The organism is Aeromonas sp. 604443 (assembly GCF_049170315.1).
Taxonomy (GTDB): Bacteria; Pseudomonadota; Gammaproteobacteria; order Enterobacterales; family Aeromonadaceae; genus Aeromonas; species Aeromonas veronii_A.
Genome location: NZ_JAAKMI010000004.1, coordinates 57,672 through 115,342 on the forward strand (window position 1 = coordinate 57,672; position 57,671 = coordinate 115,342).

50 protein-coding genes and 1 pseudogene (2 of these 51 cut by a window edge) are annotated in these 57,671 nt (G+C 59.8%); 14 read left to right on the plus strand and 37 right to left on the minus strand.

What is annotated here, in order from left to right:
- From pdxY to G5380_RS07840, 3 genes are all read right to left on the minus strand, one after another.
- Positions 1–134, minus strand: the beginning of a protein-coding gene (gene pdxY / locus G5380_RS07830) for a pyridoxal kinase PdxY (protein WP_421352614.1). It extends 730 nt beyond the left edge of the window; 134 of the gene's 864 nt are visible here — the first part of the coding sequence; it begins with the start codon at positions 132–134; its stop codon lies beyond the left edge, outside the window.
- Between the two features lie 173 nt (positions 135–307).
- A complete protein-coding gene (locus tag G5380_RS07835) occupies positions 308–1,084 on the minus strand; it encodes a DUF429 domain-containing protein (RefSeq protein ID WP_421352615.1) in 777 nt (258 codons plus the stop codon).
- 83 nt (positions 1,085–1,167) lie between these two features.
- Positions 1,168–1,731, minus strand: a complete 564-nt coding sequence (locus tag G5380_RS07840; RefSeq protein WP_005352548.1) for a VC2662 family protein — start codon at positions 1,729–1,731, stop codon at positions 1,168–1,170.
- 260 nt (positions 1,732–1,991) lie between these two features.
- Here G5380_RS07840 and ybcJ point away from each other — a divergent pair, with 260 nt between their 5' ends.
- Positions 1,992–2,225: a ribosome-associated protein YbcJ gene (gene ybcJ / locus G5380_RS07845; protein ID WP_005361116.1), complete on the plus strand. Its 234-nt coding sequence runs from the start codon at positions 1,992–1,994 to the stop codon at positions 2,223–2,225.
- Positions 2,226–2,258: 33 nt separating this feature from the next.
- Here the strand turns inward: ybcJ and G5380_RS07850 are convergent, their stop codons facing one another.
- From G5380_RS07850 to G5380_RS07865, 4 genes are all read right to left on the minus strand, one after another.
- Positions 2,259–2,732: a DUF4442 domain-containing protein gene (locus tag G5380_RS07850; protein WP_421352616.1), complete on the minus strand. Its 474-nt coding sequence runs from the start codon at positions 2,730–2,732 to the stop codon at positions 2,259–2,261.
- A gap of 166 nt (positions 2,733–2,898) precedes the next feature.
- A complete protein-coding gene (locus tag G5380_RS07855) occupies positions 2,899–4,650 on the minus strand; it encodes an ABC transporter transmembrane domain-containing protein (RefSeq protein ID WP_421352617.1) in 1,752 nt (583 codons plus the stop codon).
- Positions 4,647–6,383 (minus strand): ABC transporter transmembrane domain-containing protein, encoded by a 1,737-nt coding sequence (locus G5380_RS07860; RefSeq protein ID WP_266134834.1) that lies wholly within the window; start codon positions 6,381–6,383, stop codon positions 4,647–4,649. The genes G5380_RS07855 and G5380_RS07860 overlap by 4 nt, the downstream gene beginning before the upstream one ends.
- Positions 6,384–6,549: 166 nt before the next feature.
- Positions 6,550–9,354: a response regulator gene (locus G5380_RS07865; RefSeq protein ID WP_216978912.1), complete on the minus strand. Its 2,805-nt coding sequence runs from the start codon at positions 9,352–9,354 to the stop codon at positions 6,550–6,552.
- Between the two features lie 167 nt (positions 9,355–9,521).
- Here G5380_RS07865 and trxC point away from each other — a divergent pair, with 167 nt between their 5' ends.
- Both trxC and G5380_RS07875 read left to right on the plus strand, forming a co-directional pair.
- Positions 9,522–9,956, plus strand: coding sequence for a thioredoxin TrxC (trxC, locus tag G5380_RS07870; protein ID WP_216978913.1), 435 nt, complete (start codon positions 9,522–9,524; stop codon positions 9,954–9,956).
- A 161-nt stretch (positions 9,957–10,117) separates the two neighbouring features.
- Positions 10,118–11,503, plus strand: coding sequence for an SLC13 family permease (locus G5380_RS07875; RefSeq protein WP_421352618.1), 1,386 nt, complete (start codon positions 10,118–10,120; stop codon positions 11,501–11,503).
- Positions 11,504–11,869: 366 nt separating this feature from the next.
- On the opposite strand, the gene G5380_RS07880 is transcribed toward G5380_RS07875, so the two are convergent.
- Together G5380_RS07880 and G5380_RS07885 are read right to left on the minus strand one after the other, a co-directional pair.
- Positions 11,870–14,344, minus strand: coding sequence for a glycogen/starch/alpha-glucan phosphorylase (locus tag G5380_RS07880; protein WP_216978915.1), 2,475 nt, complete (start codon positions 14,342–14,344; stop codon positions 11,870–11,872).
- A 375-nt stretch (positions 14,345–14,719) separates the two neighbouring features.
- A complete protein-coding gene (locus G5380_RS07885) occupies positions 14,720–14,917 on the minus strand; it encodes a DUF4250 domain-containing protein (RefSeq protein ID WP_005333612.1) in 198 nt (65 codons plus the stop codon).
- A gap of 230 nt (positions 14,918–15,147) precedes the next feature.
- On the opposite strand from G5380_RS07885, the gene G5380_RS07890 reads away from it, so the two are divergent.
- Together G5380_RS07890 and G5380_RS07895 are read left to right on the plus strand one after the other, a co-directional pair.
- Positions 15,148–15,633 (plus strand): cell division inhibitor, encoded by a 486-nt coding sequence (locus G5380_RS07890; protein WP_216978916.1) that lies wholly within the window; start codon positions 15,148–15,150, stop codon positions 15,631–15,633.
- A gap of 412 nt (positions 15,634–16,045) precedes the next feature.
- Positions 16,046–16,480, plus strand: a complete 435-nt coding sequence (locus G5380_RS07895; protein WP_005361134.1) for a YcgN family cysteine cluster protein — start codon at positions 16,046–16,048, stop codon at positions 16,478–16,480.
- A 362-nt stretch (positions 16,481–16,842) separates the two neighbouring features.
- Here G5380_RS07895 and pflB read toward each other — a convergent pair whose 3' ends face one another.
- The 4 genes from pflB to G5380_RS07915 form a co-directional block, all read right to left on the minus strand.
- Positions 16,843–19,125, minus strand: coding sequence for a formate C-acetyltransferase (pflB, locus tag G5380_RS07900; RefSeq protein ID WP_005352571.1), 2,283 nt, complete (start codon positions 19,123–19,125; stop codon positions 16,843–16,845).
- A gap of 46 nt (positions 19,126–19,171) precedes the next feature.
- Positions 19,172–20,020: a formate transporter FocA gene (gene focA / locus G5380_RS07905; RefSeq protein WP_005333620.1), complete on the minus strand. Its 849-nt coding sequence runs from the start codon at positions 20,018–20,020 to the stop codon at positions 19,172–19,174.
- 381 nt (positions 20,021–20,401) lie between these two features.
- Entirely contained in the window at positions 20,402–22,162 is a 1,761-nt protein-coding gene (gene ycaO / locus G5380_RS07910) for a 30S ribosomal protein S12 methylthiotransferase accessory factor YcaO (protein ID WP_123172916.1), read from the minus strand.
- A gap of 193 nt (positions 22,163–22,355) precedes the next feature.
- Positions 22,356–23,789 carry a glycoside hydrolase family 1 protein gene (locus tag G5380_RS07915; protein ID WP_100653913.1) on the minus strand — a complete coding sequence of 478 codons (1,434 nt, stop codon included), beginning with the start codon at positions 23,787–23,789 and terminating at the stop codon, positions 22,356–22,358.
- Positions 23,790–23,955: 166 nt separating this feature from the next.
- Between G5380_RS07915 and G5380_RS07920 the strand changes: the two genes are divergently transcribed.
- On the plus strand, positions 23,956–24,819 hold the full coding sequence (locus tag G5380_RS07920; RefSeq protein ID WP_421352619.1) for a LysR substrate-binding domain-containing protein: 864 nt from the start codon (positions 23,956–23,958) through the stop codon (positions 24,817–24,819).
- A gap of 36 nt (positions 24,820–24,855) precedes the next feature.
- Here the strand turns inward: G5380_RS07920 and G5380_RS07925 are convergent, their stop codons facing one another.
- On the minus strand, positions 24,856–25,605 hold the full coding sequence (locus G5380_RS07925; RefSeq protein ID WP_421352620.1) for a substrate-binding periplasmic protein: 750 nt from the start codon (positions 25,603–25,605) through the stop codon (positions 24,856–24,858).
- A 175-nt stretch (positions 25,606–25,780) separates the two neighbouring features.
- On the minus strand, positions 25,781–28,045 hold the full coding sequence (gene metE / locus G5380_RS07930) for a 5-methyltetrahydropteroyltriglutamate--homocysteine S-methyltransferase (protein ID WP_421352621.1): 2,265 nt from the start codon (positions 28,043–28,045) through the stop codon (positions 25,781–25,783).
- A gap of 276 nt (positions 28,046–28,321) precedes the next feature.
- Here metE and G5380_RS07935 point away from each other — a divergent pair, with 276 nt between their 5' ends.
- The gene (locus G5380_RS07935; RefSeq protein WP_421352622.1) at positions 28,322–29,230 is read left to right on the plus strand and encodes a LysR substrate-binding domain-containing protein; all 909 of its coding nucleotides are present in this window, start codon (positions 28,322–28,324) and stop codon (positions 29,228–29,230) included.
- Between the two features lie 6 nt (positions 29,231–29,236).
- Here G5380_RS07935 and G5380_RS07940 read toward each other — a convergent pair whose 3' ends face one another.
- A complete protein-coding gene (locus tag G5380_RS07940) occupies positions 29,237–30,172 on the minus strand; it encodes a LysR substrate-binding domain-containing protein (protein ID WP_421352623.1) in 936 nt (311 codons plus the stop codon).
- A gap of 192 nt (positions 30,173–30,364) precedes the next feature.
- On the opposite strand from G5380_RS07940, the gene G5380_RS07945 reads away from it, so the two are divergent.
- The 3 genes from G5380_RS07945 to G5380_RS07955 are packed head-to-tail and all read left to right on the plus strand — an operon-like array spanning position 30,365 to position 33,284.
- Positions 30,365–31,102: an isochorismatase family protein gene (locus tag G5380_RS07945; protein WP_421352624.1), complete on the plus strand. Its 738-nt coding sequence runs from the start codon at positions 30,365–30,367 to the stop codon at positions 31,100–31,102.
- A gap of 59 nt (positions 31,103–31,161) precedes the next feature.
- Positions 31,162–32,061 (plus strand): pirin family protein, encoded by a 900-nt coding sequence (locus tag G5380_RS07950; RefSeq protein ID WP_421352625.1) that lies wholly within the window; start codon positions 31,162–31,164, stop codon positions 32,059–32,061.
- Positions 32,058–33,284 (plus strand): CynX/NimT family MFS transporter, encoded by a 1,227-nt coding sequence (locus tag G5380_RS07955; RefSeq protein ID WP_421352626.1) that lies wholly within the window; start codon positions 32,058–32,060, stop codon positions 33,282–33,284. The genes G5380_RS07950 and G5380_RS07955 overlap by 4 nt, the downstream gene beginning before the upstream one ends.
- Before the next feature lie 28 nt (positions 33,285–33,312).
- Here G5380_RS07955 and G5380_RS07960 read toward each other — a convergent pair whose 3' ends face one another.
- Positions 33,313–34,197 (minus strand): LysR family transcriptional regulator, encoded by an 885-nt coding sequence (locus G5380_RS07960; RefSeq protein ID WP_113739931.1) that lies wholly within the window; start codon positions 34,195–34,197, stop codon positions 33,313–33,315.
- Positions 34,198–34,298: 101 nt separating this feature from the next.
- Between G5380_RS07960 and G5380_RS07965 the strand changes: the two genes are divergently transcribed.
- The 3 genes from G5380_RS07965 to G5380_RS07975 all read left to right on the plus strand — a co-directional run bounded on the left by G5380_RS07965 (position 34,299) and on the right by G5380_RS07975 (position 37,691).
- Entirely contained in the window at positions 34,299–34,937 is a 639-nt protein-coding gene (locus tag G5380_RS07965; protein ID WP_421352627.1) for an NAD(P)-dependent oxidoreductase, read from the plus strand.
- Positions 34,938–35,346: 409 nt separating this feature from the next.
- The gene (locus tag G5380_RS07970) at positions 35,347–36,390 is read left to right on the plus strand and encodes an isopenicillin N synthase family dioxygenase (RefSeq protein WP_421352628.1); all 1,044 of its coding nucleotides are present in this window, start codon (positions 35,347–35,349) and stop codon (positions 36,388–36,390) included.
- Between the two features lie 137 nt (positions 36,391–36,527).
- Positions 36,528–37,691 (plus strand): trans-sulfuration enzyme family protein, encoded by a 1,164-nt coding sequence (locus G5380_RS07975; protein ID WP_421352629.1) that lies wholly within the window; start codon positions 36,528–36,530, stop codon positions 37,689–37,691.
- Between the two features lie 110 nt (positions 37,692–37,801).
- Here the strand turns inward: G5380_RS07975 and G5380_RS07980 are convergent, their stop codons facing one another.
- The 3 genes from G5380_RS07980 to G5380_RS07990 all read right to left on the minus strand — a co-directional run bounded on the left by G5380_RS07980 (position 37,802) and on the right by G5380_RS07990 (position 41,058).
- The gene (locus G5380_RS07980; RefSeq protein ID WP_374808708.1) at positions 37,802–39,466 is read right to left on the minus strand and encodes an AMP-binding protein; all 1,665 of its coding nucleotides are present in this window, start codon (positions 39,464–39,466) and stop codon (positions 37,802–37,804) included.
- 98 nt (positions 39,467–39,564) lie between these two features.
- Entirely contained in the window at positions 39,565–39,843 is a 279-nt protein-coding gene (locus G5380_RS07985) for a YfcL family protein (protein WP_005333639.1), read from the minus strand.
- A gap of 99 nt (positions 39,844–39,942) precedes the next feature.
- A complete protein-coding gene (locus G5380_RS07990; protein WP_421352630.1) occupies positions 39,943–41,058 on the minus strand; it encodes an ATP-NAD kinase family protein in 1,116 nt (371 codons plus the stop codon).
- 120 nt (positions 41,059–41,178) lie between these two features.
- On the opposite strand from G5380_RS07990, the gene G5380_RS07995 reads away from it, so the two are divergent.
- Positions 41,179–41,907: a TerC family protein gene (locus G5380_RS07995; RefSeq protein ID WP_421231531.1), complete on the plus strand. Its 729-nt coding sequence runs from the start codon at positions 41,179–41,181 to the stop codon at positions 41,905–41,907.
- A 72-nt stretch (positions 41,908–41,979) separates the two neighbouring features.
- Here G5380_RS07995 and G5380_RS08000 read toward each other — a convergent pair whose 3' ends face one another.
- From G5380_RS08000 to pspB, 17 genes and pseudogenes are all read right to left on the minus strand, one after another.
- Positions 41,980–42,468, minus strand: a complete 489-nt coding sequence (locus G5380_RS08000; protein WP_421209252.1) for an OmpA family protein — start codon at positions 42,466–42,468, stop codon at positions 41,980–41,982.
- A 25-nt stretch (positions 42,469–42,493) separates the two neighbouring features.
- Entirely contained in the window at positions 42,494–43,735 is a 1,242-nt protein-coding gene (locus G5380_RS08005; protein WP_421209251.1) for a diguanylate cyclase domain-containing protein, read from the minus strand.
- Positions 43,732–44,289 carry a YfiR family protein gene (locus G5380_RS08010; RefSeq protein WP_216978930.1) on the minus strand — a complete coding sequence of 186 codons (558 nt, stop codon included), beginning with the start codon at positions 44,287–44,289 and terminating at the stop codon, positions 43,732–43,734. Before G5380_RS08010 ends, G5380_RS08005 begins: the two co-directional genes overlap by 4 nt.
- A 188-nt stretch (positions 44,290–44,477) precedes the next feature.
- Positions 44,478–46,025 carry a transcriptional regulator TyrR gene (gene tyrR / locus G5380_RS08015; RefSeq protein WP_005333656.1) on the minus strand — a complete coding sequence of 516 codons (1,548 nt, stop codon included), beginning with the start codon at positions 46,023–46,025 and terminating at the stop codon, positions 44,478–44,480.
- A gap of 148 nt (positions 46,026–46,173) precedes the next feature.
- A pseudogene (locus G5380_RS08020) lies at positions 46,174–46,281 on the minus strand (4a-hydroxytetrahydrobiopterin dehydratase); the annotation flags it as partial.
- A gap of 42 nt (positions 46,282–46,323) precedes the next feature.
- On the minus strand, positions 46,324–46,662 hold the full coding sequence (locus G5380_RS08025) for a 4a-hydroxytetrahydrobiopterin dehydratase (protein ID WP_216978931.1): 339 nt from the start codon (positions 46,660–46,662) through the stop codon (positions 46,324–46,326).
- Between the two features lie 52 nt (positions 46,663–46,714).
- A complete protein-coding gene (gene phhA / locus G5380_RS08030) occupies positions 46,715–47,509 on the minus strand; it encodes a phenylalanine 4-monooxygenase (protein WP_421352631.1) in 795 nt (264 codons plus the stop codon).
- Between the two features lie 152 nt (positions 47,510–47,661).
- Positions 47,662–49,092 carry a gamma-aminobutyraldehyde dehydrogenase gene (locus tag G5380_RS08035; protein WP_040069353.1) on the minus strand — a complete coding sequence of 477 codons (1,431 nt, stop codon included), beginning with the start codon at positions 49,090–49,092 and terminating at the stop codon, positions 47,662–47,664.
- 29 nt (positions 49,093–49,121) lie between these two features.
- Positions 49,122–49,949, minus strand: a complete 828-nt coding sequence (locus G5380_RS08040; RefSeq protein ID WP_005352644.1) for an ABC transporter permease — start codon at positions 49,947–49,949, stop codon at positions 49,122–49,124.
- Positions 49,950–49,984: 35 nt separating this feature from the next.
- A complete protein-coding gene (locus tag G5380_RS08045) occupies positions 49,985–50,953 on the minus strand; it encodes an ABC transporter permease (RefSeq protein ID WP_421209249.1) in 969 nt (322 codons plus the stop codon).
- Entirely contained in the window at positions 50,950–51,963 is a 1,014-nt protein-coding gene (locus tag G5380_RS08050) for an ABC transporter ATP-binding protein (protein ID WP_368209312.1), read from the minus strand. Before G5380_RS08050 ends, G5380_RS08045 begins: the two co-directional genes overlap by 4 nt.
- Before the next feature lie 90 nt (positions 51,964–52,053).
- The gene (locus G5380_RS08055) at positions 52,054–53,199 is read right to left on the minus strand and encodes an ABC transporter substrate-binding protein (protein WP_139735155.1); all 1,146 of its coding nucleotides are present in this window, start codon (positions 53,197–53,199) and stop codon (positions 52,054–52,056) included.
- 197 nt (positions 53,200–53,396) lie between these two features.
- Positions 53,397–54,320, minus strand: coding sequence for a LysR family transcriptional regulator (locus tag G5380_RS08060; RefSeq protein ID WP_005346246.1), 924 nt, complete (start codon positions 54,318–54,320; stop codon positions 53,397–53,399).
- A gap of 190 nt (positions 54,321–54,510) precedes the next feature.
- Positions 54,511–55,542, minus strand: coding sequence for a YcjF family protein (locus G5380_RS08065; protein ID WP_139740384.1), 1,032 nt, complete (start codon positions 55,540–55,542; stop codon positions 54,511–54,513).
- A 65-nt stretch (positions 55,543–55,607) separates the two neighbouring features.
- A complete protein-coding gene (locus G5380_RS08070; protein ID WP_204479488.1) occupies positions 55,608–57,014 on the minus strand; it encodes a YcjX family protein in 1,407 nt (468 codons plus the stop codon).
- Positions 57,015–57,159: 145 nt separating this feature from the next.
- Positions 57,160–57,564 (minus strand): envelope stress response membrane protein PspC, encoded by a 405-nt coding sequence (gene pspC / locus G5380_RS08075; protein ID WP_005333670.1) that lies wholly within the window; start codon positions 57,562–57,564, stop codon positions 57,160–57,162.
- Positions 57,561–57,671: the 3' end of an envelope stress response membrane protein PspB gene (pspB, locus tag G5380_RS08080; RefSeq protein WP_005333672.1), read on the minus strand. 126 nt of this gene lie beyond the right edge of the window; only the last 111 of its 237 coding nucleotides appear in the window; its start codon lies beyond the right edge, outside the window; it ends in the stop codon at positions 57,561–57,563. The genes pspC and pspB overlap by 4 nt, the downstream gene beginning before the upstream one ends.

The following is a 57,671-nucleotide window of genomic DNA, read 5'->3' on the forward strand; positions in this document are numbered from 1 at the left end:
TGGGTGTGGTTGGAAAACTGCACCGTGTTGATGGGCCATACATCCATGCCGAGGCGGCGCATGGGGAAGACGGCCGCGCTGTTGCCAGCACAACCAAAGACCACGTGGGACTGAATAGAGAGAACGGATTTCATCGGGAATACCACAGCAAAGGATCAGCAAGGTGGGCAATATATCGGATGAAGATAACGATGCGCCACCTTGGCGCGGGATGAACAGGCAATTTCCTGACTAAAGACAGGTTTTTTGCGCCATTTGGCCCGCATCGACAGGATGAGCAGCGCCATGATGTGCCGCGTCCCCGTCGTCACATGCCGTTGTGCTCAACGCCATGACGGGCAAAGTGATAGACCCATCCCTCATCACACGGCATGTCACTGGGTGGCGAAATCAGCTCAGGCAATACCGTCACCTTGCCACCAGCGGCATATTGCAGCGCCATCAGGGCGCAGAGCGCCGCATCGTAGCGATCGGTGCCGACCTGCACGTCCGCAGGCAGCAGCGCCGCCAGCTCGGGCCGTGCCGGGGAGGCCTTGCCGCCCACTTTGGCCAATGCCGGATAGACCTCCAGCACGGCACGACTGGCCTTCGGGGCAACGGTCGGCACCAGTTGCAGATCCGAGAGCCGCGGCAGCATGGAGAGCGCCAGGGTGGCGTTGTTGCCGAGCCGATCGAAGGTGGCCGACAGCGGCTTCTTGCCGTACTGCTGATACAACCAGCGCTCGCAGTCGCGATAGGCGTAGTGGTTGTCTATCTCCCGCTCGGGCACGGCGCAGCTGTGTGGCTGGCCGTTGAGCAGATCCCGCAAGGCACGGGGAAAGGCGAGCGGCGCATCGATACCGAGCGCCAGTTGCGGGCAGGCTTCTACCTGCACCTGGGTCAGCTCGTTTTGCAGGGCCGGACGCAGCAGGGCGGCCAGATCCGGCGCCACCCGCGAGCTCAGGCGAAACAGCGGCGACACCCCGAGCCAGTGCAGGCTGTTGGAGTAGGCCTGCCAGCCCACCACGGCCACCGCCTGGGCACTGCCCTGCCAGCCACGCACATCCCAGCCGATCCCGATTGCACTCATCTGCCCTGCCGTCATCAATTACCTCTGTTCGCCTGTCACAAGTTGCAAGAGGCACAGGGTAATCAGCAGATGCCTTTAACGCAAAGCGAACCGCCCACTCAGAACGATTTCTGGAAGTTCACCAGCGGCAAAATGGGGAACACGCCGTTGGCGGCATAGTTGGCCAGCCCGATCTGCAAGCCATCGAGGTGCTTGGTCGCATTGATAAAGCCAATCTGGAAGGTGGTACGCTCGGCATAGTTGACGAAGCCGACGTTGGCCAGCGCATTGCCCTTGGCGATATTGACCGCCCCCCAGTTAAGCCCCTGTACATTGTTGGTCAGGTTGACCAGCCCCAGATTGACGCCGGTATCCTGCCCTTCGTGCCAGTTGATGGCGTTGATGGCGACCCCGCCAAACTGGTGGCGCACCCGACCAGCACCCAGGAATACCCCGAGCTGCAGGCCGCTGAACTGATCCACATCGGAGAGGGCGAAGATCGGCAGATCAATGCCCTTCACCTGACCGGTCCGACCGTAGAGCAGCGAGGCGCGCGCCCCTTCCACCTGATGGGACGCGGGCAAATTGACCCCGGGCAACGAGACCTGCACCGGAGTACTGGCCTGCGCGACACCGCACAGAGTAAGGGCGCTGCATGCCAGCAGCAGGCGGGAGAGTGTCATGGGAAGTTCCTTGGGCCATAGAGAGTGGCCCGATCCTAACAGTCAGGGGAGAGTGTGGGCACACCAGCAGGGACGAGGTGCGTCACGATACGTCACGGTTGGCCCTCTCACCTCTCCATCAGGACTTGCGAAAGCGCCACCTCAAGAACAATCGGCCACTTTTTCACAGCGAGTAGTCCCTCTTCCTTTCTTTGCCTGAGCGAACTGCCTAAAATAGTCGCCCTGCTGTATCCGGCATTCATCCATCTAGAGGATTTCCCATGGAGACGTTTCTGCTCGAAGGTCACCCCTTCGTTGCCTTGTGTGACCTTATCAAACATCAGGGGTGGGCCGATTGTGGCGGCGCCGCCAAAGCCCTCGTTGCCGAAGGGCTGGTCGAGGTGGACGGTCAGGTCGAGACTCGCAAGCGCTGCAAGATCGTGGCCGAACAGGTGGTCAACTTCAACGGCATGAAGGTCGTGGTGAAAGAGGGCGTCAGCCCGGAGATTGGCTAATCCCGTCTTGGGGAGCCACTGTCCGGCAACCCGCTAGCTGGCCTTGATCGACAGGGTCAGCACAAAACGCGCCATCGCCTCATCCCCGTTCAATGACGGACAGGTGGCCACCACCCGGATGGGGCGATTGATGCGCTGACCGCTCGCCAGCGATTCGTCGATCATGGCGTCAATCTCCTCCCCCGCTGCGCAGTCGAACTGCACATCCCCCTCAGGTCGTTTCAAAAACTCCCCCTGCACATCCTTGAAGGCGAAGTGCACCTTCTTGCGCCGCTGCCGCCCCTTCTCCATCACCAGCAGACCACCTACCAGATCGGCGCCGGTCGCCAGCGCGCCAAAATACATGCTGCCCAGGTGGTTACGGGTACGCCAGCCAAGGGGAATGCGAATGCGCAGCGCCTTGGCGTTCATCTCTTCGATGATCGGGGCACAAAAACCGATGATGGGAATATAGCGCCAGGCAAACAGCCGAAGCGCCAGATTGGCTTTGAAGCGTTGCAAATCCATATGCGAACTGATCCGACGAGTTAATGTAAACAACATGTTGCCTGCATCTGCGCCATTCGACAAGCACAGGGATCACGGTTACGACCTTTGCCCAACCCAAAAAAACAGAGGGAACCGCACCGGTTCCCTCTTTTCGTTCATGTCGCTGTTACAGCAAATGTGCCGCTCAGGCGCGCTTCTCTTCCAGCCAAGCCCCCTGACTCTGCATCTCGAACAGCTGGGCATAGTGACCGCCGAGGGCCATCAACTCACCATGGGTACCCCGCTCATTCACCTGACCGCGGGAGAGCAGCAGGATCTCGTCCGCATCGACGATGGTCGAGAGGCGGTGGGCGATGGCGATGGTGGTGCGGCCACGACGGGCAGCAGAGATCGCCTGCGACAGCGCCAACTCGGTCTGGGAGTCCACGCTCGCCGTCGCTTCATCCAGAATGAGGATACGCGGATCTCCCACCAGTGCACGGGCAAAGGAGAGCAGTTGCCGCTGACCGGCGGAGAGGTTCTTGCCACCCTCCTCCATCAGGGTGTTGATCCCCTGTGGCAAGCTGTGCACAAACTCGGCCAGCTGCACCTCGCTCAGCGCCTGCCAGAGTCGCGCGTCATCTATGCCGGCGCGGCCGAGACGCAGGTTCTCCGCCAGAGTGCCGACGAAGATAAAGGGATCCTGCTGCACCAACCCGATGCTGCGGCGCACCGCCGCCAGCGACAGGGTATCCAGTGCGTGATCATCGAAGCGGATCTGCCCCTGATCCAGCGGATAGAAGCCCATCAGCAAGCTGATGATGGTGGACTTGCCGCTGCCGGTATGGCCCACCAGCGCCAGCATCTGGCCCGGTTTTGCGGCAAAGCTGACCTCCCGCAACACCTGCTGCTCACCATCGTAGGAGAAGCTCACCCGCTCGAAACTGACCCGCCCTTCCAGCGGGCGCAGCACGCCCTCGGTGCTTTCGCGGGTTTCATCGAGCAGGGCAAAGACCCGCTCCCCCGCCACCATCGCCTGCTGCAGCTGGTTAAGCTGGTTGGTCATCTCGATGAGCGGCTCGATCATCCGCCCCAGATAGCTGATAAAGGCGTAGAGCACACCCACCTGAATGGCACCCGCGTGGCTCCCCCCCTCGTGGGCGAACAGCGCCAACAGGCCGATCAGCACCATCATGTAGAAGAGATCGATGAGCGGACGCAGCAAAATGCCGTTGATCTTGAGGCTCTTGATCCGTGCCGACCAGTGTTGCTGGTTCACCTCGGCAAAGGCGTTGGCAAAGTGGCGCTCCTGCACCATCGCCTGAATAACCGGCATCCCCTGCAGCGACTCGTTGAGGCGGCTGTTGATGTCGGAGAGCAGACTGCGGGTCGCTCGCACCACTGGCACGCTCAGTTTCTGGTAGAGCCACATCACCCCACCCACTGCGGGCAGCAACAGGGAGCAGACCAGCATCAGCCGCAGATCCAGCAGCGCCATGGAGATGAGGATGCCGCACAACAGCACCACCTTTTGCACCAGCAAGCCGATCACCTGCACATAGAGGTTCATGATCGCCTCGGTGTCGTTGGTGATGCGGGAAATCAGCGAGCCGGAGCGATGCTTGTCAAAGTAGCGGGCCGGCAAACGGATGGCGGTAGCAAATACCTGCTCGCGCAGGGTTTGCACCACCGCCTGAGCGATGCGATTGAAGCGCAAGGATTGCAAATAGAAACCCGCCGCCGACAGCACCTGCAAACCCAGATAGCCCGCTGCAATCAGGGCTATGGTGGGCAGCACGATATTGCGAGGCGCCAGATAGTCATCGATAAAGAGCTTGATCAGCAGCGGCCCGGCCACTTCGGCGCCGGTGGCAAGCAGCAAACAGATCCCCGCCTGAATAAGCCAGCGAGGATACTGGGCGCAGTAAGCGAGCAGTCGTTTAATGGTCGGATTCACAGGCTCTCCTCCACCGCTTCTTCGAGACGCTGATAACGCACCATATCTGCATACCAGCCATTGTGCGCCATCAGGGCACCGTGATGACCCCGTTCGCTAACGGCCCCCTGCTCCAGCACCAGGATCTCGTCTGCCTGCTCCACCGCTGTCATGCGATGGCTGACCAGGATCAGGGTGCGACGATGGGCTTTGAGAGCGTGCAGAATTTGCTGCTCGGTGTGGGCATCCACCGCCGAGAGCGCATCATCGAGCACCAGAATGGGCGCATCCAGCAGCAGGGCGCGGGCAATGGCCAGCCGCTGTTTCTGGCCGCCGGAGAGGGTCACCCCTTTCTCCCCCACCTCGGTCTCATAGCCCTTGGGGAAACGCACGATATCATCGTGGACACAGGCAATGCGCGCCACCCGTTCGACCTCCTCGCGGCTCGCATCGGGTTTGCCCAGGGCGATATTGGCGGCGATAGTGGTGGAAAACAGGAATGGCTCCTGCGGCACATAGGCAAACTGGCTGCGCAGTGTGGCGAGCGGCAGCTGGTCAATCGGAACGCCACCCATGACAATCGAACCGTGAGTCGGATTGGCAAGGCGCATCAACAGCTTGAGCAGGGAGCTCTTGCCTGCCCCGGTGCGCCCCACCACCCCGAGCATCCCCCCTTGCTTGAGGGTAACGTCGATATCCGCAAGCAGGGTGCGCTGCTCAACTTGATAGCTCACCCCTTTGATCTGCAAAGGAAAGGCAGAGGTAAACGCGGCCGGCTGGGCGGGCTCTTCGATATCGCTGCGCTCCCCCAGCAGGCTTTCGATACGGGAGTAGGCGGCGCTGCCCCGCTCGATGATGTTGAACAGCCAGGCGATGGCAAACATCGGCCAGATCAGCTGGCCGAGGTACATGGTGAAGCTGGTGAGCTCACCCAGAGTCAGCTCATCGCGCAGCACCAGCACACTGCCCCCCGCCACCGCGAGGAAGTAGGAGCAACCGATACAGAGATAGATGACCGGATCGAACTTGGCATCGATGCGGGCCACCGCCATATTGCGCTCCCCCGCCTGTTTGGTCAGCTCGGCAAAGCCTTCATCTTCCAGCGATTCAACCGCATAGGATTTCAACACCCGCACGCCGGAAAGGGCCTCCTGGGTCTTGTTGTTGAGCCTGGAGAAGGCCCCTTGCGCCGCCTTGAACTGGGTGTAGATCTGGGTGCCGAAGCGGTTCATGAAATAGGCCATCACCGGCAGCGGCAGCAAGGAGACCAGCGTCAACTGCCAGGAGTACTGGCTGCACATGATGGAGAGCACCAATACCCCGACCATGATGGAGTCCACCAGGGTTAGCACCCCTTCGCCAGCGGTCATCTCCACAGCCTGAATGTCATTGGTGGCATGGGCCATCAGATCGCCGGTACGGTGGCGCTGATAAAAATCTGGGCTCATCCGGGTGAAATGGCTGAACAGGCGATTGCGCAACACATAGGCCAGACGGTAAGAGGCACCAAACAGCATCACCCGCCAGACGTAGCGCAGCAGATAAATCAGCACACCCAGACCAAACAGCCCCGCCAGATAGCGCATCAGGGTACCATTGTCGAGACCGCCCTTGGTGATGCCATCCACCACCCAGCCCACCACTTTGGGTGGAATAACGGTCAACAGGGCCACCATCAGCAGCAGGGAGATGGCAGCCAGATAACGGGGCCACTGCTCCTTGAAAAACCAGCTCAATCGTAGAAATACGCTCACACCACCAACCTTTAGCGCTCTCTGCCCGTGACCGCTCCAAGGAGCGGCCATCAGAGAAGCCACGCAGAAATAGAACAATGAAAACAATCGCCTCCGGCTGGAGGCGATTTGAACGAAAGCTCATCATATCCCGAACCGGGATGGTTGAGAATAATTACTATTTAATTCACTGTGACATGCGATCATCCCCTGATGAATAGGGATTATACGAATTTTCATGCTGCTCACCGGTCAACAGGAAGTGTGACACCTCTTCCCGGGTCTGGCTGAAGACCTGTTGCAACTGCTCCAGATCCGCCTCGCTCAGCACCTCGTTTTGCCGCAGGCGCCACTCCAGCTCGCCAGCCACCAATTGCAGACGGGCCGCCGAGATATTGGCAGACACCCCCTTGAGGGTGTGCAGTAGCTTGCTGGCCACCTCGGGCTGCTGACGGCGCAAGGCGGAACGGATCTCCCACAGATCGTCCTTGTGCTCCGACATAAACAGCTTGAACAGGATCTGCAATGCCTCCTTGTCCTGCTCCAGCCGCTTGAGGGCATCCTGCAGATCGAGGATCCCCATCATATCCGGCGGTTTCACCTCCATGATCCCCGCCTGCTCCACCCCTTGCGGCTTCACCCACTGCAGCAGGTTGTTGTAAAGATCCAGCTTGCTCACCGGCTTGGTGACGTAACCATTCATCCCCACCCCCAGGCAGCGCTCCTTGTCTCCATGCATGGCGCTGGCAGTGAGGGCTATGATGGGCACATCGTGCTTGTCGACCATTTTGCGGATCTGGCGGGTGGCATCGAGTCCGTCCAGCACCGGCATCTGCAGGTCCATCAGGATCACGTCAAAAGGCTGCTCGGCAACCCGCTCCACCGCCTCGCGACCATTGTTAACCACGCACACTACCGCATCGACCCGACGTAGATATTCGATGATGAGCTGCTGATTGACCCGGTTGTCTTCGGCCAACAGCACTCGGGTACCCTGCAACAGGGATTTGAAGTGCTGCTGATCCCCCTGAGCCTCTGCCTTGCGCAGATTGAGTTCATAAGAGCTGCCATTGAGCAACTCGTCCACCTTGGCCAGCAGGGCATTCTCGGTCATCGGCTTGGGCAGAAAATGGGTCAGCCCCATGCTGTCCATCCGGGCGTGCAGCCCCTCTCTGGCCCAGGCGCTGATCATCAGGATGGGTATCCGCCGCCACTGGCTGTGCTGATACATCTCCAGCGCCAGATCGAGTCCATCCTCCTGCCCCATGCGCCAGTCGAGGATTGCCAACCGCAGATTGGGCCCCTCTTCACGCAATAATTGACGGGCACGGGAAAGGGAGTTGACCGGCAGCACTCGCACACCCGCCCGAGTCAGGATGTCCCGAGCCAGATCCAGCACCAGTTCGTTGTCATCCATCACCATCACCAGCGGCTGGTTTTCGAAGAAAACTTTCCGTCCAGCCACACCGTAGACCGCCTGCGCCATCGGGATATCGAACTTGAACAGAGAGCCGACGCCAGGCTTGCTCTCTACGGTGATCCGCCCCCCCATCAGCTCCACCAGCCGCTGGGAAATATTGAGCCCAAGACCCGAGCCGCCATATTTGCGGGTATTGCCCGCCTCCAGCTGGGTAAACGCCTGAAACAGTTGGGTCTGCTTCTCTTCGGCAATGCCGATGCCGGTATCGCGCACACTGAAGCGGATCCGCATTGGATGGGAGTTGGCCAGATCGATGGAGACTTCGACCTCACCACGTTCGGTGAATTTGATGGCATTGTTCACCAGATTGACCAGAACCTGCCCCAGCCGCAGAGGATCCCCACGCAAGAAGACAGGCACCTCCGGCGATTTGCGAATGATCACCTCCACATGTTTGCGCTCCGCCAGATCGGCAAACATGCCCGCCAGCGAGTCGAGCTGCTCGCTGAGATCGAAGTCGATCTCCTCCAACGTCAGCTTGCCGGACTCCACCTTGGTCAGATCGAGAATGTCGTTGATAAGCAGCAGCAAGGTATCTGATGAAGACTTTATCTTGCCCAGATAGTCCCGTTGTTGCTGATCCAGCTCGGTCTGCAGTGCCAGTGAGCTGAAACCGATGATGGCATTCATGGGGGTGCGGATCTCGTGGCTCATATTGGCCAGAAAATCGCTTTTGGCCTGTGCCAGCAAGGCCGTCTGACGGGACAACTCGCTCAACTTCTGATTACGACGCCATAGGGTATAGGCCACCAGCACAAAACTGATCAAGGCACCGCCAAGCACCATTAAATAGAAGCGGTTCAGCAATGATGAAGCCCGCTCCAGCTTATCCATCTTCCAGCGCACCAGGTTATCGCTCACCTGCATATCGATGAGACGATGGCGCAGGGTATGATAAGCCATCACCTGACGACTCAAATCCTTGCTCAGGTTAACCAAGGTGATCACCTCGGGTTGCGAGCCGTAATGGGAAGCAAGAGCACGCTGCAACAAGCTCAGCTGTTGCTGATACTGGTTATCGGCGCTGTGTTGCAAAAAATGGCTGAGTTGGGCCAACTCATTGAGATCACGATGCAAGAGGCTCTCTGCCGGCGTGATAGCGCGTACCTTCTCAAGCTGATGCTGAAAGGGTTGCACGATATATTCCACCGCCTTTTCCATGCTGTACAGTCTGGCCAGCTCCATCTGGTAGAGATCCAAATCCTGCAGCAACCTCTGTGAAAGAGGCGTTTGCTCAACCTCAGCATCACTACGAACCCTGTGAACAAAGCTATCGAGGATACCGGATAACTGGACGAGCCGTTGCTGAACATTGCTATCATTGGCACTCTCACGACCAAGCAGGTAAACACTGTCGGTGTTGATCCGGTTCAGCACTGCCTCCGCTGCCTGATTCAGGCTGTATGCACGCTGCTGTTGACTAAGCAGTTGCCAGCAAAGAACCAAGAAGCCGAGCAACAAGGCAGCAACAAGCAGCAGTACCACAGGGCTCTTCCGTGATCCTTTATTCATCCCGTTTTGACTCTCTACTTATAATGGCCGCTGAATTGTCCGGCTTGAGCAGAGCTCGGAGTGGAAGTGTCCACCCCAGCCGAGCGCTGTGTTAACGTTATTTCACTATTTTAACTCTGGCACTATTTTCATCACAGCCACCAGAACCGATCTTCAAGGAGACTATTATGTCATTTATCACTACTTATTGTAGCCACTGCTTTACAAGAAACCGCCTGCCCTCCACCCATGTAACCCACTCCGCCAAATGTGGGCACTGCAAGGCGTCCCTGTTCAGCCAAACCCCTTGCCTCGGGAAGGCGGATAACTTCGATACCCTGATCAACTCCGATATTCCGGTCGTTGTCGATTTTTGGGCCAGCTGGTGCGGCCCTTGCCAGCAGTTTGCTCCAGTATTTCATGATGTTGCCCATGAACTCGAACCACGGATGCGCTTTGTCAAAGTCGATACCGAGCAGCAGAGCACCATTGCCGCCCGTTACGCCATTCGCAGCATCCCCACCCTAATGGTCTTCAAACAGGGTAAAGTGGTGAACCAGATAAATGGATCCCTGCCCAAGAACATGTTCAAGCAGTGGCTGGAACAGTTCATGGATGTTTAATTTATGTTTCAGAAATGTTTGATTTATGTATTTATTTCCTCATTTTTATCAATGAGTGTGTGAGTAGAGACTGATTTTCAATATGTGAGCCTGTTTCAAACAAGTGAATGGATGTAATCTCGGCAACACAAAAACAACCATAAATTAACCGAGAGAACGATATGCACACATCGGCTGTACCCGCTACTCCATCTCGTTGGCTGGATATCAAGACCGGGATCGTGATCCTGGATCTGCTCCTGCTATGCATCATGCTCGCTTGGCTCCCTTTTGATCCTATGGTCAACAAGGGGCTGGGCATTCTGGTCTTTATAGCTATTCTCTGGCTGACCGAAGCGGTCAACATCACTATCACCGCGATCTCCATCCCGGTACTTGCCACCCTGCTCGGGGTGTTTGATATGAGCAAGTCGTTGACCGACTTCGCAAACCCGGTGTTGTTCCTCTTCTTTGGCGGTTTTGCCCTGGCGGCAGCGCTATCCAAACAGGGGCTAGACACCCAGATTGCCGGTAAGGTGATGCAGCTCGCCAAGGGACACCTCGGCTGGGCTGCCATCGTACTCTTCAGTATTACTGCGGCACTCTCCATGTGGATCAGCAATACCGCTACCGCCGCCATGATGATGCCGCTGGCCCTTGGCATGCTCAAAGGTCTCGACAGTCACAAGGAGCGCCGCACACTGGTCTTCGTATTGCTTGGTGTTGCCTACAGCGCCAGTATTGGCGGCATCGGCACCCTGGTAGGCAGCCCGCCCAATGCCATTGCGGCCGCCCAGATGGGGCTGGGCTTCACTGACTGGCTGAAATTTGGCATTCCTGTTGTCCTCATCTTCATGCCAGTAGGCATCGGGCTGCTCTATCTGGTAACCCGCCCCAACCTCTCACATCAGGTCAGCACCGAGCGAGTGACCATAGAGTGGACCGGCCAACGCAAGGTGACCATGCTGATATTTCTGACCACAGTGCTGTTGTGGATTGGCTCCCAGCCTATTGCCCAGGCGCTGGGAGGAATACCTCAATTTGATACACTGATCGCCATGGGAGCCATCATCGCCATCGCCGTCAGCCGGGTGGCCAGCTGGGATGACATCAACCAGAACACCGACTGGGGAGTACTGATGCTGTTTGGTGGCGGCTTGACCCTGAGCGCCATCCTTAAGCAGACCGGGGCCAACGCCTTCCTGGCGGAGCACCTATCCAACGGTCTGGCCACCATGCCGATCTTCGTCATCCTGCTCTGTCTTGCCACCTTCGTGGTGTTCCTGACCGAGCTGGTATCCAACACCGCTACCGCCGCTCTGCTGGTTCCACTGTTTGCCGGAGTCGCAGAGGCACTGGGAGTCTCTCCCATTGTCGTATCCGTGCTGATCGCTGTCGGTGCCTCCTGCGCTTTCATGCTGCCAGTGGCTACCCCGCCCAACGCCATTGTCTTCGCCAGCGGCCATATCCAGCAGCGTGAAATGATGCGGGCCGGCCTGGTGCTGAACCTGGTCTTCACCGTCATTTTGACCCTGCTTGCCTATTTTATGGGCGACATACTGCATTGATGGCTGGTGGCTCGCTCGCCGGGCTCCTCAATCAACACCAGGTTCCAACAAAGCCCCGTATCATCGGGGCTTTCTCTTTTCCTGCACCCCAACGGCCATCTGTCACATCCCTGACCATCGTCAGCTTGTGCCATGCGACAGCAGCGAGAGTACACATGATGATGACTTCAGACTTATGAGCGATACGGGTGCCATGAGATGAGGTGTTCCCGGGAAAGGCTGGTAATAACGACATTAAAATAATATGTGATGCCCTGTACATCTATCACAGATGATCAAGCTTTTTGCAAATGGTGTACAAATATTTACGAATCCAAGCAGCTATAAAAAAACCCCGCATAGCGGGGTTCTCATATTAAGAGGTGATCAACCGATGTTGCAGGGTTTCAGCTTCCAGATACGATCCACATAGTCCTGGATGGAACGGTCTGAGTTGAACTTACCCATGGTGGCCGAGTTGATGATAGCCTTCTTCGCCCACAGTGCCGGATCCCGATACCAGGTATCGATCAGCTTGTGTGCATCCGAGTAGGACTGGAAGTCCGCCAAGGTCAGGTAAGGGTCTCCCCCTTCCAGCAAAGAGCGCTTGATGGAGGCCAGCTCACCCGGACGACCCGGCGTGAAGTAGTCGGTATCAAACCAGTCCAGCACGGCCTTGAGCTCGGAGTTGGCATAGTAGAAGTCGTACGGATTATAACCGCGCGCCTTCAGCGACTTCACTTCGTCCACGTTCAGACCGAAGATGGCACAGTTTTCGGCCCCCGCCTCTTCGGCGATCTCGATGTTGGCTCCATCCAGCGTCCCGATGGTGATTGCACCGTTGAGTGCCATCTTCATGTTGCCGGTACCGGATGCTTCGTAACCAGCAGTAGAGATCTGCTCGGAGACATCTGCCGCCGGGATCAACTTCTCGGCCAGACTCACGCGGTAGTTCGGCATGAACACCACTTTCAGCTTGCCCTGGATACGAGCATCGTTGTTGACCCGATCCGCCAGCTTGTTGATGGCATAGATGATGTCTTTGGCCAGCTTGTAACCGGGCGCCGCTTTGGAGCCGAAGATAAACACACGCGGATGCATGTCATAGTCCGGGTTGGCCAGCAGACGACGATAGAGTGCCATGATGTGAATAAGGTTCAGTTGCTGGCGCTTGTACTCGTGCAGACGCTTGATCTGAACGTCAAAGATCGCCTCGGCACTGACATCGATACCGGTTTCGTCTTTGATGACCTTGACCAGCTTCTCTTTGTTATGACGTTTGATGGTCATGAACTGCTGCTGGAACGCCTTGTCGTCGGCAAATTTCACCACGCCACGCAGTTTGTCCAGTTGCAGCGGCCACTCCTTGCCCACCACTTCGTTGTAGAGACCCGCCAGCTCCGGGTTGCAGGCCAGCAGCCAGCGACGCGGGGTTACCCCGTTGGTCACGTTGCACATTTTTTCCGGCCACAGCTCGGCATACTCGGGGAAGAGATCTTCCTTCACCAGCTTGGAGTGGATCTCGGCCACACCGTTCACCTTGGACGAACCGATCACGCACAGGTTGCCCATGCGAACCTTGCGCACGGCCCCCTCTTCGATGATGGAGAGCTTGGCCTTGATGGCGTCGTTGCCCGGCCACTTGGGCTCCACCAACTCGTTCAGGAAGCGGGCGTTGATCTCGTAAATCACCTCCAGATGGCGAGGCAGTACTTTCTCGAACAGGCTGACCGACCACTTCTCCAGCGCTTCCGGCAGCAGAGTGTGGTTGGTATAAGAGAAGACCTGATAGCAGATGGCCCAAGCGGCATCCCAGTTCAGATCTTCCTCGTCAACCAGTACCCGCATCAGTTCCGGGATGGCGACAGTCGGGTGAGTATCGTTGAGCTGAATGGCAATTTGCGCGGCAAAGTTGCTGAAGTCGGCGCCATGCACCCGCTTGTAGCGGCGCATGATGTCCTTGATGGAGCAAGCACAGAAGAAGTACTGCTGGATCAGACGCAGCTCTTTACCGGCATCGGTCTCATCGTTCGGATAGAGTACCTTGGATATGGTCTCGGCCTGGGCTTTCTCAGCCTGGGAGTCGATGTAACCACCGGCGTTGAATACGTCCCAGTCGAAAAACTCGGAGGCGCGGGATTCCCACAAACGCAGGATGTTGACGGTGTGACCGCCAAAACCGACCACCGGAATATCCCAAGGCACCCCTTTAATCTTGCGACCGGCGTGCCACACCTTCTTCAGGCCGCCATTGTCACCAAACACGGTCTCGACGTAGCCATAGAGCGGCACTTCTTGCACCGACTCGGGACGGCAGATCTCCCAGGGGTTGCCATATTCACGCCAGGAGTCTGGGCGCTCAATCTGGCGACCATCCTGAATTTCCTGACGGAACAGACCGTGTTCGTAGTGGATACCGTAACCAACCGCCGGATAGTTCAGGGTGGCCAGCGAGTCGATAAAGCAGGCAGCCAGACGACCCAGGCCGCCGTTGCCAAGTGCCATATCCGGCTCTTGTTCGCACAGGTCGGTCAGTTCCAGGCCGAGTTCGCCCAGCGCCTCTTCGCAAGTCTTGTAGAGGGAGAGGTTGTGCAGGTTGTTGGAGGTCAATCTTCCCATCAGGAATTCAGCAGAGAGGTAGTGAATCGCACGAGTATCTTTCTTGAAATGAGTCTGCTGAGTGCGGGTCAGGCGCTCGTACACCTGTTCATTGACGGCCGCCGCAGTGGCTTTCCACCACGCTTCGGGAGAGGCTTTCTGTTCGCTTGTTCCCAAGGTAGAACGCAGGTGACGCACGATACTCGCCTTGAGCTGATCTTTATCCAGTTGGAGATCCTGGTCTGTCTTCTTCTTGGTAGCCATAAACCATATTCCTTCGTTACAAATAAAATTGTTATCCCGCTTGCGGGACCGGCGCTGTTGTTATCTCAAAATATGTACCGGCGTGAGAATACTAACTAAAGCGGCAGAATTAAAAGTTAACGCAAGTCACACTTTAACCGATAAAAACAGCCTGAAAAGCTTGAAAACCCTTTCCTTAAATTGATCGCACAAAAACAAACATTCCCTTTATTATCATAAGCTTAATGAAAAAATAAAAATATTCTGGCATGAATAGGTTTTCAGAGATTGCCAAGCCTTGAAAATCCCTGAAAATAGGCAGCAAGACGGCACATTGAAACCGGTTTCAATGTGCCTGAAAAATTACCGTATAAATATGAAGCAATCATTGCATCCTTAAAGATGTGCTTTGAACTGATTGCTCAATGGATCGTAATGGTACCCAATCTGATCCAGACGCCCTGCCAACTGCTCTTCACTCATATCGTAATAGGCCAGCAACTCCTCCAACCCGTCACACTCAAGCCTTAGCTTCTCATTGATGATGCCCAGCAAGATGTTGGCATCAAGACGTTGCAAGGTACTGATATCCATGGCGGCACCTCCTGTAAATGACCTGTATAACCATGGGCGGTTACGCAAGGTTTGTCCATAGTACGAAAAACACCCAGCCAGTTTTATATTAAATAACTTTTAAAAACATAGTCTTACTAACGTCACATGCTAACACCATCACATTTTTCAGCAAAAACACCTTGTCACTGCCACAGGATATAACTACTGTATGCACATACAGCTTGGATATTCATACAGGAATCCCATATATGAACCAGCCCCTGCACTCACTGCCCTTTGCGATGAATCGTGTCATGAGCAAGCCCTGGCCAACCAGAACCGCCTGCAAAGCGGAGTTGGCTCATGATGGTGTGACTATCCAGTCTGATGATCAGTTTCTGAGCGAACTGAGCAAGTTAGGTGACTCTCATACCGGCTGGATCTTGTTGATCGCCCCGCCGGGACGCCCCACAGTCAGCCGTCTGGAAGAGCGAGGTATCGATCCCAAGAGAGTGCTGGTGGTACATAGCCCCAAAATCAAGAACTGGCAGCAAACCCTGGAGCGCAGTCTGGGCAATGGTCACTGCGCCGCCGTATTTACCTGGCTACCCGAGCAGATCGAGCTGGATCACGTCAAGCTGCAGCGACTGGGACAGCAATCTGGCGTACTCACCCGCTTCTTTGGCGCAAAACGGACTAACCTCGGCACACCTCTGCTGGCTTATTCAGAGCAAGATATCTATCTCAATCATTAAGACAAAAAACGAACGCCTACGCAGGCTCTCCCGCGGGTCGCAGTGACAGAAGGGCGCAAACAATATGTGACCAGCGGCTTTATTTGAAAGACAAGCTTGCAACAGCCTGACGGTAGGCATCGGAGATCATTTGACCCTGCTTGCTGCAAGCAGACAAACATCAAAAGATGTAACGGATAAAGAAGCAGAAAATAAAACCTGAACTGGACAATCATGCAGCCCAAGTATTCAAACCTGCGGGACTTCCTGCCCACCAGCGAACCCGTTTGAGCAATATGATGAGGCTGAAAGTCATTGCATTCATTTGAGCTGATCACGACAATTTGCCCACCGGAGTGACCCTCTCCTTGAAATACCGGGTAACAAGGGGTATAACCACGCGTTTTATCAGGTGTAATAAGTGAGCGGTATGATGCAAGCCCCCTTTTGGCAGACCAAGAGTCTGCAGCAGATGACTGAATCCGAATGGGAATCCCTCTGCGATGGTTGCGGAAAATGCTGCCTCAACAAGCTGATCGATGAAGATACCGACGAACTGGTTTTCACCAATGTCGCCTGCAATTTGCTTAACACCAAGACCTGTCAGTGCTCTGATTACGCCAATCGTTTCAAAAAAGAGCCTGACTGTCTGCAGATCACCCATGACAAGATCACCGAATATGACTGGCTCCCCTCAACCTGCGCATATCGCCTGCTGTCTGAAGGTGACGCTCTTCCAGAATGGCATCCTCTGCTGACCGGCAGTCGTTCCGCGATGCATCAGGCTGGTCAATCCGTCCGTGGCAAAGTCATTCACGAGGATCAGGCGGGTGAATGGATCGATCACATCATCACCTGGGCCAGCTGACACGCTCAACCCGCTATTCTCCAAAGACAAGGGCTTATGGGTATTGCTTGATACCCGCGATGGCGCCTCTGTTCACCCCTTAAACCTGATCAGCTGTTCCACGAGCCATAGCAACACTGATGCAATGGCAGGCAGAGCAACCGCCTATCCCCTTAGAGCGCGAATAAAGCATAATCGCATTACAGACGGGGCCCAGGTCAATCCTGGTGAGCCCCTCCCCTTGATCCTCTTCAAATCCCCAGTAACAACTGTTGTGGTTGCGATGGAACTGGGGGCGATTCACAGGGGATGATTACTCCCCCTGAATCGCACGCATAAAAAAACCGGCGCCTTGGCGCCGGTTTTTGCTCACTATGTCTCGATTACAGAGAAGCAGTGAAGGTACGGGTGATGACGTCTTGCTGTTGCTCTTTGGTCAAAGAGTTGAAGCGAACGGCATAACCGGATACGCGGATGGTCAACTGCGGATATTTCTCCGGGTTTTCCATGGCGTCCAGCAGCATTTCACGGTTCATCACGTTAACGTTCAGGTGCTGACCACCTTCTACGTTGGATTCGTGGTGGAAGTAACCGTCCATCAGGCCAGCCAAGTTGGCTTTCTGGGCTTCCATATCTTTACCCAGTGCGTTCGGAACGATGGAGAAGGTATAGGAGATACCATCTTTAGCGTAAGCGAACGGCAGCTTGGCTACGGAAGTCAGGGAAGCAACAGCACCCTTCTGGTCACGACCGTGCATCGGGTTGGCACCCGGGCCGAACGGAGCACCAGCACGACGGCCATCCGGGGTGTTACCGGTCTTCTTGCCATATACCACGTTGGAGGTGATGGTCAGAACAGACTGGGTAGCAACAGCACCACGGTAGGTGTTCAGCTTCTGAATCTTCTTCATGAAGCGCTCAACCAGGTCACAGGCGATATCATCGACGCGAGCGTCGTTGTTACCGAACTGCGGGTATTCGCCTTCGATTTCGAAGTCGATGGCAACGCCATCTTCGTCACGAATCGGCTTGACCTTGGCGTACTTGATGGCAGACAGGGAGTCAGCGGCTACAGACAGACCAGCGATACCACACGCCATGGTGCGATATACGTCACGGTCGTGCAGCGCCATCAGAGAGGCTTCGTAGCTGTACTTGTCGTGCATGTAGTGGATGATGTTCAGCGCAGCAACGTATTGCTTGGCCAGCCAATCCATGAAGTGGTCCAGACGATCCATTACGTCGTTGTAGTCGAGGTACTCGGACTTGACCATCTCGGTTTTCGGACCGACCTGGATCTTGAGCTTCTCGTCCATACCACCGTTGATTGCATACAGCATGGTCTTGGCCAGGTTGGCACGAGCACCGAAGAACTGCATCTGCTTGCCAACGATCATCGGGGATACACAGCAAGCGATGGCGTAGTCATCGTTGTTGAAATCCGGACGCATCAGATCGTCGTTCTCGTACTGAACGGAAGAGGTCTCGATGGATACCTTGGCACAGTACTTCTTGAAACCGACCGGCAGCTTCTCGGACCACAGGATGGTCAGGTTCGGCTCAGGGGACGGGCCCATGGTGTACAGGGTGTTCAGCATACGGAAGCTGTTCTTGGTGACCAGAGTACGGCCATCAACGCCCATACCAGCCAGGGTCTCGGTCGCCCACATCGGGTCGCCGGAGAACAGTGAATCGTATTCCGGAGTACGCAGGAAGCGAACCATACGCAGCTTCATGACCATGTGGTCCATCAGCTCCTGGGCTTCTTGCTCGGTGATCAGGCCTTTCTGCAGGTCACGCTCGATGTAGATATCCAGGAAGCTGGAGGTACGACCGAAGGACATGGCAGCACCGTTCTGGGACTTGACTGCCGCCAGGTAGGCGAAGTAGGTCCACTGTACGGCTTCTTTGGCGTTCTTGGCCGGTACGGAGATATCGCAACCGTACTTGGCAGCCATCACCTTCATCTGTGCCAGGGCACGGTGCTGCTCGGAGATCTCTTCGCGCAGACGGATGGTGGCTTCCAAGTTGACGCCGTTTTCCAGGTCAGCTTGCAGGGACTTGAACTGGGCCAGTTTGTCGGCCATCAGGAAGTCAACACCGTACAGAGCAACACGACGGTAGTCACCGATGATACGGCCACGGCCGTAGGCATCCGGCAGACCGGTGATAACACCAGACTTGCGGCAGTTCAGGATGTCTTTGGTGTAAACGTCAAACACGCCCTGGTTGTGAGTCTTGCGGTATTCGGTGAAGATCTTCTCGACCATCGGGTCCAGTTGACGACCGTACACTTCGCAAGAAGTTTTAACCATCTTGATACCGCCGTTGGCGATGATGGCGCGCTTCAGCGGCTTGTCAGTCTGCAGACCAACGATCTGCTCCAGGCTCTGATCGATATAACCGGCATCGTGTGCGGTAATGGTGGAGGGCAGGTCAGTATCAAAATCAACCGGCGCATGAGTGCGGTTTTCGATTTTGATCCCTTCCATGACCTTGTCCCACAGCTTGGTGGTCGCTTCGGTCGCGCCAGCCAGGAAGGACTCGTCACCTTCATACGGGGTGTAGTTCTTCTGGATGAAGTCACGGGTGTTGACAGAGGTCTGCCATTCACCGGCCGCGAAGCCTTCCCATGCTTTTTGGAACTGTTCGTTAAGTTCTGCCATTTTTCATTACCTCACACGGTATTGATGTAGTATCCCGCAATCATCCTTAATGATGACGACGGAAGATAAACCAGTAAGTCAGACCAACCATCACGCCACCACCGATGATATTGCCGATGGTCACGGGGATGAGGTTGTGTAGGACGAAGTTGGATACGGTCAGGTCAGCAAAGGTTGCCGGATCCTGGCCGATGGCCTGCCAAAATTCCGGACTAGCCACGCTGTGGATAGCGATACCAACCGGAATCATAAACATGTTTGCGATGCTGTGCTCGAAACCTGAGGCAACGAACATGGCAACCGGCAGCAGCATAACCACTACCTTGTCAGTCGCGCTGCGGGCACCAAAGGCCATCCATGCAGCAAGACATACCATCAGGTTACAGAGGATACCCAGCGCCACCGCTTCGAAGAAGGTGTGGTGAATTTTGTGTTGGGCCACTTTGAGGGCGTTAAGGCCCCACTGACCGTCTGCTGCCGTGTACTCGGCAGAAACGATGATCAGCGCCACCATCAGCAGACCGCCAATCAGGTTACCGAAGTAGACCAGACCCCAATTCTTGAGCAGCTGAGCCCAGCTGATGCGATTGGCAGCCTTGGCCACCAGTGTCAGGGTGGTGGAGGTGAACAGCTCGGCACCGAGCAGCACACAGAGAATAAGTCCGAGAGAGAAGCAGAGACCGCCCACCAACTTGGCCATACCCCAAGGCATGGAGCCGGTTCCGGTCGTCACTGTGATGTAGAAGATAAATGCGATGGCGATGAAAGCGCCTGCGGTAATGGCCAGTGGAATGACCTTGTATGCCGGCTTGGTAGCCTTGGCATAGGTGATGTCTTCAGCCAGTGCAGCGATGGCTTCGGGCTTGAGACAATCGAATGGAGATTCAGCTTTCAATTATTTTCTACCTGAATGTTTTGCCTGTTGAAATCATAACAAAGGGCCAAATAGCCAAAATTGACATTGATCAAGTTTATCAGAGTGCGAATGTAATTTTACTACAAATATTTTAGTGCGATGGCTACGCCACTTTACACCAGGTATCAGCTGAAACAGAAATATCACATTTTTAATGCAATGATTTTAAAGAATTTATTTTCGATCATGGAAATATGGTATTGGCAAGATATCTTTGCAGATCGACAGCACATCCCCTGCCCTGCCATCAACCCCCTTAGGGGTATTTTTTGTTTTTTATTTCATCTTTGAATAACTATCCCGTGCCTTGCCGCACGATAAACAGAAGGGGCCACACGGCCCCTTCCTTTACAGCAACGATCACGCCCAGTGATGGGCTCGCTTGGCCTTCTGCAGCTTCTCGTAGGCCGCCAGCAGCTTCTGGTGCAGTGGGAACTGGGAGAGCGACAGATCGGCCGCCTCCAGCCCGTGGAAGCGTGCTTCGCCAGTGGCGTTGGCCCATGCCTGTGCCAGCGTCTCTTCACCATACATGCGAGTGAAGACGGCGCGATACTGCTCCGGATCCCGCTCCTCGTCGAGGAACAACTCGACGCAGGCACGCAGGGCGCGGTAGTAGCTGGCACGCTCGGCAGTAAACACCGACTGGTTGAACTCCATGGTCCAGTCGATGAGATCCAGTGCGGTCTCCAGCTCACCGGCGGCCAGCGCCAGCATGGCTTTCAGCTCGCCAACGCGCAGGGTGTGCAGCGCGGTCCCCTTGGCAGCGGCGATGCCCAGCAGCTCGCGTACACGGGTACGCTCGTCGTGCCCCTCTTCATCCAGTTGATCAAAAAACGCCATGTACTGCTCGGCATCCCAATCAAGTGATGGCAGTGCCAGGATCACTTCGCGCAGGTTGGCGCCCATATTGTTGTTGGCCAGCAACAGATCTTCGGCCGGATAGATGTCGGACATGCCCGGCACCAGAATGCGGCAGGCGTAGACACCCAGATGCTCGTAGTCGGCGATATAGACCGGCTGCTCCAGCTCATGGAAGATGCCGATCAGGTGATCGAACTCCTCCTGCGAGGTGCCACGGAAGTCCCAGTCGGCAAACTCGAAGTCCGCATCCTGCTTGAACAGATCCCAGCTGATAAGGCCCGAGGAGTCGATGAAGTGGGTCTCGAGGTTGTGGTGATCCGCCACCTGCTCGTTGTCGAATGACGGCGGCACAAACACGTCGAGATCCTTGAGACCACGGCCCTGCAGCAGCTCGGTGACGGTCCGCTCGAAGGCCACTTCGAAGCGCGGGTGGGCACCGAAGGAGGCAAAGCAGGTGCCATTGCTCGGGTTGAGCAGCACCACGCAGATGACCGGATAACGGCCACCCAGTGAAGCATCGAAGCTGTAAATGGGGAAGCCTTCCGCTTCGAGGGCGGCGATGGAGGCGGCAATCCCCGGATAACGGGCAATGACCTCGTCAGGGATCAGCGGCAAGCTGATGGCCTCGGCGATGATCTTGTTCTTCACGTGGCGCTCGAACACTTCGGAGAGCGCCTGGGTGCGCGCTTCGGTCTTGGTGTTGCCAGCGCTCATGCCGTTGGAGACATAGAGGTTGCCGATGATGTTCATCGGGATGTAGACGGTCTCGTGATCGGACTGGCGCTCGAACGGCAGCGCGACGATACCGCGCTCTTCGTTGTTTGACTGCAGATCCACCAGCATGTCGGCGGTCACTTCACCGTCCGGGTTGTAGAACTTGCGGGTGAAGCTGTCGAGCAGACCGGCCGGGAACTGGTCACCCTCGATGGGGAACCACTTCTCGTTCGGGTAGTGAACGAAATCGCCGTTGGCGACCTGCTCGCCAAGATAGAAGTCGGCGAAGAAGTAGTTGGTGGAGAGGCGCTCGAAATATTCGCCAAGGGCAGACGCGAGGGCCGCCTTCTTGCTGGCACCCTTGCCGTTGGTAAAGCAGAGGGGGCACTCTTTGTCCCGAATATGCACCGACCAGACGTTCGGCACGGGGTTGAGCCAGGAGGCCTCTTCGATATCAAACCCTAAGGCTTGCAGCTTGGTCTGGAAGCGTTCGATGGAGTCTTCCAGCGCCGCGTCCTTGCCGGGAATAAAAGTGTGGTCAGTCATCACGATATCCTGATTTTTATTGGCTCATGTTCGGCCGCAGATAATAGCAGGGGTCGCCGGCTTTGGCAGGACAAAAATCAGCAAACAGGGGTGAGTCGCACGGTGAGAAACCGGCTTGCCCCCTCTCCCCCGCCACAAACAGCGCGGGCCCGGGGATTGCCCGGGCCCGCTGGTTACGCGACGCGATACATCGTCAGAGCTGCTTGCCCTGGCTCGCAATCACCTGGCTGTACCAGTGGAAGCTCGCCTTCTTGATCCGGCGAAGGGAGCCCCCCTGCTCGTCACGCTCCACATAGACGAAGCCGTAGCGCTTCTGATAGCCGTTGAGCCAGCTCAGGATGTCGGTGAACGACCAGGCGCAGTAGCCGAGCAATTCCACCCCATCCTGCATCGCCTCCTGGCACGCCTTGACGTGGCTGCGCAGGTAATCGATGCGGTACTCATCGTTCACCTTGTCGCCCGCCTCCAGCTTGTCGAACTCGCCAAGACCGTTCTCGGTGATCATCAGCGGCAGGCCATAGCGGGAAGAGAGGCGACGCAGCGCGATGCGCATCCCGGTCGGGTCGATGGCCCAGTCCCAGTTGCTGGTCTCAAGGTGCGGATTGGGTGCCGTCTTGTAGAGGCCGGGGATGCCGCTGGACGGGGTAGTGCCCTTCTTGCCGGTGGTGTTGATCCGCTGCAGGGTCTGACCGCCCAAGGGGTTATCTGTGTAGGTCAGGGTGTAGTAGTAGTTGACGCCGATGTAGTCGGGCGTCCCCTCTCGCAGCAACTCCATATCGCCCGGCAGGATCTCCGGCGCCTCGCCGTTTTCCCGCAAGTAAGCGAGCGCCGCCTGCGGATAGCGGCCGAAGCAGTAGGCATCCAGCCACCAGAGGTTGTTGAACTCCTCGGCGTTCTCGTAGGCCAGCATATCTTTCGGATCGCACGACGCCGGATAGGCTGGGGAGTAAGCAAAGCTCGGGCCGATGAGGCCATTTGGCACATGCTGGCGAAACGCCTTGATCACCCGGGCGTTAGCCAGAAAGGCGATATGGTTGGCGGCGAAGAAGCGCTTGCGATCCTGCACAGCGGGCGGATGGGTACCGAGCTGATAGGCGTTAGTCAGGTTGTAGTTCTGCTCGTTAAGCGACACCCAGTACTTCACCTTGCCGGCAAAACGCTGATAGAGGGTCACGCAGTAGCGCTCGAAATCCTCGATAATGCGTCGGTCTTCCCAGCCGCCGTACTCATCTTGCAGCGCCTGCGGCAGATCCCAGTGATAAAGGGTCAGCACCGGTTCGATTTTGTGGGCCAAGAGGGTGTCGATCAGCTTCTCGTAGAAGGCCAGTCCCGCCTCGTTCACCTCCCCCCGACCGGTGGGATAAATGCGCGGCCAGCTCACCGAGAAACGGTAAGCCTTGAGCCCCATCTCGGCCATCAGCGCCACGTCCTCTTCCATGCGGTGGTAGTGATCCACCGCCACATCGCCGTTGCTCCCCTCAAAGGTCTTGCCCGGCAGCTTGGTGAAGAGATCCCACACCGAGGGCCCCTTGCCATCGGCATTCCAGCCCCCCTCCACCTGATAGGCAGCGGAGGCGGCGCCCCACAGAAAATCGCTCGGGAAGTCGTTGAACTTGTGGTGATGCATCTGGTGTTGCTCCTTCTGCGCTGATGGTGTCAGCCATCTCTGATAACTCGGCGCCCCCTGTCGGGGCGCCCGAAATGAATTGGCATAAGCATCCATCACTTCTAAAATTCCGTCCAATGACAAATATGACCACTCAACATTCCCAACAGGAATGAAAGGAGCCCTGATGGAGCTACGGGATCTGAAAGCCTTCGTCACTCTGGGGGAGGTGCTGCACTTCGGCCAGGCGGCGGTACGTCAGCACGTTACCCAGTCGGCCCTGAGCAAACAGATAAGGCGGCTGGAGGAGGAGCTGGGCGGCGAGCTGTTCGAGCGCAACGCCAGTACCACTCGCCTCACCGGACTGGGCAGGGCGCTGTATGAGGATGCCCGCGCTGTGGTCATCCAGAGCGAGCAGCTCTCGCGCACCGCCCGCGACGTGCTGGCGGGCAATGTCGGCACCCTGCGCATCGGCTTTGGCGTGGCCACCAAAATCCTGGTGCCCGCGGCCATCGCCCGCTTTCGCGCCGAGCGGCCGAAAGTGACCATAGAGCTCAACGATCTCTCTACCCACCACCAGCTGCTGGCGCTCAGTGAAGGCAAGCTGGATCTCGGTTTTTGCCGCCTGCCCGCCCCCAAGGGGTGGCACGCCCTGCCAGTGGTCGAAGCACACTTTGTCGCCGTGCTGCCCGCCAGCTACCGCGATGTGAGGGAGTTGGCGGATCTGGTGGACAAGCCGCTGGCGATCCTCCGTCGGGACAAGGCCCCGTCGTTTTACGATCACCTGATGAACTATCTGGCCCAGAGCGGGCTGCGTTTTCGCGATATCCAGTACGTCAACGACTTTGCCGCTGGCGTCGCCACCGCGGCAGCCGAGATCGCCTGGACCCTGGTCCCCTCCTCCACCACCATAGAGCACCCGGATGTGCTCACCCTCCCCTTGAGAGACGGGGAAGCCTGTTGGACCATTGGCCTTATCCGTCCGCCCCACAGCAAGGGGCCCTTGATCGATGCCTTCTGGGCAACCATCGCCGATATGACGCCAAGATAGACACGCCCTTGGCAAACCGCAGATGGCGGCAACGCATCAACGATAGCGTTCGACGATACGCGCCAACTCGCCGCTTTGTCGCAGCTGTTGCAGGGCACGGTTGAACTCGGTTATCCGGGTATTGAAGCGGGAGTGCTTGCCGATGCAGAGATTGAACGGGGTAGAGGCAAGCTGCAGCGGCACCTCGACCACCTGCCCGGACAATCCCAGCTGGTTGAGTTTGAAACGTGCCACCAGTGGGTCGGTCACCATCAGGTCCCCCCGACCCGCCGCCAGCATTTTGAAAACATTATCGACATTGATGGTGTGATGAACGGTGAAGCCCGCCAGGTTCTCCTTGCCCCAGCCGTTACCGAAATAGTCGAGAAAGGTAAGTGATTTGAAGTCGCTCAAGCGGCTGGCACGCTGAAAATCGCTCATCCGGGGGTGGCCAAGCCGGGTAAATACCGTCAAAACCGTCGTGGTAACGGGCTCCTCCACCACCAATGTGTAAGAGCGGCGCTCCCGGGTGGCGATGGTGACAAAGCCATCGGCCTGCGCCATCCGCACCAGTTTTTGCGCCCGTTGCCACGGATAACCTTCATGGCGCACCCGCAGCCCCATCTGCGCTGCCACCCGATCCATCACGTCTATCATCAGCCCGCGCATCCAGCCCTGTTCGTCACGCCACGAATATGGGGCAAAGTCGTCAAAGTAGACCATCTTCAACTCGGCCGCTGGCGCCGCCCATGCACTCTGCCACATCAGCAATCCCCACAGGATTGCGCTCCCCAGACTGACTCTCATGGCCGCGACTCCATCCACTTCTGCCAACTCTGAGCCTAGTGCAAAGCGGGCTGCGGCAAGGTTCAGGATCCAGTGGAAAAGTGGCCAACGAAAAAAGAGAGAGGAAGCAATGGCTTCCCCTCTCTCGTTCGTTTGTCAGCACGCCACCTTACCGATGGCGGTCACGGCTAGCCGGTTACGCCAGCTCGGCCCGCAGCGCCCTGGTGGCATCGACCATCACCTTGAGGGCGGCCTCAGTCTCTTCCCAGCCCCGGGTCTTGAGGCCGCAATCCGGGTTGACCCAGAGCCGCTCGGCCGGGATCTGCTTGGCGGCTTTGCGCAGCAACCCCTCAATCCAGCTCTGGCTCGGCACATTTGGCGAGTGGATGTCGTAGACGCCCGGGCCAATCTCGTTGGGGTAGTTGAAGCGCTCGAACGCTTCGAGCAGCTGCATCTGGCTGCGGCTGGTCTCGATGGTGATCACATCCGCATCCAACGCCGCCACCGCCTCGATGATGAGGTTGAAATCGCTGTAGCACATGTGGGTGTGGATCTGGGTGCTGTCCGCCACCGGGCTCGCGCTCAGACGGAAGGCGCGCACCGCCCAGTCGAGATAAGCCTGATGATCCTGCTTGCGCAGGGGCAAGCCTTCACGGATCGCCGGTTCGTCGATCTGGATGATCTTGATGCCGGCGGCTTCCAGATCTGCCACCTCGTCGCGAATAGCCAGCCCGATTTGCAGGGCCGATTGCTCGCGGCTCACGTCTTCGCGCGGGAAGGACCAGCAGAGGATGGTCACAGGGCCAGTCAGCATCCCCTTGACCGGCTTGTCGGTCAGGCTCTGGGCAAATCGGGTCCATTCGAGCGTCATGGGGATCGGGCGGTCAATATCGCGGGTGATCACCGGCGGCTTGACGCAGCGGGAGCCATAGCTCTGTACCCAGCCGAAGCGGGTGATGGCAAAGCCATCCAGCAGCTCCCCGAAATACTCCACCATGTCGTTGCGCTCGGCCTCACCATGAACCAGCACGTCCAGCCCGATGGCCTCCTGACGCGCGATGGCATCGCGGATCTCCGCCTTAATGCCCGCCTCGTAGGCGCTGTCATCGATGCGACCAGCGCGCCAATCCTGCCGCAACACCCGGATCTGAGAGGTCTGCGGGAAGGAGCCGATGGTGGTGGTGGGCAGCAGCGGCAGTTTGAGATCCGAGCGCTGCAGCTCGGCCCTGACCGGATAGGGGCTGTGGCGATCAAAATCGCTGTTGGTGAGGCTGGCGAGCCGTGACTGCACCGCTTTTTTGTGCACACGGCTGTCGGACTCCCGATCGACGATGGGCTGGCTGTAGGCGGTGATTTTGTCGAGCTCGCCCCCATCCAGATACTCTCTGAGCAGTCCCAGCTCGAAACATTTTTGCAAGGCGAAGGCGAACCAGCTGAGGGTCTGGGGATCCAGCTCCTGCTCCAGTGTCAAATCCACCGGGCTATGCAGCAATGAGCAGGATGAGGCCACCCAGAGCCGCTCGCCGAGTTTGGCTTTCAGTGCACTCAGGGTCGGTGCCAGCTTGGCCAGATTGGCACGCCAGACGTTGCGGCCGTTGATCACCCCGGCTGAGATGACCCACTGGGCGGGCAGATGCGGAACCAGGGTCTCCAGTTGCTCGGGGGCGGCCACCAGATCCAGATGCAGGCCATCTACCTTGAGGCTGGTGATAATGTCGCGCTGATGAGCCACTGAACCGAAATAGGTGGTGAGCAGCAGCTTGCAGGGGCCCGCAAGGCGCTCGTAGGCGTTGAGGTAGGCCAGCCGCCACTCGTCTGGCAAATCCAGCGTCAGCGCCGGTTCGTCGATCTGCACCCACTCCACCCCTTGGGCGGCCAGTTTGGCCAGGACCTCCTGATAGACGATGAGCAGGCGATCGAGCAGTTCAAGGCGGGAGAAGCCGCTCTCTTTCTCCTTGCCGAGCCAGAGGTAGGAGACTGGTCCCAGCAGCACCGCCTTGACCGGCAGCCCCAGCGCTTTGGCCTCTTCCACCTCGTCAAACAGCTGGCTCCAGCCCAGCTTGAAGCGCTGATCACGGCTGAACTCCGGCACCAGATAGTGATAGTTGGTGTTGAACCACTTGGTCATCTCGGCGGCGGCCGCCGCCGGGCCGGTCGGCGCACGGCCGCGGGCCACCCGGAACAGGGTGTCGAGATCGGTCTCGCCATGACGGTGGCGGGCAGGCACTGCATCCACCAGCAGGCTGGTACCGAGCACCTGATCGTACCAGGCAAAGTCGCCCACCGGCAGCAGATTGACCCCGGCGCCGTGCTGGGCCTGCCAATGGCGCTCACGCAGCGTCTTGCCCACGGCAACGAGTTCGGCCTGAGTGGTCTCACCACGCCAGTAGGATTCGAGGGCAAATTTCAGCTCGCGCTTGGCGCCGATACGGGGGAAGCCCAAGGTGTGTGCTCGTGTCATAGGTTCATTTCCTTATGCTCATTCATCTGATGGGAAACTGGATGATTTAGCCATCCAGATGTTTACACATCCAAAATGACAAGATAAGGTGACGCTGGCTATTGAATCCTCTTCAAGTGGCTCTCAAATAATCCTCAACTGACCGCCAGTCAGGTTCACCGCGAGGATACAGAGGCCGATTTTTACAGGTGCAAGAGGTGCCGGAGTCAAGAAGCGCAGCTGGCCACCGCCGACCGCAACCTCAGCGCCAGACGCAATCTCACAAGGAGCCATCTTATGGCAGTGCCAAGCAATGCAGGGATAGAGATCAAACACTTGAAAACATTGACCGCGCTGGCCGAGCAGGGCTCGCTGGCCGGTGCGGCGCTGACCCTCAACCTCACCCAGTCCGCCCTCTCCCACCAGCTCAAAGAGCTGGAGACCCGCCTCAATCTGGAGCTCTACCTGCGCAAAAGCCGCCCGCTGGTGCTGACCGCAGCCGGCAGCCAGCTGCTCGCCCTCGCCCGTCAGGTACTGCCCGCCCTGGCCCAGACCGAGAAGCAGTTGCAAGCCCTGCAGAGCGGCGATGCGGGCAGGCTGCATCTGGCGCTCGATTGCCACAGCTGCATCCAGTGGCTGCTGCCGCTGTTGCCCGATTTTCGCCGCCAGTGGCCCGGGGTAGATCTGGAGGTGGAGTCGGTGCCGGGCTTTGATGCCATCAATGCCCTGCTAGGCGGCCAGCTCGACCTGCTGCTCACCTCGGACGTGCAGGCCCGCGGCGATCTCCACTTCGAGCCGCTGTTTGCCTTCGATCTGACTCTGGTGATGGCGCCGGATCATCCCCTCTGCCACCAGAGCCACATCGAGCCAGGCGATCTGGGGCCGGAGGTGCTGCTGGTCTATCCGGTGGAGCGCAGCCGCATGGATATCTTCAGCCGCTTTTTGCAACCCGCCGGGGTGGAGCCCGCTCGCTGCAAGCCGGTGGACAACACTTCTGTGATGCTGCAAATGGCCGCCGCAGGACTCGGGGTCGCCGCCTTGCCGCGCTGGGCCAGCGACGAGTTTGTCAGACAGGGGATGCTCTGCGCCCGCCCCCTCGGCGGCGGTATTCGCCGCCATATGTACGGCGCGGTGCGGGCCGCCGATCGGGATCAAGCCTGCCTGCAGAGCCTGTTCGAGCGCATTCGCACCAAGATGGAGGGATAACCCTCCTCAGCGTGGCTGACCAACCTCTGCCAGCAGTGCAGGCAACTTTGCCTTGATAAAGTCGATGAGGGCCCTGACCGCCGGTGACAGGCCGCGCCGCGCTGGGTAGAGCATCACCAGCTTGCCATCTTTGGGACGCCACTCGGGCAACAGTTGTTGCAGCCGCCCATCCGCCAGCTCATTCACGCAAGCGTAAAGTGGCAAGCCCACCATTCCTAGCCCCGCCAGCGCCGCCTGCTTGAGGGTTTGCACATTGTCGCTGCGCAGCAGCACATTGACCGCTACCTCCTCACTCTCCCCACTGTCGTGCCGCAGCCGCAACAGATCGGCCTGACGCTCCAGCGAGCTGAAAAGCAGGGCATCCTCTCCTTCCAGCTGGCGTGGATGCGCCAGCGCATTGTGGCGCGAGAGCCACGCCGGGGTCGCCAGCACGCCCCACTGCACCGTACAGAGCGGCACCTGCACCAGACTGGAGGGGGCCTGCTCGAAGGCCACCCCGCGGATCACCACATCCAGCCCCTCCTCCAGCAGATCCACCTGCCGGTTGCTGGCTTGCACGGCGAGCCTCACCTTGGGGTATTGCGCCATAAAAGCGGGCAGTAAACGGGCAAGCAGCGCATCGGCAATGGTAATGGGCACGCTGATCCGCACCAGACCGCTCGGCTCCTGCTGCCGTTGCCGCACAGCCGCCTCTCCGGCCTGCGCCTCGGCCAGCATCGCCTGACAGTGGCGATAGAGCACCTCACCGGCATCGGTCAGGCTGAGCTGGCGTGAGGTACGTTGCAGCAGCCGGGTATCCAGCCGCTCCTCCAGCAGCCGGATCCGGCGCGAGATCCGCGACTTGGGTACGCCAAGCGCCCGCGCGGCGGCAGTGAATCCCTGTCGCTGCACCACATGGGTGAAGAGATAGAGATCATTCAAATCAAGTTCCAGTGGTGTCATCGGGCAGCCTTGGTCAGGGTGAGGTGCATTCTTATCGTTCCATTGATGGAACGATAAGAACCTATTTCACCAGATTGTCGCCGTTTTTGCAGCCATCATAATGGCCCTGTCCCCATCAGACGGTTGCTGCGCGGGCAATCCGCCCCACCAGCAAGGGCCGTTTGACTGTTCCGATATCACAAGGAGTTCACCATGAAACTGCGACAAATCTGCTCTGCCACCCTGCTCGGTCTGGCGACCCTGACCGCCACGCTTGCCACCACAGCGACACCGGCCATGGCCGCCGGGGCTGCCAGCCATCCGACCGTATCACCCAACCGCTATTTGGAGATGCTCTCCCGAGACAATGCGGTACTGCTGCTGGTCGACCATCAGGTCGGCTTGCTGAGCGGCGTGCGCGACACCACGGTGGGCGAGCTCAAGCACAACGTGGTGGCGCTGGCCAACGCCGCCCGCGCCCTCGGCGTGCCGGTGATCGTGACCGCTACCATGCCCGATGGCATGTGGGGCCCCACCATGCCTGAACTGACCAGTGCCCTGCCGGATGTGAAGGTGATCAACCGCACCGTCATCAACGCCTGGGACGATCCTGCCGTACGCGCCGCCATTGAGAAGACCGGCCGCAAACAGCTGATCATCGCCGGGGTATCCCTCGAGATCTGCGCCAGCTTCCCGGCCCTCTCTGCCAAGGCTGCCGGCTATGATGCCCGGGTGGTGCTCGATGCCTCCGGCACCTTCAACGAAGCCAAGCGCACCACGGGTCTGCAACGCTTGCTGGGGGCCGGTATCCCGGTCACCGACTACGCCTCCGCCGCGGTCGAGATGCTGCGCAGCAACGTCGACCCCAAGGCGCACGATGTCTACAGCGCCCTCGACATGCCTTTCGCCACCTTGGTGTGGCAGATGCAAGAGGGTGCCAAGAAGTCGTAACTCGCCCCGCCTTCGGTCAGATGACCGAAGGCTTCTTTTGTCTTCAAGAGGTTATATCGATGACCAGACGCCTGACTCTCTCCGCCCCCGTCAAGGGCCAACCGCTGCGCATTGGCAGCGGCTTTGAAGCCAGCCATTTTGGCGAACACTTTTTCAACGGTCTGATAGACCCCGTGGTGATGGTGGATAACTTCCAGATGACCGCCCCCACCTTCGAGCCCCATCCCCATGCCGGGATCTCTGCCGTCACCTATCTGTTCGAGGATTCGACGAGCCCCCACGTCAACTACGACTCCCTCGGCAATCAGGGCCCCATCGAACCGGGGGCGCTCCACTGGCTGGCGGCCGGGCGCGGGGCCGTGCATACCGAGCAGCCGGAAGGGGCATCGCCCTATGTCCACGCCCTGCAAATCTTCGTCAACCTGCCTGCCCGTCAGAAGATGGCGTCGCCTTTTGCCATCCACGCAGCCGCTGCCACCATCCCCGAGTTTCATGACGAAGGGGTGCGAGTACGGGTGGTCGCAGGCCACAGCAACGGGATAACGGCACCACACTCGGAAGAACTGCCCCAACCCTTTACCCTGCTCGATGGCCATTGCGCGCCCGGCAACCGCTTCACCCATCTGCTGGCGGCAGGCTGGAATGCCATGATCTATCCCCTGACCGGATCGCTGACCCTGCAGGCGGAGGGAGAGCGGCACTTCATCCCGGCAGGTCACGGGATGGGTGTCAGCCTGCCTGCCGATGGCGGCGAGGCGGTGGCTCTGCAGCTTGAGGCCACCGAGCGCTGCCACTTCGTGCTGCTCTCAGGCCAGGCGCTCAATGAACCCCTGGTCAAACATGGCCCCTTCGTCATGAACAGCCACGACGCCATTGCAGATCGGCTGCATGCCTATCAGCGCGGCGAATTTGGTCAGCTCAACGATGAGTGGCTGCGCAACGGCCAATATCGGCCATGAGCACGCTCGCTGGCCACCAGCCACAAAGCACGCGCTGGCCTCTGGTCTTCCTCGCCATTTTTGCCGGTGCCAGCGGCGCCCTCTGCCTTGGCAAAGTGCCCGCCGTACTCGGCATACTGCGCAACGAGCTGGGGCTGACACTGGTTGAAGCCAGCTATCTCGCCTCAGCTTTCAATACGCTGGCGATCCTCTGCAGCCTCTTTCTCGGCCTGTTGCTGACCCGCTGGAGTGGGCGGCAAACCGGGGTTGTCGGGCTTTTGGTTATCGTCACAGGCGGTGCGTTGGCGCTGCCCGCCACCGGGCTGGCCATGATGCTGCTGTCGCGCATTGTCGAGGGGATTGGCTTTTTGCTGGTCTCGGTGGCTATGCCCGCCTTTATCGTGGCGGTGACCCGGGAGGAGGATAAACGGCTGGCCTTGAGCCTGTGGGCGGTCAACCTGCCTCTCGGGGCGGCGGCGGGTATGCTGCTCACCCCCTGGCTCACGGCGCAAGGTGGCTGGCGGCTGGCCTGGCTGCTCCTGATGATCCCGCAACTCTCTGCCCTGCTGCTTCTGCTCGCCAGTCGCTCAGCAGATAAACTGCGGGTCTGGGCACCCCAAAACTCGATCAACTCGGGCCACCCGCTGCGCCAGCTCACGGTGCTCCGGCAGAAGGCACTCTGGCGCTACGGGTTGGCGTTCACGCTCTACAGCCTGATGCTCTGGGCGCTCTTTGTCTGGCTGCCAACCATGTTGCAAGGCAGCCCCGGGATTGGCCAAAGCCAGATCGCCCTGCTTTCGGCGCTGGCGGTGGTCGCCAATATTCCCGGCAACCTGATGGGGGCATGGCTGCTGCGCCGGGGCGTAGCGCGAGACCGGCTCATCTGCTGGGCACTGGGTCTGATGGCGCTGTGCGGCATGCTCGCCTTCTGGCCCGGCCTGTCGCCGTGGTGGGCCTATGGATTGTGCCTCGTCCTCTCCCTTTCGGGTGGCATGGCGCCGCCGGCGATCCTCTCGTCTGCGCAGGGAGTGAGTCAGGGGCCGGTGCAACTGGCCATCGTGCAGGGCTTTTTTGTCCAGCTCGCCAACCTCGGTCAGCTGCTGGGGCCCTTGCTGCTGGCGGCCCTGATGACGGACAGCGGCCATTGGGGGAGCGCTCGCTGGCTCTTTCTGGGCGGCTTGCTGCTGGCAATCGGACTCTATCTGTGGCGCCGCCAGCCCATTGGCGGGCAAGAGCCCAACTGACAGCTAGGCCAAGCTGCATTGATATGTGTCAGGAAGTGCCTGCGAAGTAGCTGCGCAGCGCCTCCACCACCCGCCGAACCTTCTCCGGGATCTCCCGCTGCGGCGTGATGGCGTGGATCTCCATCGGTGCCACCCGAAAACCGGGCAGCAGTTCGAGCAGACGCCCCTGCGCCAGATCCTCGCCAATCTCCCCCTCCGGTTGCAGCGAGATCCCCTGCCCCGCCAGCGCAAACTGGCGCAGGGGCAACACGTTATTGCAGAGCACCTTGGCCTTGAACCTCACCCTGTGTTCGCCCCCCTTTTCATCCTGCAGCAGCAAACCGTTGCCCAGCATGTCGCCGCAGAGCCAGTCGTGGGTGGCCAGATCGGCGGGCATGCGCGGCGTCCCCTTGCGCGCCAGATAGGCGGGAGCGGCGCAGAGCAGCATCCGGGTCTGCCCCAGTTTGCGGGCCACCAGGGTCGAGTCAGGCAAGGTGCCGACCCGCAGCGCCACGTCGATCCGCTCGGCAATCAGATCCCGCTTCTCGTCGTCGGCGATGATCTGGATGGTGAGGCCGGGATGGGCCTGCAACAGCGGCGAGAGGGCCAGAGCCAGCGGCTGGCCCGCCATCCCCACCGGGGCGGTGATCCGCACTTCCCCGAGCAGGGCGTCGCGCACCTCCGAGAGGCGCAGCTCGGTCTCGCTCAGAGTCTGCTGCAACGCCCGGCACCCTTGCCACACCACCTCTCCCGCCTCGGTCAGACTGAGGCGACGGGTGGAGCGATGGAGCAGGGGCAGCCCGAGCAGGCTTTCGAGCTGGCTGATATGCTGACTGACGGCGGAGGGGGTCATGCCAAGGGATTTGGCCGCCCCTGTCATGCTGCCCGCTTCCACCACGGCGGCGAAGATGGCGTAACGTCTGAGCTGTTCCATTGTTAAATCCAGCTTATAAGTGAATGCATTTTTGAGGTTATTATTAAATCATAAATGGCGGCGTAGGATAGCCCCATTCCAACAGTGAAGGAGAGTTCCCCATGAAGATTGCCCTGATCGGTGCCAGCGGTTTTGTCGGTTCAGCCATCCTGAACGAGGCCATCAGCCGCGGCCATCACGTCACCGCCATCGTCCGCGATGTCAGCAAGGTGGCCGCCCATCCGCAGGTCACCGCCGTGGTTGTGGATGCCCAAAACCCGCAGGCATTGGCCGAGGTGCTCAAGGGGCACGATCGGGTGATCAGCGCCTACAACCCGGGCTGGACCACACCGGATATCTACGACCAGTACCTCAAGGGCGCCAACGCGATCGTCGCAGCAGCCAAAGCGGCCAACAGCTGGCTGCTGGTTGTGGGTGGCGCCGGCAGTCTGGAGGTTGCCCCCGGCGTGCAACTGGTGGATACCCCTGAGTTCCCGGCTGAGTGGAAACAGGGGGCACTGGCGGCCCGCGACGGTCTCACCGCCCTGCGTCGTGAAACCACCCTCGACTGGCGCTTTGTCTCTCCCCCGGTGTTCCTCGAACCGGGCGAGAAGCGCGGCGGCTATCGGATTGGTGGCGATCAGGTGCTGTTCAGCGGCGAACAGCCTGCCGGGATCACCGCCGGTGATCTGGCTGACGGTGTGCTGAACGAGGTGGAAAAACCGGCTCACCTGCGCCAGCGCTTTACCCTGGGTTACTGAGAGCCAGCAAACGGTTAAGGCCAGAATGCGCGGTCACTCGCCTGTGCTTTCGGTCAGGTGAAAAAACGCTCAACCAGAAGGGAGGCATCCGCCTCCCTTCTGTTTTGGTCATTTTTGCCGCTGGTAGCTTGCCTCTGGTTATCACTCTCCCCCTCATCGTTGCCCCTTTACCCCGCAATGGCTGCGCAAAAAACCTTCAACCCATCAGGCACCGAATTCCATTTCGAATTTTGTATATAACTAAGAATAATTTGTTGTTTCCGTCTTGTAACACCGAACAGTAGCATCCCCTTCATTCCAGATGGCGCCACACTGTCGCGCCATCCCGTTTGCCGCTTATCAGGTCTGCCAATAGCGGAGGCAGTGCAAGAGATGGCGCCAGAGATAACGAAAGAGTGAGGAGGTGCACATGGAACATTCACCGCTGCCGATCATCGATCTGGCTGCCCTCAACGGGGCGCCCGAGGTGCGTCGCCCTATGCTGGCCAGGCTGGCCGCGGCCGCCCGTGATGTGGGCTTTTTCTATCTGGTCGGCCACGGCTTGAGCAAGGTTGAGATGCTAGAGACCCTGGCGCTGGCAGCGCGCTTCTTTGCTCTGCCAGAGCAGGAGAAGTTGGCAGTGCAGATGGTCAACAGCCCCCACTTTCGCGGCTACAACCGGGTCGGTGCCGAGCTGACCCGCCAGCGGCCGGATCTGCGAGAGCAGTTCGATATCATGAATGAGGCGCAAGCCCTGCCTGCGGCCCTGATCCGTGAACCTTGGCAGCGGCTGATCGGCCCCAACCAGTGGCCGACTACTTTTCCCGAGATGAAAGGCCATCTGCTGGCGTGGCAAGATCGGCTGAGCGATATCACCCTCACCCTGCTGGCCGCTTTTGCCGAGGTGCTGGAGCAACCGGCCCAAGTGTTTGACGACAGTATTCGCGGCGCCCCCTACCAGCACATGAAGCTGATTCACTACCCGGGGCAAGAGGCGGGCAGCAGCAGTCAGGGGGTCGGCGCCCACAAGGATCCCGGCTACCTGACGCTGGTGATGCAGGACAATCACTCGGGGCTTGAGGTCGAGACGGCCAACGGCTGGATCTCTGCGCCCCCCCTGCCGGGAGCGCTGGTGGTCAATATCGGCGAACTGCTGGAGCTGGCCTCCAACGGCTATCTCAAGGCGACCCTGCATCGGGTGGTAAGCCCGCCGCCCGGTGTCTCGCGCCTCTCCTGCGCCTTCTTTATGGCGGCGCGGCTCGATGCCACCGTGCCGCTGCTCAGCCTCTCCCCAGAGCTGGCAGCGCAAGCGCAAGGGCCGGAGAGTGACCCGACCAACCCGCTCTTCTATCAGGTGGGGGAGAACGTGCTCAAGGGGCGGCTGCGCTCCCACCCGGATGTGGCGGCGCGGCACTATGGGCCGGTGGAATCCACTCGCCTCCCACGCACTGAAAGCGAAGCGATACCGGCCTAAGCAGCGCAAAGATCCGCAGGCGGGTATATGCATAAGCCACAAGCAGCATGGATATACCCGCCCTGACTAAACAACAAGCAACGAACTACAAAACACAACCAGTCATGGCCAGAGCCTGGCCATCACGGAGCAACACGATGAAATTCAAGACCATGAGCGTACATAGCGGCCAGCGGATCGACCCCCAGACCGGCGCCCTCACCACCCCGCTCTACCAGAGCAGCACCTTCAGCTACTTCAGCGCCCAGGCGGGCAAGGAGCGCTTTGCAGGTCAAGCCCCCGGCTTTATCTACAGCCGCTTTGGCAACCCCACCACCGCCGAGCTGGAGCAGAAACTGGCGGCGCTGGAAGGGGCCGATGAAGCGCTGGTGGTGGCGAGCGGCATGGCGGCGGTGAGCGCCATCATGTATGCCCTGGCCGACAGCGGCGATGAGGTGGCCTATATCGGCCCGCTCTACGGCGGCACCGATGCGTTCCTCAAGCAGACCTTCAGCCGCGCCGGTATCAAGGTCACCGCTTACGAGAGCGATCGGGATCTGCTGGCCAACATCCGCCCTGCTACCAAGGTGGTACTGTTCGAAACCCTGACCAACCCCACCCTCAAGGTGGTGGATCCGCGGCTGGTGGTGGAAGCGGCCCGCAAGGTGGGCGCCATCACAGTGTGTGACAACACCTTCCTCACCCCCTACCTGCTGCGTCCGCTGGAGCTCGGGGTCGATGTGGTGATGCACAGCGGCACCAAGTATCTGGGTGGCCACGGCGACATCATCGCCGGGGTGGTGGCGGGCTCTCACGCCCTGATGAAGTCGATCCGCACCGTGGCCCTCAAGCATATCGGCTCCCCCATCGGCCCGCAGGAGGCCTACCTGCTGCAGCGCGGGGTCAAGACCCTGCCGCTGCGGATGGATGCCCACCTGCACAATGCCCAGAAAGTGGCCGAGTTTCTGGCCGCCCACCCGGCGGTGAAGAAGGTGATCTACCCGGGGCTTGCCAGCCATCCGGGCCACGATGCTCTCAGCGCCTTCGCCAGCGGCTTTGGCGGCATGGTGAGCATTGAGCTGGCAGGCGGGTTTGAGCGCTGCGCTACCCTGCTCGACAACCTGCAGCTATTCGTGCAGGCGGTGAGTCTGGGGGATCTCGAGAGTCTGGCCTGCCATCCGGCCAGTACCACCCACGCCGCCATGGACGAGGCGAGCCGCCTCGCCGCCGGGGTCAATGACGACCTCATCCGCTTCAGCATCGGGGTGGAAGATGCGGACGATCTGATCGCCGATCTGGCCGCCGCGCTGGCGCAGATCTAACCGGACACGCTTTTTACTCCCCGACAAAACAGCGGCGAGTGATATGCCTCAAACACAACAACGGCCCATCAAGGGCCGTTGTTGTTTGTTGCGCTATGGAAAGACGGGAGTTACTCCTCCCACACCACCACCTGGGATGAGGGCCAGCGATCCCCGACCTGGGCGTACTTTTGCTCCAGCAGGTGACGCTTGATCTTCATGGTGGGAGTCAGCACACCGTTTTCGATATTCCAGGGAGTCTTCACTACCAGAATGCCGCGAATTTTGGCATGGGATTCCAGCTGATCGTTGACCCGCACCCGCGCCGCTTCCAGTCTGGCGTTGACCTCCTCCCGATTGCCCTTCATGGCACTCTCGGCCAGCTGCACCAGCGCAATGGGCTGCGGCATGCCGTAACCAATCACGCAGAGCTGTTCGATGATGGGTTCCTGCCCCAGCTGCCCCTCGATGGGCACCGGCGCCACATACTTGCCCTTGGCGGTCTTGAACACATCCTTCATCCGGCCGGTGATGGTGAGATAACCCTCCTTGTCCAGCTTGCCCATATCGCCGGTGTGGAGCCACCCCTCGGTATCGATGGCCTCGGCGCTGTGCTCGGGATCCTTGTAGTAACCCAGCATCATCCCTTCGCAGCGGCAGAGGATCTCCCCCTCGTCAGAGATCTTGATGGTCACTCCGATCCCCGCCTTGCCGACGGTGCCGATCTTGTCGGCGCGGAATGGGTAGTTGATGGTGGAGTAGGCGTGGTTCTCGGTCATGCCCCAGGCTTCCGTCACCTTGAGGCCGATGCTCAGATACCACTCAAGCAGCGCAGGGGAGACAGGCGCGGAGCCGCAGCCGAGTACCCGTGCCTGATCCAGCCCCAGCCCCTTTTGCAGCTTGCGTTTGATAAGGCCGGAGATAAGCGGGATCTTGAGCAGCAACGCCAGTTTGTTCTGGGGCAGCTTCTCGTGGATCTTGATGCGGAACATGGCCCACAGCCGTGGCACCGAGATAAAGACGGTGGGACGGCAGCGTTTGACATCTTCGATAAAGGTGTCGAGGGATTCGGGGAACGCGATGGTAGCGCCGCCATAGAGGCTGCCGCCGTAGATGTAGACCCGCTCGGTAATGTGGGCCAGCGGCAGGTAGGAGAAGCCCCTATCGGCCTGGCTCAGGCTCACCGTCTCCACCAGCTTCTCGCACGACCAGGCGTAACGCTCGACGCTCAACATGGCCCCTTTCGGCTTGCCGGTACTGCCGGAGGTGTAGACCAGACTCAGCAGGGAGTCAGGGGCCTGCACCGGGCTGTCAGGGATCGGCTCATGCGCCTCCAGCAGATCGTCCCACTGGTGGCTGGCCGGCATGGTATCGTAGGGGAAGGCGATGCGCAGCAGATCGGCGGGTACGCCCGCCTCCTGACTCTTCCAGTCATCCAGCTTGCCGACGAAGATCGCCTTGGCTTCGCTGTGGCGCAGCACATATTCGATGGTGTCGACGTTGGCAGTCGGGTAGATGGGCACGCTCACATACTGCCCCATCTGCATCGCCAGATCGGCGATAAACCACTGGGCGCAGTTCTTGGAGAGCAGCGCCACCTTGTCACCGGCCACCAGACCGAGGTGACGCAAGGCCGTCACCATCCGCCGCGCTTCATCGGCCACTTCACCCCAGGTGAAATCGACATATTCGCGGTTGATGGTTTGACGCAGGTAGGTTCGATCAGGACACTGCCGCTCCCAGTGATAGAGCATCTCGAGCGGCAGTTTATTGGCAATGCGTGAGGAGGAGGCCATAGTTTAATCCCTGAAACAAAAGGCGAAACTTATTATTAACCTTTCACTAACTTCAGGGGAAGGATAAACTCAAACTTCAGTTTGAATTGTGTATCCGATCAAGCTTCTGCGTCTTGTTGCAAACGACTCCACATCGCCTGCACCAGTTTTTCATCCTCTTCAGATAGCTCACCTTGCAAGATCGCCTCGTTGAGGCTGCGCAGCACATAGCTCTTGACGTCCCGCACCAGGGTCTTGCCTTCCAGCTCGGCCCGGGCAACGGCCAATGAGATATGACCTCGCAGGTAACCCCCCGCAAACAGCTCATCGTCGGTCGCGGTAGCAACCATGCTGTCGATCAGTCCCAACAACTTGTGCTCAAAATCGTGAATCGTCATGTAACGCAGCCTCATTTGCGGCAAAAAATTCGGGGGTATGGAACCGCAATCCGGTTGATTGCAGCTCTCTGGCGCCAGGCCAGCAGCGTCCTTGGCGTCCTATTCCGGGTTGGCCACCGGGTAGATGACCTGATCCTTGTATCCCGTGGTTATTCGCAGATAACCACGCAACGCCCGGTTTAATTCGGGATCATCGGTGTCCACCAGCAGCGGCCTGCCCTCAAGGGCGGCAAGCTTGGCTTTGGTTGCCAGCACCTGGATATTCTCCAGCCCGACACACCGAATCACCTCAGGACTCAATTGCTGATTTCCGCGCCCGAACAGATGTCCCTGTCCGCCTATCAGGGTAATGATCAGTCGGCAGCGACGGCCGCGGATCCGGGTCAGGATCTCGGCGGCGCTGAGATCCTGCCCGATAAGTCGGCCATTTTCCACCAGATCCACACCGAGCAAAGTATTTTCCAGACCGAGCTCTGCCATACAGGCTGCCACCGTGCTGCCGGAGCCCATCAGATAGAGGGTATCGGGCTCCATCTGCTCCACCACACCGGCGGCGAGATCCGCCAACACCAGCTCTTCGGACTCCTTGCCCCCCTGTTTTACCGCCTGTACGTAACGCAGATCGCCGGGCACCTTCAGCTGGCCGTAGTGGCGGGCCCGCACCTTGCCCGCGCGAAACGCCTCCTCGTCGATGTCGCGCACCTCGGCATCGATCAGGCTGAGCAGTTCCCCTGCGATCATCCGCGCCACCACCCGTCCGCTGGCGGCGGGCGTCACCCCGTAGACGCCGGAGTGGATCTTGCACCCCGCGGGAATGCCAAGCACATGGCAAGACTCCCCCACCGCGGCGCAAATATCCCGCGCCGTGCCATCGCCACCGGCAAACAGCAGCAGATCGACCCCGGCTTCGCGCATCAACTCGGCGGCGTGGCGGGTATCATCGGCCGAGGTGCTCTCCCCGACCGGTTGATAGATGACCCGACAGGGCAACCCCAGCTCGCGGGCCACCGCCTCCCCCATCTCTCCCGCCACCGTCAGCAGTTCGAACGGGATGCTCAGCTCGCACAGTGGCAACAGAGCTTGCCGCGCTCGATCTTGTGCTCTGGGCACGGCACCACGAGCAAGCGCCTCATCCACCACGCCGTCACTCCCCTTGAGCCCCACTGCGCCGCCAATCCCGGCGACAGGATTAATAATGAACCCTAATCGAAACATGCCTGCCTCCCTTGCGATGGCCCCCATTTTTATCTTTTCGCCCCTCTGGGACAAGCAGTGGCACCCCTGCTAGAATTCGCATCTTCAATTTTCCAACCAATGTTCAATCAAGGTTCAATCATGCTGGAATGGGTTCTTGATCCCTCCGCCTGGGTCGCTCTCGCTACCCTTACCCTGCTCGAAATCGTGCTGGGCATCGACAACATCATCTTTATCTCCATCCTGGTAGGTCGCCTGCCGGAGGCTCAGCGCCAAAAAGCGCGCATTCTGGGTCTGGGGCTCGCCATGGGCACCCGGATCCTGTTGCTGCTCTCGCTCGCCTGGGTGATGCGTCTCACCGAACCGCTCTTCACAGTGCTGAACGAGGCTATCTCGGGCCGCGATCTCATCCTGCTGCTGGGTGGTCTGTTCCTTATCGGCAAGAGTACCCACGAGATCCACGCCACTCTGGAAGGCGCCGCCGAGCCGGAGAACGTCAGCAAAGCGGCCTCGGGCTTTATCAGCACCCTGATCCAGATCGCCATTCTGGACATAGTGTTCAGCCTGGACTCGGTGATCACTGCGGTCGGCATGGCCGATCACGTGCCGGTGATGGTGCTGGCCATCATGATCGCCGTCTTCATCATGATGTTTGCCGCCAAGTCTATTGGCGATTTCGTCGATGACCACCCCACCATCAAGATGCTGGCCCTCTCCTTCCTCACCCTGGTGGGGTTTGCCCTGATGGCGGAGGGGATGGATCTGCACATACCGAAAGGCTACATCTACTTCGCCATGGCCTTCTCGCTGGTGGTGGAGATGATCAACATCCGCTTGCGCAAGCACAGCGAGGTCGACACAGGGAAGTAGTGTCGCCGGATCAAAAAGAGCGCCTCTCGGGGCGCTCTTTTGTTATGCACACGGCATGCTGCCGGATAGAGATCACTGGTTGGCAATCACAATGGCAACCCGGCGGTTTTCTGCTCGTCCGGCTGCGCTCTTGTTGTCCGCAACCGGGGCCGTCTCACCGCGGCCACGGATCTCAAGATTGGCGGGCATCATCCCCACCGAGATCAGCACATCTGCCACCGATTGGGCTCGTTTCAGAGAGAGCTGCTGGTTGTAGCTGCTCTCGCCCGTATTGTCGGTATGGCCATCCACCCTCGCCTTGTCGAGCCCGACCCCAAGCAGGGCCTTGCCCAGTTTTTCCACTATCAGCCGGGTCTGCGGATTGAGTTCACCCACATTGTTGGCAAACAGCACCCGGTTGGCCAGATCCAGTGTCCAGCCCTCATCGGTCAGATAGAAACCTTGCTCCTTCAATACTGCCAGCTGTTCCGGGGTCAACCCCCTGGGGGTGCTCTGACAACCCACCAGCAGAGAGAACAACAGGCCCAGCACGACAGCCTTGATGGAGAGGGATAGTTTCATTGTTATGACTCCTTTACACCTTGACTCACGCCGATTTGGCGGCCTCAACCTCCTCACGGCGTGTACGTTTTGCCAAATACATGGCTTTGTCTGCCAGCTCGCACAGCTCGCTGGCGCGGGTCCCGGGTTGATGGATGGCAAAACCGATGCTGATCCCTGCCACCAGTTGCTGTCCATCCCGCAATACCACAGGATCACTCATCGCCTGCTGAATGCGGTCGATCACCTCTTCCACATCCTGCCCCAGATGCACAGGTGTCAGCAGTATGGCGAACTCATCCCCCCCCAGCCGGCAGACCAGATCTCCGGGGCGCAGCTGATGCTGTACCCGCCGGGAGAGGGTCACCAGCACATCGTCACCGGCGTTGTGCCCCAGGGTGTCGTTAATCTGTTTGAAACGATCGCAATCGAGATAAAGCAGGGCGAACGGGGCCCCCCCCTCGCTTACCTCCCCAATGGCATGCTCGAGGCGAGCTTCGAATAACGCCCGGTTGGGCAACCCGGTCAACGCATCATGGGTCGCCTGGTGGAGCAGACTGGCGTTCTCCCGCGCCTGATGAGCCTGCCAGGCTTGCAGCTCATCCAGCAGGGCGTTGAAATCCTCTCCCAGTTCATTGAGCTCGACGATATCGGCCGGTGGCGCCCGCATCCCCAGAGTGCGTTGTCGACGCACCGAGTGGGCGACCTGTGCCAGTTGTCGCAGTGGCGAGGTGATCGCGACCTGCATCCGCCCGGCGACATAGAAGGCGCCCATCACACTCAACACCAGGCAAATCACCATCACCAGCAGCACCGAGAGCAAGAACAGCAACAGATACTCGCCATGACCGCGCAGCTCTATGGTGGCAATCAGCTCACCGCCCCGCAGCATGGGATAGGTGACCGGCCCCGGTAACAGCAGGCGGGCAAGATAATCTTCGACTGTGGCCAGCGGATTGCTGACGGGACGAACCCATTTAGCGAGCTGTTGACCATTGGCCAGCACGATACTGGCTTCGGCCACCTCCTCATGGGCGACAATACCGCCAAGCGCCTCGCTCGCTGCCTCTTCATCGTGGAACACCACCGCAGCCTCGGCGCTGTAGCTGATGGCGCGGGCCACCAGCTCCAGATTGTGATCGGCGTAGAAGCGTACTACCAGCAAAGCAACCAGGGTAAAGAAGAGTCCCGCCACGCTGACGGCCGTGATGGCGGCCACCAGATGGGTTCGCCCCAGGCTCTGACGTAGGGTCGGACGACGGGGATCCGCGCTGACCTGTCGTCTCATGGGACCCCCTTGTCGGCACGGGCCAGCTTGAGCACAGCGGGATGTACTCGTACGCCGCTCAGGGCCAGGGCATCGAGGTTCACTTTAAACCGCACTCGCACGCTGTCCGGCGAGGTCTGCAGGCAGAACACCGAGCTGGTGGAACAGTCGTGGTTGTATTCGCTGATGCTGAGCACTGAATGACCCTGCAAGCGCGCAAACAACGCAATCCGGGTCGGCTCGTCGACGACTCCGAGATAGAGCACATCGCAATTATCACTGATGGCCGGATCACTCGCGTCGTAGCGATTGACCTGCACGGCACGGCCATTGGCCTGACGATCGATGGTAAAGAGGGCTCCGGCATACTCCGTCGGCGCCGCCACACATAGGCGCAGCACCGCAGGCTCGGTGGGCCAGCGAGTGTAACTCAGGATATCGAGCACCAGCTCCCTGACCGCCGTCGCCCGGCTCTCTGCGGCCGTTTCCGCCAGCGCGTGAGGCAACAGCAGACCAAACCCTAACAGCAAGGGCGCCAGGCGAGCGGCGAAACGGGGAGAAAAGAGTAACAGCATGATCGGGAAGTGGCCGCCTTGACAACACCGCTGCAGTGGCATAGCGGTTCGGGTACATGTATCCAGATAGTAAGTTGGTGGACACTGGCCTGACAAGTCTCCCGAAGCCCTCCCGCCCGGAAGCCGTGTAAAGAAAACAGAGAGCCCGTCTGGTGACGGGCTCTCTGTTGGCTGGCATCCGGAACAACTTACTTCTTGCTGATGCCATATTCCCGCAGCTTGTTGGCGATGGCGGTATGCGACACACCCAGGCGTTTGGCCAGCTGACGGGTCGACGGGAAGGCGGGATAGAGCCGGGCCAGCAGCTGGCTCTCGAAGCGCTTCACCGCATCGTCGAGATTCCCCTCAAACCACTCGTCGATCAGCGGCATGGTATCGGCCGCCACCGGCAGGTCGATCTGCTCAGGCCCCAGCTCATCCCCTTCCAGCAGGGTCATGGCGCGGTAGAGACAGTTGCGCAGCTGACGCACGTTGCCCGGCCAGCGGTAGGCGGTCAGGTAGTCGGCCATGTTGCGGGTAAAGCGCGGACGGGGTCGCTGCAACTCGCTGGCAAAGCGGGAGACAAACTGCTGGGCCAGCACCATGATGTCTGCCTTGCGCTCGCGCAGGGGGGGCAGCGCCAGACTGAGCACGTTGAGGCGATAGTAGAGATCCTCGCGGAAGGTTCCTTCGTGCACCAGATCCAGCAACTGCTTCTGGGTGGTGCAGATGAAACGCACGTTGACCTTCACCTCTTGCTCGTCACCGACCCGGCGGAACACCCCATCCTGCAGCACCCGCAAAAACTTGGTCTGCAGATGGGGAGACATGTCGCCAATCTCGTCCAGCATCAGGGTGCCGCCGCTCGCCAGCTCCAGCACGCCGCGCTTACCCTCGGTGTTGTTGCCAAAGGCGCCGGGGGCATAACCAAACAGCTCGCTCTCGGCCACGTTATCGGGCATGGCGGCGCAGTTGAGAGCCATAAAGGGGTGGCTGGAGCGCAGGCTGGCCCCGTGACAGGCGCGGGCCAGCAGCTCCTTGCCGGTACCGGTCTCACCGACAATCAACAGCGGCGCGTCCTGCATCGCCAGTTTGCGCGCTTGCGACAGCACCTCTTTCATCTTGGGGCTCTCGGCCTGCAGATGCTCGAAGCCCCCCACTTCCACCGCATGAAGCGCGCTGAAGTGCAGGCCGACCCGACGGGCAGATTTGAGCACCACCACGGCACCGGCCAGCGCCTGCTTGCCGCGGGCTTCTGCCACGAACAGCGGCATCAGATCTGCCAGATACTCTTCGCCATTGAAACTGAGCTTGCAGGTCTGCGGCTTGATCTCGCTCGCCTCCAGCCAGCGGGTGAAGGAGAACCCCTTGACCAGCGAACCGAGCGCCACGCCGCGCACCTCCTCCACCGGCAAGCCGAGGGTGGTGAGGGCCGACTGGTTGGCCTGGGTCACCTTGCCCTTGCTGTCGAGGGAGAAGACCAGATCCGGCAGCGCCTTGAGCAGCGCCTCGATTTCGTGGTGCTCTCGCTCGGAAGGCATGTAGGGGATGGTCTTGACGTCGTAGACGCCGGGAATACGGCGGATCTCCGGCATCAGGTGCTGAAAATCACTGAACTCCAGCTCGGGAAAGTTGAGATAGATGATGCCTGAGGTATCGATTTCGATGCCGCGCAGATCGATATTGTGCTCCACCAAGCGGTCGAGCAGTTCCCGGGTCAGGCCCAGGCGGTCTTCACAGCTGACTTCAAGACGCATTCGGGACACACTTCCTAGCTAACTCTATGAATGAGCGGATAATACAGTCTCGATCCCCCCAGTGCGAGCGCCAGCCCATAAAAATGCGGGCCCGCCCCACTTTCGCAGGCAGGCCCGGGCCAACCGATGACGCTGGTGTGGGGTGCGATTACCGAAGCAACTGATCGGTGCGCGCCGCCATGATGAAGTCGTTGCGATGCAAACCGCCGATCTTGTGGGTCCACCAGCTGACGGTCACCTTCCCCCATTCGGTCAGAAATGCAGGAAGGGGGATACTCCGCCTCAACCTGTTCTCAGATTATCTGGGCAATTGGTCTGTACGCGCAGCCATGATGAAGTCGTTGCGGTGTAATCCGCCGATCTTGTGGGTCCACCAGCTGACGGTCACCTTCCCCCACTCGGTCAGGATCGCGGGATGATGGAACTCTGCCTCCGCCAGCTCGCCCAGGCGGTTGGTAAACGCCAGCGCCTCCTTGAAGTTGCGAAACGTAAATTCCCGCCGCAGTTGCAGCGCCCCCCCCTCCACCAGCGGCTGCCAGTCGGGAATAAGCTGCATCAGCTCGCGCAGCTCCTCATCGCTCACCTTGGGGGCATCGGCGCGACACGCTTCACACTGTTGGCTGGCCAGTTCGGACATAAGTTACTCCTGCTTAAATTAATGAAAATGAAATAAGGTTGTTTGCTTTTGGTCAGCTCGCCTGTTTGCCAGCAGGAACCTCAAAACGTGGCGGATAGAGGCCAAGCCGACTGGCCTCCGCCAGAGCTGCCATGATCTCCTCCCCGGTCAGCCGGTAGAGATGATCGAGACTCGGCAGCACAAAATAGGTGGGCTGCATGATGTCGATGCGATACGGGGTGCGCAGCACGGTCAGTAGATCGAAGGGTTGCAGCAGCGGTTTGCCACAGAGGGCATAGGCGGTCTCGCCGATGGAGGAGAGAATGCCGCCACCGTAGATACGCAGCCCGTCAGGCGTTGCCAGGAGGCCAAACTCCACGGTGAACCAGTAGAGCCGCGCCAGAAAGACCCGCTGCTCCTTGCTCGCCTGCTGCCCCAACTGGCCGTAAAGATGGGTAAAGTGAGCAAAGGCCGGATTGGTCAGCATGGCGCAGTGGCCGAAGATCTCGTGAAAGATATCCGGCTCTTGCAGGTAGTCGAGCTCGTCCCGGCGCCGGATAAAGGTCGCTACCGGAAACTGGCGGTTGGCCAGCAGGGCGAAGAAGCGATCGAACGAGATAAGCGCAGGCACCGCCGCCACCGACCAGCCGGTCGCAGGCTGCAAGACGGCGTTGATCTCGGCCAGCTGGGGGATGCGCTCACGGGGCAGCCCCAGTCTGTCGAGACCGGCCAGATACTCGTCACACCCCTTGCCATCGAGAGCGGCGAACTGACGTTCGATCAGGACCTGCCAGGTACCATGCTCCTCGTTGCTGTAGTGGATCACCCCGTCAGCATCCGGCTGGTGGGCGGTGTAAAAGGTTGCCATAGCGGTTCCATCCTCTGGCGCCACATCAGGCGCCTTGCCGTTTCATCACGGTTTCACTGTAACGAAATGGCAACAAAAAAAGCAGCCGACCCATGAGCCGGCTGCCGGAAACAGTTGTAAATAAATTGTGACAACCCGCTAACCAGTCCCCACTACAGCTTGACCATGATATGGCGCGGCACCGTGTAATCCTCCAGCGCATAGAGGGAGAGATCCTTGCCGTAGCCCGACATCTTCATGCCGCCGTGGGGCATCTCGGAGGTGAGCATGAAGTGGGTGTTGATCCAGGTGCAGCCATATTGCAGGTGGCTGGCCACCTTGCTGGCGAGGCTCAGATCTTTGGTCCAGACCGACGAGGCGAGGCCATAGTCCGAGTCGTTGGCCCACTGCACCACCTGCTCGGCATCGTTGAAACGGGTCACCGACACCACAGGGCCAAACACCTCGCGGCGCACGATCTCATCCTCCTGACGGGCCCCGACAATCAGGGTCGGCTCGAAGAAGAAGCCGTTGCCTGGGCGGATCTTGCCCCCCGCCGTCACCTCCACATGACCGCTGCTCTGGGCCCGCTCGACAAAGCTGGCGACCCGGTTGCGCTGTCTGTCCGAAATAAGCGGCCCCATCTCCACCCCCTCCTCGTACTGGCTGCCCACCTTGATGGAGGCCACCGCATCGGTCATGGCGGCGACGAACTTGTCGTAGATCTTGCCCTGGGCATAGATACGGCAGGCGGCGGTGCAGTCCTGGCCGGCGTTATAGAAACCGAAGGTGCGAATGCCCGCCACCACCGCCTCCAGATCCGCATCGTCGAAGATGATCACCGGCGCCTTGCCCCCCAACTCAAGGTGGGTGCGCTTCATGGTGCGGGCAGCGCTCTGCAGGATCTTCTGGCCGGTGGCGATGTCACCGGTGAGCGACACCATCCGCACCAGCGGGTGTTCCACCAGCGGCGCCCCCACGCTTTCGCCTCGCCCGCAGATGACGTTGATAACGCCGCGGGGGAAGATCTCGCTGGCCAGTTCGGCAAGGCGTAAAGCAGTGAGCGGGGTCTGCTCGGAGGGTTTGAGCACCACCGTATTGCCCGCCGCCAGCACCGGCGCCATCTTCCAGGCCGCCATCATCAGCGGGTAGTTCCAGGGGGCGATACTGCCCACAACACCTATGGGGTCGCGGCGGATCATGCTGGTGTGCCCCTCGAGATACTCCCCCGCCAGCGGCCCTTGCAGGCAGCGGGCCGCCCCGGCAAAGAAGCGGAAGCAGTCCACCACCGCGGGCAGCTCGTCGTTGAGCACTGCCAGATAGGGTTTGCCGCAGTTGAGGGATTCGAGCGCCGCGAACTCCTCGGCGTGGCGCTCGACGAGATCCGCCAGACGCAGCAGCAGGTTGCTGCGGCTTGCCGGGGTGGTGCGGCTCCACTGGGCGAAGGCGCGCTGGGCACCGTTCACCGCCCGGTTCACCTGTTCGAACGAGGCTTCGGGCACGGCGGCGATCTGTTCGCCGTTGGCCGGGTTGAGAATGGGTTCGGCCTGCCCCTCGCCGGTCACAAACTGGCCATCAATCAAGAGTTGGGTAGAGAGTTTCATGGTTGCATCCTTGCGCACGCGTTGAGTCATCATTTGCCACTGCCAGCGACATCATGGGTGTCGCGAGTGAGGTAGTAGGCAAGCAAAATAGGGATAGTGGTGAAGGCCACTATGATGAGGGCCACCACGTTGGTGACCGGCCTGTCACGGGGACGGATCAGCTCCTGATACATCCAGATGGGCAGGGTGGTCTGCTGGCCCGCCGTAAAGGTGGTGACGATCACTTCGTCAAAACTCAGGGCAAAGGCCAGCATGCCCCCCGCCAGCAGCGCCGTGGCCAGATTGGGCAGGATCACGTAGCGCAGGGTCTGGAAGCCGTCTGCCCCGAGATCCATCGACGCCTCGATGAGGCTCTGGTTGGTGCGGCGAAAACGGGCCAGCGCATTGTTGTAGACCACCACCACACAGAAGGTGGCGTGGCCGATAACGATGGTCCAGAAGCTGAACGGGATCTCCATCAAGCCGTAGGCAGAGCGCAGCGCGATACCGGTGACGATACCGGGCAGCGCGATGGGCAGCACCAGCAGCAGTGACACCACCTCCTGACCGAAGAAGCGGCTGCGAGCAATGGCCCCTGCTGCCAAGGTGCCGAGGATCATGGCCGCCAGTGTCGCCAGCCCCGCGACCTCCAGTGACAGCTGGATGGCACGCCACACATCGGGGCGATTGAGGGTCACCTCGAACCACTTGAGGGTGAGCCCGGGGGGCGGAAACTGGTAACTCTTGCTCTCGCTGGTGAAGGCGTAGAGGAAGATAAACAGAATGGGAAAGTGCAGGAACAGAAGGCCACCGATGGCGGCGTACTTGAGCAGCCCCGAAGGGCGCTCTCCCTGACGGCTCACTGAGCTAGCTGACATGACGGCCTCCTTGCTGCCGGTTCAAAGCGATTGATTCAAAGCGCATCAAAAGCCCCCAGTCTTTTCGCAATCGCCAGATAGATGGCGATGATAAGGATCGGCACCAGCGAGAAGGCGGCGGCAAAGGGCAGATTGCCCGCCGTTCCCTGCTGCATGTAGACCACCTGACCGATATACATGGTCGAGTTGCCGATGATGCCGGGGATGATGTAATCACCGAGGGTCAGCGAGAAGGTGAAAATGGAGCCCGCCACCACACCGGGCAACGCCAGCGGCAGGATCAGGTTGCGAAAGGTCTGGGCGGGTGTCGCCCCCAGATCGCTGCTCGCCTCCAAGAGGGATCGCGGTATACGCTCCACCGCCGCCTGAATGGGCAGGATCATGAAGGGCAGCCAGACATAGACGAACACGATAAAGGTGCCGAGCCGCGAGAAGGAGAGCGACGGGCCACCTATCACCGGCAAGGAGAGGATGGCATCGAGCAGCCACTCCAGCCCCATGCTGTCGGCCAGCCAGCTCACTACCCCCTCCTTGGCCAAAACAAGCTTCCAGGCGTAGACCCGCACCAGATAGCTGGACCAGAGCGGCAGCATGATCCCTACATAGAACAGCGCCCGGGTCTTGCCACTGGTGTAGCGTGCCATGTAGTAGGCCACCGGAAAACCGAGCAGGGCACAGGCCAGGGTCACCAGCAGCGACATGCCGACGGTGCGGCCGATCACATCCAGATTCTCCGGTCGCAGCAGGGCGACGAAGTTTTGCAGGCCCAGCTCGTGGCGCACCTGACCGCTGAACTCGTCCAGCCCGAACAGAGAGTTGGAGAGCAGCATCAGCAAGGAGCCGACATAGATGATGCCGAGCCACAGCAGCGGCGGCCCCAGCAGGATCGCCAGCAGCAGGCCGGGTCGACCATAGAGCAGGGTCGAGAGGCGCCGCAGCGGCCTGAAACGGGCAGGTTCGGGCTGATGGTTCATGGCAAGACTCGCACTGTGAGGGGTACTCATGGCAGAGCCCCTTGATGGGCGGCGCTCAGGCGATGGATGGCCTGCTCCGGCCAGCTGAGGCTGACCCTGCTGCCACGGGCCAGACGGGCCTGCCCCTCATTGGGGTGGTTGACGATGATCTCGAGCTGCTCCCCGAGATCAACCCGATAACGGACGAAGGGGCCCAGATACTCCACCTCGCGGATCTCTCCCGACCAGCCCGGCGCACCCGCCTCAGCGAGCCGGATCCGCTCCGGGCGCACCATCATCTGGCTGCCGTCACCGCACAGCCGTCTGGCCTGCTCCCCTTCGAACAGATTGACGGTGCCGACAAAGCGGGCCACAAACGGCGTCGCCGGAGCGTCGTAGATGGTATCGGGGGCGGCTATCTGCTCAATCTTGCCCTGACTGAAGATGCAGATCCGGTCGCTCATGGAGAGCGCCTCCTGCTGATCGTGGGTGACGAAGATAAAGGTGATGCCCAACTGGCGTTGCAGCGCCTTGAGCTCAAGCTGCATCTGCTCGCGCAGTTTGAGATCGAGGGCCCCCAGCGGCTCGTCCAGCAGCAGGATGCGTGGCTGGTTGATAAGCGCCCGGGCGATGGCGATGCGCTGGCGCTGGCCGCCGGAGAGCTGGCTCGGGCGGCGCTTGCCGACCCCGGGCAGTCGCACCAGCTCCAGCATCTCGTCCACCTTGCGGTAACGCTGTGCCTTGGCGACCCCCTTGAGCATCAGGCCATAGCCGATGTTGTCGCGCACATCCATGTTGGGAAACAGGGCATAGTCCTGAAACACGGTGTTGAGGTTGCGATCATAGGGCGGCACGGTGGAGCAGGGTTCGCCAAACAGGCGGATCTCCCCGTCACTCGGGTACTCGAAGCCCGCGATCATCCGCAGGCAAGTGGTCTTGCCGGAACCGCTCGGCCCCAGCAGGGTAAAGAATTCCCCGGAGGGGATCTGGAAAGAGATGTCATCGACCGCCTTCACCTCGCCATAGTGGCGGCTGACCCGGTCAAATTGTACGGCGTTCATGGGGCGTCCTTGTCTGTGCTGGGATGGGCCGGACTCCTGTCCGGCCCGCTTGATTATCCGCTCTCGGCAGTCGTGCAGAGTCGGAGCGCCTTAGCGACCGCCCAGAATGGCGATATAGTCGGAGACCCAGCGGTAATAGGGCACGCAAGTTCCCTGGCTCTTGCACTGGGAGACCGGAGTGCGCCAGAAGCGAACCCGATCGAAGTTGTCGATACCGTTGGTTTTGCACCCGGTCGGGCCCAGCAGGGCATTGCCTTCGCAGGCGGCAGGCACTACAGGCACCGAGCCAAACCAGGCGGCGAGATCCCCCTGCAGCTTGTTGCTCAGGGAGTGCTCCAGCCACTTGTAAGCGCAGGTGAGGTTCTTGGCATCGCTGTGCACCATGCTGGTATCGGCCCAACCGGTCACTCCCTCTTTCGGCACAGTGGTGGCGATGGGCTGCTTGTCGGCAATCAGGGCATTGGCCTGGAACGGCCAGGAGCCTGACGCAACCACCCCTTCGTTCTTGAAGTCATCGATCTGGACGAAGGCATCATGCCAGTAGCGTCCCACCAGCTGGCGCTGCGTGCGCAGCAGATCGAGGGAGGCCTTGTACTGCTCCTCGTTCAGCTCGTAAGGGTCTTTGATGCCCAGGGCGGGCTGATGGGTCATCAGATAGAGGGCGGCATCGGCGATGTGGATCGGGCCGTCAAAGGCCTGCACCCGCCCCTTGTTGGACTTGCCATCCGCCAGGATCTGCTCCTCGAACACCACGTTCCAGGAGTCCGGTGCCTTGGGGAACACCTTGGTGTTGTACATCAGGATATTGCCGCCCCACTGGTAGGGCACGCCATAGTGCTTGCCATCCACAGTGTGCCAGGGGGCATTTTGCAGCCGGGGATCAATCTTGCTGTAACTCGGGATGAGCGCCAGATTGAGCGCCTGCACCTTGCCACCGGCAATCAGACGCAGACTGGCATCGCCGGAGGCGGTCACCAGATCGAAGCCCCCCTCGTTCATCAACGCCACCATCTCGTCCGAGGTGGCCGCCGTTTTGACGTTCACCTTGCAGCCGGTCTCTTTCTCGAAGCCGGTCACCCAGTCGTAGTTCTTGTCGGTCTCGCCACGCTCAACGTAGCCAGCCCAGGCCACGATATTGAGCTGGCCTTCACCCTTGCCGAGCTCGGTCGGGGCAGCCTGGGTCTGGCCTGCCAGCAGCGCCGGAACAAGAGCCAGCATCAGAGGGGTCAATTTCATCATGCACTCCTTGCATTGTGTTGACTTGCATCAGGTGAAGGAACGCCACCATAGGCGTTAACATCCTGTTAACCAGCAATGAGCTTAGGGGAGTGGCAATACGATGAATATTTCAATTTTTGGTGGCTCAGGTATCAGCTAAATCGATATCGAGTGCAGATGAATCTGATTTTTGGTGGCTACCCCGCAAGAGATGGCTAGCGAGGGAGCGCCTGACGGGCCCGCAACCGGCTCTGATCCCGCGCAATATCGATAAATTCCCGCGCCGTCCAATCCAGCCGAGAGCCACGGCGCCACACCAGCCCGATATCGATGGCGGGAATGGGCTCCTTGATGGGGCGCGCCTCGACCCGCTCCTGCTCCAGCGACCAAGGGCGATAGGCAAAATCGGGCAGCAGGGCGACCCCGAGCTGACTCGCCACCAGACTGCGCACCGCCTCCACCGACGCGGTGCGCAGTACGATGCGGGGGGAGATGCCGTAGCGGCGCAGGCCGCCACCGATGATCTGATCGAGCTGATCGGCGGTCAGCGAGATCATCGGCTCCTCCCCCAGCGCGGTGAGCGAGAGGGTCGACTCGGCGCAGAGCGGGTGGTTGGCGGCCAGCCAGAGCCGCAGCGGCGAACGGGTCAGCAACTCGGTATCAAACGCCTCTTGCCGGATGGTGCGGTTGGTCATCAGGATCCCCACATCCACCTCGCCGTTGACGATCTGGTGCTCCAGAAAAGGCTGTTCATCCTCCTTCACCTCGATCTGTACCGCCGGAAAGGCACGGCGAAAGCGGCCAAGCGCCTCTGAGAGGTAGTAACCCGCCACCAAGGTGGTCACGCCGATGGTGAGTCGCCCCTGATCCTGCTGGGCCACCGCTTTGAGGGAGTGGCTCGCCTCGGTCATGGCGCCGAGAATGCGGCGGGCGTGGAGCAAAAACTGGTGCCCCTGAGTGGTGAGGGTGACGCCGCGCGGATTGCGCTCGAATAGCGGGGCGCCGAGCTCGGTCTCCAGCTCGCGAATGGCGCTGGTGACCGCCGACTGGGAGATATGCAACTCGGCGGCGGCACGACTCACTGAGAAGCTGTCGGCCACGGCCACAAAATAACGGATCTGGCGAAAGGTAAAGTTCATCGGGCATCCTTGCCGATTGGTACTATTGGTGTGATTGGTAAGATTGACTGCCAGCTTAACCGTAAACGGGCGTCTCGCCAAAACCGGGCACTGCTGCCAACTCAATGATCTGCCGATTAAAACCATGCCCCTGCGGCTTGGCGAGCACGACAGGGGCATGGGTCATCGCAGCAAGGTGCAGACAGGGCTATCAGGATTTGTTGAGATACCCCGCCAGCTGGCCGATCAGCCGCTTGCGCAGCTCGCCGAGTTTGGGTTTCTCGTCCGCACACCAGGGCAGCGGGCGGCACGCCTCTATGGTGCGCAGGCCAAGGCGAGCGGTGAGCAGCCCGGCCCCCACCCCTTGTGCGGCGCGGGCAGAGAGCTTGGCGGCAAACTCGGCGCCCAGCAAGTCCATCCCCACCTCGGTCACCAGCTCGGTGGCACCGGCGTAGAGCATGTTGCGAAACACCTGACGAATAAGGCGAATACGGCTCCAGTAGCCAAGTTCGATGGCATAGACATCGGCGATATCTTCGATCATCCGCAGGTTGCGCCACAGCATCAGCATCATGTCGACGGTGGCGAGCGGGCTGAGCGCCACCAGCACGGCGGCCTCCCCCGACCATTTGGCCACCCGCGCCTGCGCCAGCTTGTCGCGTTCGCTCAATACCAGCTGACTGTAAAGGGTCAGCACCTCCCGATCGCTGTGGCTCTCGTCGAGCTGGGCCAGCCAGGTTTGATACCCCTCGCGCCCCTTGTCGCCACTTTTGACCGCCAACCCTTCGCAAAAGGCCTGCCCCTGCCCGACTCCCTGATGGGCCAGCAGATCTTCTGCCCGCGAGCGCACATCCTGGCGCCGCTTGAGGGTGCGCAGCCGCAGCCACTCGCGCCCCACCACGCTGGCGGTCCCCGCCGCCACCAGCGCCGAGGCCGCCAGCCAGGCGCTGCCCCAGAGCGGGGTGGTGAGGAATTGATCGTAAAGAAAGGCGCCATACTGGCCCAACGAGAGCAGACCGACTGCCCCAAGCCCCCAAGCCAGCAGCCGATGGCGGCGGCGCGGTTTGCTGACGAGGGCGCTCTCCACCTCGGTGAACTCGTCCAGCTCGTCGAGGCGCTCGAAGCTCGCCTCCTCCAGCCGCTGGGCCGGTGCGGGCGGTCGCTCGTCACTGGCCACCGTCAAGGCTGGCTCAAGGATCACCTTGCCCTGCAACGGTGGCCGCTCTTTTATCTGATCGTTCATCGCCTTATTCTCCTGAAAACAGTCTCCTGCGGGCGGCGCAGGAAACAAACCCGAGCCGCACACCGTTATTCGAGGTGATCCCCGAGCAGAAACTCCAGCGCCGCATCGAGCCGGATATGGGGCAGCGCCTGATGGGCGCTCATGGGCATGGGGCGAAACGCCTGAAAATCAAAGCCCTGACTGTTCCACCACTGCGCGGGCGGAATATGGGGCGGCACTTCACCCGGGAACAGCAGCAGCGGCTCACCGCTCAGACTGGTGCCGCGGATGGCGGGGAACTCGCGGCCATTGGCCACCCCCTTGCCCACTTCGGTCGCCTTGATGGCGGCAAGCGCCAAGCACTCAGTGGTGATCCCCTCAAAACGGGCTTGGCCGCGGCCGCTGCGCACCAGATGCTGCAGCAGTGAGACCATGGGCGCATGTTGTTCGGGGGTGACGTGATCGGCCTTGCTCGCCACAAACAGCAGCTTGTCGATACGGGGCGAGAAGAGTCGCCGCCACCAGTTGCTCTTGCCGTAGGCAAAGCTCTCCATGATGCGGGCGATGGCCTGCTGCATATCGCCAAAGCTGGCTGCCCCTGCGTTAAGCGGCTGCAGGCAATCCACCAGCACGATCTGGCGATCAAAGCCGGCAAAGTGCTGCTCATAAAAACCCTGCACCAGATGCTGTTTGTACTGCTCGAAGCGCTGCTTGAGAGTGGCGTAAAGAGTGCCATCGGCGGGATCGCTGGCAGGCATCTCCCACACCCAGGGGACAAATTGCAGCATGGGGGCACCGGCATACTCCCCCGGCAACACGAAGCGACCGGGTTGAATAAGGTGCAATCCCAGCTCCTGTTTGCAGGCATGCAGATAGGTGGTGTAGCGCTCGGCCAGCTCAGCCACCGGCCGCTCTTCGAAGCGCTGATCGACCTGCCACCCGGGTGTCAGCCAGCTGGCGGCAAGTGCCTGCAGCTCTGGGCGACGAAGCTGCTCGCGCACCTGTTCGCTCCACTGCTCGTAGCTCATCTCAAGGAGCGGCAAGTCGAGCAGCCACTCCCCGGGGTAGTCCACCAGATCCACGTAGAGGGTGGAGATCTCCCCCAGATGCTTGCGCAGAGGATGACGGGTGCGATAGCGAATTTCGAGACGCACTTCGGCCACGCCGCGGGTGGGCTCGGGCCAGGCTGGTGGAACGCCAAACAGGGAGTCGAGGCCACGTTCGTAGGCAAAGGTGGGAATGTGGGCATTGAGCTGCGGCACCCGGCGGGCGCCGAGGATACGCCCCTGACGCAGGGCATCCCACAACGGCAAACGGCCGTCGATGGCCGCGTGTTCCAGCTGGTTGACCAGTGCCGTGATAAAGGCGGTCTTGCCGCTGCGAGAGAGGCCGGTCACCGCCAGCCGGATATGGCGATCCCGCACCCGGTTCACCACGTCGTTCGCCTTGTGTTGCAGGCGAGTCAACTTCTGTTCCAGTTTATTGAGTATCAAGGCTTGATCCGTTCTCCCTTGGTGGTTGCATCCGGCGTGATTGGCCGTGCGAGAGGTCTACCGCTTATCCACGTCTGGATAGTTGTCGTCGATGGTGGATCATCACAGAAGATTCCACCATCGACATTGAGTGTTTTGGCAAGCACTACAGCTTGCGAAACTCCCGCTGCAGGGTGAACTCCCTGGAGGTCACCAGCTTCTCGATCCGCTGAACTCTGGGCTCCAGCGCGTCAAGTTCCTGCGCGATGCGGCCCAGCGCCTGATGAGGGGTGATCCCCGCCTGCCAGCTGCGCGCTTTCATCCGCACCTCGGCAAAGTCGGCATCCTCTTGCGAGTAGAGGGTGACCGGCTTTTTATCGAGCAGGAACCAGGCAGCGATATAGGCGGTGAAGGTGATGAAACCGGCGAAGATAAGGCCACTGATGGCGAGCAGCCGCACGATCCAGGTCTCCACCCCGAAATACTCTGCCAAACCGGCACAGATCCCGGCTATCTTGCCGCGCTGGGGATCGCGATAGAGGTTACGCCCTTCACGACTGACACTGCTCATACCTTGTTCCTCCAACCGGGTACTTCCGCGTCCAGAATCGACTCCAGCGCGCCCACTCGCTCCTGCATCTTCTCGGTGCGAGCCAGCAGCCCTTGCAGCTGTTCCCG

Excerpts from the sequence above, each read along its gene's own strand:
- G5380_RS07865 (WP_216978912.1), bottom strand. The coding sequence starts at position 9,354 with ATGAATAAAGGATCACGGAAGAGCCCTGTGGTACTGCTGCTTGTTGCT.
- phhA (WP_421352631.1), bottom strand. The coding sequence starts at position 47,509 with ATGGCAACCTTTTACACCGCCCACCAGCCGGATGCTGACGGGGTGATC.
- G5380_RS07945 (WP_421352624.1), top strand. The coding sequence starts at position 30,365 with ATGAAACTGCGACAAATCTGCTCTGCCACCCTGCTCGGTCTGGCGACC.
- metE (WP_421352621.1), bottom strand. The coding sequence starts at position 28,045 with ATGACACGAGCACACACCTTGGGCTTCCCCCGTATCGGCGCCAAGCGC.
- G5380_RS08040 (WP_005352644.1), bottom strand. The coding sequence starts at position 49,949 with ATGTCAGCTAGCTCAGTGAGCCGTCAGGGAGAGCGCCCTTCGGGGCTG.
- G5380_RS07940 (WP_421352623.1), bottom strand. The coding sequence starts at position 30,172 with ATGACACCACTGGAACTTGATTTGAATGATCTCTATCTCTTCACCCAT.
- G5380_RS07890 (WP_216978916.1), top strand. The coding sequence starts at position 15,148 with ATGAACCAGCCCCTGCACTCACTGCCCTTTGCGATGAATCGTGTCATG.
- G5380_RS07875 (WP_421352618.1), top strand. The coding sequence starts at position 10,118 with ATGCACACATCGGCTGTACCCGCTACTCCATCTCGTTGGCTGGATATC.
- G5380_RS07895 (WP_005361134.1), top strand. The coding sequence starts at position 16,046 with ATGCAAGCCCCCTTTTGGCAGACCAAGAGTCTGCAGCAGATGACTGAA.
- pspC (WP_005333670.1), bottom strand. The coding sequence starts at position 57,564 with ATGAGCAGTGTCAGTCGTGAAGGGCGTAACCTCTATCGCGATCCCCAG.
- G5380_RS07915 (WP_100653913.1), bottom strand. The coding sequence starts at position 23,789 with ATGCATCACCACAAGTTCAACGACTTCCCGAGCGATTTTCTGTGGGGC.
- G5380_RS07835 (WP_421352615.1), bottom strand. The coding sequence starts at position 1,084 with ATGACGGCAGGGCAGATGAGTGCAATCGGGATCGGCTGGGATGTGCGT.
- pflB (WP_005352571.1), bottom strand. The coding sequence starts at position 19,125 with ATGGCAGAACTTAACGAACAGTTCCAAAAAGCATGGGAAGGCTTCGCG.
- G5380_RS08000 (WP_421209252.1), bottom strand. The coding sequence starts at position 42,468 with ATGAAACTATCCCTCTCCATCAAGGCTGTCGTGCTGGGCCTGTTGTTC.
- G5380_RS07950 (WP_421352625.1), top strand. The coding sequence starts at position 31,162 with ATGACCAGACGCCTGACTCTCTCCGCCCCCGTCAAGGGCCAACCGCTG.
- G5380_RS08005 (WP_421209251.1), bottom strand. The coding sequence starts at position 43,735 with ATGAGACGACAGGTCAGCGCGGATCCCCGTCGTCCGACCCTACGTCAG.
- G5380_RS08035 (WP_040069353.1), bottom strand. The coding sequence starts at position 49,092 with ATGAAACTCTCTACCCAACTCTTGATTGATGGCCAGTTTGTGACCGGC.
- G5380_RS08050 (WP_368209312.1), bottom strand. The coding sequence starts at position 51,963 with ATGAACGCCGTACAATTTGACCGGGTCAGCCGCCACTATGGCGAGGTG.
- G5380_RS07935 (WP_421352622.1), top strand. The coding sequence starts at position 28,322 with ATGGCAGTGCCAAGCAATGCAGGGATAGAGATCAAACACTTGAAAACA.
- G5380_RS07960 (WP_113739931.1), bottom strand. The coding sequence starts at position 34,197 with ATGGAACAGCTCAGACGTTACGCCATCTTCGCCGCCGTGGTGGAAGCG.
- G5380_RS08055 (WP_139735155.1), bottom strand. The coding sequence starts at position 53,199 with ATGAAATTGACCCCTCTGATGCTGGCTCTTGTTCCGGCGCTGCTGGCA.
- G5380_RS08010 (WP_216978930.1), bottom strand. The coding sequence starts at position 44,289 with ATGCTGTTACTCTTTTCTCCCCGTTTCGCCGCTCGCCTGGCGCCCTTG.
- G5380_RS08025 (WP_216978931.1), bottom strand. The coding sequence starts at position 46,662 with ATGTCCGAACTGGCCAGCCAACAGTGTGAAGCGTGTCGCGCCGATGCC.
- G5380_RS07980 (WP_374808708.1), bottom strand. The coding sequence starts at position 39,466 with ATGGCCTCCTCCTCACGCATTGCCAATAAACTGCCGCTCGAGATGCTC.
- G5380_RS07965 (WP_421352627.1), top strand. The coding sequence starts at position 34,299 with ATGAAGATTGCCCTGATCGGTGCCAGCGGTTTTGTCGGTTCAGCCATC.
- ycaO (WP_123172916.1), bottom strand. The coding sequence starts at position 22,162 with ATGACTGACCACACTTTTATTCCCGGCAAGGACGCGGCGCTGGAAGAC.
- G5380_RS08045 (WP_421209249.1), bottom strand. The coding sequence starts at position 50,953 with ATGAGTACCCCTCACAGTGCGAGTCTTGCCATGAACCATCAGCCCGAA.
- G5380_RS07850 (WP_421352616.1), bottom strand. The coding sequence starts at position 2,732 with ATGGATTTGCAACGCTTCAAAGCCAATCTGGCGCTTCGGCTGTTTGCC.
- G5380_RS07840 (WP_005352548.1), bottom strand. The coding sequence starts at position 1,731 with ATGACACTCTCCCGCCTGCTGCTGGCATGCAGCGCCCTTACTCTGTGC.
- trxC (WP_216978913.1), top strand. The coding sequence starts at position 9,522 with ATGTCATTTATCACTACTTATTGTAGCCACTGCTTTACAAGAAACCGC.
- G5380_RS08065 (WP_139740384.1), bottom strand. The coding sequence starts at position 55,542 with ATGAACGATCAGATAAAAGAGCGGCCACCGTTGCAGGGCAAGGTGATC.
- G5380_RS07880 (WP_216978915.1), bottom strand. The coding sequence starts at position 14,344 with ATGGCTACCAAGAAGAAGACAGACCAGGATCTCCAACTGGATAAAGAT.
- G5380_RS07985 (WP_005333639.1), bottom strand. The coding sequence starts at position 39,843 with ATGACGATTCACGATTTTGAGCACAAGTTGTTGGGACTGATCGACAGC.
- G5380_RS07975 (WP_421352629.1), top strand. The coding sequence starts at position 36,528 with ATGAAATTCAAGACCATGAGCGTACATAGCGGCCAGCGGATCGACCCC.
- G5380_RS07995 (WP_421231531.1), top strand. The coding sequence starts at position 41,179 with ATGCTGGAATGGGTTCTTGATCCCTCCGCCTGGGTCGCTCTCGCTACC.
- G5380_RS07990 (WP_421352630.1), bottom strand. The coding sequence starts at position 41,058 with ATGTTTCGATTAGGGTTCATTATTAATCCTGTCGCCGGGATTGGCGGC.
- G5380_RS07955 (WP_421352626.1), top strand. The coding sequence starts at position 32,058 with ATGAGCACGCTCGCTGGCCACCAGCCACAAAGCACGCGCTGGCCTCTG.
- G5380_RS07970 (WP_421352628.1), top strand. The coding sequence starts at position 35,347 with ATGGAACATTCACCGCTGCCGATCATCGATCTGGCTGCCCTCAACGGG.
- G5380_RS08060 (WP_005346246.1), bottom strand. The coding sequence starts at position 54,320 with ATGAACTTTACCTTTCGCCAGATCCGTTATTTTGTGGCCGTGGCCGAC.
- G5380_RS07885 (WP_005333612.1), bottom strand. The coding sequence starts at position 14,917 with ATGGATATCAGTACCTTGCAACGTCTTGATGCCAACATCTTGCTGGGC.
- G5380_RS07920 (WP_421352619.1), top strand. The coding sequence starts at position 23,956 with ATGGAGCTACGGGATCTGAAAGCCTTCGTCACTCTGGGGGAGGTGCTG.
- tyrR (WP_005333656.1), bottom strand. The coding sequence starts at position 46,025 with ATGCGTCTTGAAGTCAGCTGTGAAGACCGCCTGGGCCTGACCCGGGAA.
- G5380_RS07925 (WP_421352620.1), bottom strand. The coding sequence starts at position 25,605 with ATGAGAGTCAGTCTGGGGAGCGCAATCCTGTGGGGATTGCTGATGTGG.
- ybcJ (WP_005361116.1), top strand. The coding sequence starts at position 1,992 with ATGGAGACGTTTCTGCTCGAAGGTCACCCCTTCGTTGCCTTGTGTGAC.